The sequence below is a fragment of the Xanthomonas sp. NCPPB 3959 genome (assembly GCF_056675575.1).
In genome coordinates this window covers 57,672-114,301 of the sequence record NZ_JBWWVR010000004.1, presented here as the reverse complement: position 1 = coordinate 114,301, position 56,630 = coordinate 57,672, and the positions used below count along the sequence as shown (strand labels likewise).

Sequence of the window (56,630 nt, the reverse complement as noted above, 5' to 3'; positions counted from 1 at the left end):
CTTCGCACGCGTCAAAACCCTCTACGACCAGCGCGACACGCTGAGCCTGGACCCGGAGCAGAAGCGTCTGCTCGAGCGCGATTACGAAGAACTCGTGCGCGCCGGTGCGCAGCTGTCCGATGCCGACAAGGACAGCCTGCGCAAGCTCAATATCGAAGAGACCACGCTCTCCACCCAGTTCCATACCCGTCTGGTCGCCGCTTCGGCTGCCGGTGCGGTGGTGGTGGACGACAAGGCCAAGCTCGATGGTCTGAGCGAAGGCGATATCGCCGCCGCCGCCGATGCGGCCAAGGCGCGCAAGCTCGACGGCAAGTACCTGCTCACCTTGCAGAACACCACTCAGCAACCGGTACTGGCCTCGCTGAAGAACCGCCAGCTGCGCGCCGAGGTGCTCAAGGCCTCGGAAACGCGCGCAGAAAAAGGCGATGCCAACGACACCCGCCAGACCATCCAGCGCCTGGCGCAACTGCGCGCACAAAAGGCCAAGCTGCTCGGCTTCGACAGCTACGCCGCCTACAGCCTGGGCGACCAGATGGCCAAGACCCCGGCCGCCGCGCTCAAGCTGCTGACCGACACCGTGCCGGCCGCCACTGCCAAGGCGCGCCGCGAAGTGGCCGAGATGCAGAAGGTGATCGACGCCCAGCGTGCTGATTCAAAGACCGGCGGTTTCAAACTCGCCGCGTCCGATTGGGACTTCTACGCCGAGCAGGTGCGCAAGGCCAAGTACGACCTGGACGAGTCGCAGATCAAGCCGTATTTCGAACTGGACAACGTGCTGCAGAACGGCGTTTTCTACGCGGCTACGCAGCTGTACGGCATCACCTTCAAGCAGCGCACCGACATCCCGACCTATCACGCGGACATGAAGGTGTATGAAGTGTTCGACGCAGACGGCACCTCGATGGCGCTGTTCTATACCGACTACTTCAAGCGCGACAGCAAGTCCGGTGGCGCCTGGATGGACGTGTTTGTCGAACAGGACGGCCTCACCGGTGCCAAGCCGGTGGTCTACAACGTCTGCAACTTCACCAAGCCGGCCGCCGGCCAGCCGGCGCTGCTGAGTTTCGACGACGTCACCACCTTGTTCCATGAGTTCGGCCACGCGCTGCACGGCATGTTCTCCAAGGTGAAGTACCCCTCGATCGCCGGCACCAGCACCTCGCGCGATTTTGTCGAGTTCCCCTCGCAGTTCAACGAACACTGGGCCTCCGATCCCAAGGTCTTCGCCAACTACGCCAAGCACTACCAGACCGGCGCGGCGATGCCGGTCGAGCTGGTGGAAAAGATCAAGAAGGCCAAGACCTTCAACAGCGGCTACGCGACTACCGAATATCTCTCGGCCGCGTTGCTCGACCTGGCCTGGCACACCCAGCCGGCCGACGCATCGTTGCAGGACGTGAGCAAGTTCGAAGCCGACGCGCTCAAGCGCTTCAAGGTCGATCTGGCCGAGGTGCCGCCGCGTTATCGCAGCAGCTACTTCGACCACATCTGGGGCGGCGGCTATTCGGCCGGGTATTACGCCTACTTCTGGTCGGAAGTGCTCGACGACGACGCATTCGAATGGTTCAAGGAAAACGGCGGTCTGGATCGCAAGAACGGCGACATCTTCCGCGCCAAGATCCTCTCGCGCGGCAACACCGTGGACCTTGCCACGCTGTACCGCGACTTCCGCGGCAAGGATCCCAGCGTCAAGGCGCTGCTGGAGAATCGTGGGCTGACCGAGTAAGTCGAGGTAGCACGCCGATGCAAGCGAAACGGGATGGCCTAGGCCATCCCGTTTCGGTTAGAGGAACAGCGATTCGTCGTTGGCACGTTCGCTTGCGACGGAGCAGGGAATACTGATGACCCGCCAACGCCGGTGAATGCTGCACGGATGTTTCGGCAATCCGCCACCGGCGCTGTCCGCAAGCGTACGGCGCGCACCGCTAGCGGCACCTTTCGCCAGCAATTAACTCACCCGGCCTGTGCAGGCCATTCAGTGGAAGCGCATGTGGTGGATGCCGATAGATCCGCTACATCGCCCGCCGTGCCTACCCGCTCATAGGAATGACCCACAGCATGCTCCGTACCCTCGCCCTGGCCGCCGCCATCACCCTGGCACTGGCTGCCTGTTCCGGAAAAGAGTCGCCGGGTCAGCCACCCACCGACGCGACCGGGAAGACCACAGCTGCGCAGGCGCCCGATCTCCGCTCGAATCCGCTATTGATTCCCAGCACGTTACCGTTCCAGGCGCCGCCGTTCGACAAGATTCAGGACAGCGATTATCTGCCCGCGTTTGAAGAAGGCATTCGGCTGAGTCGAATCGATTTGCGCAAGATCGCCGACAACCCCGAGCCAGCGACTTTTGAAAATACGGTGGAAGCGCTCGAGCGTAGCGGCGAAACGCTGTCCAGGGTATCGAATATTTTCTTCGCATTATCGTCGGCCGATACCAATGATGTGCGCCAAAAGATCAAGCAAGAGATCGGGCCAAAATTGGCCACACTTGGGGATGAGTTCGGTCTGGACCCAAAGCTGTTTGCACGCTTCAAGACCCTCTACGATCAGCGCGACACCCTTGCCCTGAATCCGGAGCAGAAGCGCCTGCTCGAACACGATTACAACGCCTTCATTCGTGATGGCGCGCAACTGTCCGATGCCGACAAAAGCAGCTTGCGCAAGCTCAATGTGGAAGAAACCACGCTCACCACCCAGTTCCACACCAAACTGACCGCTGCGACACTCGCCGCAGCGGTGGTGGTGAACGACAAGTCCAGACTCGACGGGCTCAGCGATGGCGATATCGCCGCTGCCGCCGCTGCCGCCAAGGCGCGCAAACTCGACGGAAGCTATTTGCTGAGCTTGGAAAACACCACGCAGCAACCGGTGCTAGCGCAATTGAAGGATCGCGCGCTGCGTGCGCAGATCATGAAAGCCTCGGAAACACGCGCCGAACAGGGCGATGCCAATGACACCCGCCAGATCATCCAGCGCCTGACCCAATTGCGTGCGCAAAAGGCCAAGCTGCTCGGCTTCGATACCTATGCCGCCTACAGCCTGGGCGACCAGATGGCCAAGACGCCGGAGACCGCGCTGAAGCTGCTAACCGACACCGTGCCGGCAGCCACCGCCAAGGCTCGGCGCGAAGCAGCCGAGATCCAGAAGGTGATCGACGCCCAGAAGGGCGGCTTCAAACTGGCCGCGTCCGATTGGGACTTCTACGCCGAGCAGGTGCGCAAAGCCAAGTACGACCTGGACGAGTCGCAGATCAAGCCGTATTTCGAACTGGACAACGTGCTGCAGAACGGCGTTTTCTACGCGGCCACCCAGCTGTACGGCATAACTTTCAAGCGGCGCACCGACATCCCGACCTATCACCCGGACGTCAAGGTGTATGAGGTCTTGGATGCGGATGGCACCTCGATAGCGCTGTTCTACGCCGACTATTTCAAGCGTGACAGTAAGTCGGGCGGCTCCTGGAACGGCTCGTTTGCGGAGCACAACGGACTGAGTGGCGCCAAGCCGGTGGTCGTCAACGTCTGTAATTTTACCAAGCCCGCTGCCGGTCAGCCCGCGCTGCTGAGCATGGTGGAGGTCACCTTGATGTTTCATGAGTTTGGCCATGCGTTGCACCACATGTTTTTCGCAGGGAAATACCCATCCTTGGGCAGCGGCAACACCCCGCGCGACTTTGTTGAATTTCCTTCACAGTTCAACGAGCACTGGGCGTCGGATCCGGCTGTTTTCGCCCACTATGCCAAGCACTATCAGACCGGCGCAGCGATGCCGACCGAGTTGGTGGAGAAGTTGAAAAAATCCAGGACCTTCGACAGCGGCTATAAGATCACCGAGACACTGTCGGCCCAACTGCTGGACCTGGCGTTGCACACTCGGCCCGCCGACGCACCCGTGCTGGATGTGAGCAAGTTCGAAGCCGATGCGCTGAAACGCTTCAAGGTGGACTTGCCCCAGGTGCCGCCGCGCTACCACACCAGCTATTTTGATCACATCTGGAGCCGTGGATACTCGGCGCGTTACTACGCCTACTTCTGGTCGGAAGTACTCGACGACGAAGCGTTCGAATGGTTCAAGGAAAACGGCGGCTTGAACCGCAAGAACGGCGATCTCTTCCGCGCCAAGATTCTTTCACGCGGCAACACGGTGGATCTGGCGACGCTGTATCGCGATTTCCGCGGCAAGGATCCCGGCGTCAAGGCGCTGCTGGAAAACCGTGGTTTGACGGAGTGAGCGATGCGCGTGTGTAGGTGTTGCATCCGCTTTTTTCGCGTGCAATGAGCAACTGAGACGGGATGGCCATGCGCCATCCCGTTTTTGTTTGTGGATAGACCGCATCAGGTAATGGTGTTGCTATTTGCTGCCGCTGCGGTATCGGGCCCGGAGAGCAGAAAGCCGAGGCAACGGCATCAACAGCACAGCACCAACAGCAATGCGTCCAGTGCCATGCCTTTCGTCACTTCCGCCGATCCGCTGCGCAAGCGCATCTTCGACAGGCCATCGCCCGCCCGCCATTCACACCAACAGGTGCCTCATGAACCAACCCACTGACACCGCTTCACGTCTGCAACGCGCCGCGCACTGGTCGCGCAAGGAACTGCTGCCGTTGCTTGTGCTACTGGTGCTGATGACCGCAGCACGCTCCTCGTTTGCCAATCATTACCAGGTGCCGAGTGGATCGATGCAGCCCACCCTGGAGCCGGGCGATCGCGTGGTGGTGGACATGCATGCCTACGGCTGGCGACTGCCGTTGAGCAATCGCATTCTCGTCAATGGGGATCAGCCGCAACGTGGCGAGGTGGTGGTGTTCGATTCGCCGCGCGATGGCACACGCTTGATCAAGCGTGTGGTGGCAGTGGCAGGCGACCGAGTCGACTTGATCGACGGCCATCTGCAGATCAACGGTGAGCCCTTGGCATCGGAAGGCCGCGATGCCGAGCGCTTCGGCGCGCATCTGGCGCAGTTGAATCTCGGCAATGGCGGTGGCCCCAACATCGCCGGGCTGACAGTGCCGCCCGGCAAGCTGCTGATGTTGGGCGACCACCGCGGCAACAGCCTGGATGGACGCTATTTCGGTTTGGTCGATGCACCTGCGGTCTACGGCAAGGCGGTGGCGGTGTATTACCGGCGTGGCGAAGGATTGGAGTGGCAGCGCTTGTGATCCGCGATGCTCCTCGCTTCAAGTCAACCAGGCGCATACGCATCGCCCAGCTGTGTTGGATGCGCTTAGCGCAGCTGAGTCCCCCGGCAACGCCAGCACTCGACGATGCGATGTAGGCGTCGATAGCAGGCGGTGGCAATAGCACGTTGCGCAAACACCACGCGCTCGTGCACCACTGCAGCTACTCAACCAGCTACTGCGTCGCCACCATTCCATCAGACGCCGCTGCCGCCACATCCTGCCGCCACCAACGCACGCGGTTGGCCGGTGCCTGCAGATCCACCCGCTCGCCCATGCACGGCGTGACCAGTGCGACGCCAGCGCTGTCGGCCAGTGTCACGATGCGGTCCAGCGGCTCCTGCCAGGCGTGCATGGCCAGATCGAAGGTGCCGTTGTGGATCGGCAGCAGCGTCTGCCCGCCGACGTCCAGATACGCCTGCAGGCTCTGCTCCGGTTGCATGTGCACATGCGGCCACTGCTGGTCGTAGGCGCCGTTTTCGATCAGCGCCACGTCGAACGGGCCGAGCTGCTCGCCGATGGTCTTGAAGTGCGGGCCATAGCCGCCGTCGCCGCTGAAGAACACGCGCAGGTCGCGGTCCTGGATCGCCCAGGAACACCACAGCGACCGCCCGCTATCGAACAACCCGCGCCCGGAAAAATGCTGCGATGGAGTAGCGGTGAGTTGCACGCCACCGACGGTGATGGAGTCCCACCAATCCAGCTGATGCACCTTGGCCGGGTCCACGCCCCAGCGCACCAGCAGATCGCCCACGCCGAGCGGTGCGACAAACACGTCCACGCGGTCGCCCAGCGCGCGGATGGTGGCGCGGTCGAGATGGTCGTAATGGTTGTGCGACAGGATCACCCCGGCCAGCGGTGGCACATCGGCCAGCGCGATCGGTGGCGCGTGGAAACGCTTGGGCCCGGCGAACGGCACCGGCGAGGCGCGCTTGGAGAACACCGGGTCGGTCAGCCACCACCCGCCGGCCAGCTTCATCAGCACGGTGGAATGGCCCAGGCGATACAAACTGCGATCGGGTGCGGCAAGCAACTGCGCGCGCGTCAACGGCTGCACCGGCAGCGGTGCAGACGGCACCGTGGTGCTGGGCTTAGCGAAGAAGACCCTCCACAGCAGGCCGATCTGCTCGCGCAGGCTCAGCGTGACAGTCGGCAGCGGCAGCACATTGCGAAACCGGCCACCGCGGAACTGCGGCGAGGCGGCATAGGGGGAAGGGCGAGGAGAAGCCATAAGGGAGTCCGACCGAGACGTGGGAATAGCGATAAGGAATGCGAGCGACCCAAACACGACTGCGCGGCTGCCAGATGGGCTGTGCTCGGCGCTGAAGATCTGCAGAGACCGTTCGTACGCTGCGGTTCCTACGCGCCGGCTGCGCCGGCGTGACACTCGCGTGTCACGCTGCTGACTGCCGAGATTGCACTACACAGTGTAGTTTTATTTCTGTGAAAGTAAACTGCCGGGTGTAAAATCGGCAAATGTCGACTGCCTCTTCCCCTCCAGCCTTGCCGCAGCGGCTGACCGACCGCAAGCGCCACGCCATCGTGGAGGCGGCCATTGCCGAGTTCCGCCAGCACGGTTTCGAGGCCACCAGTATGGATCGCGTGGCGGCCACCGCCGGCGTTTCCAAACGCACCGTCTACAACCACTTCCCCAGCAAGGACGCGCTGTTTGGCGAGATCCTGCGCGGGCTGTGGCAGCGCAGTGCCGATGCGGTGAACCTGGCGTACCGGCCCGACCAGCCACTGCGCGCGCAGTTGATAACGTTGCTGCAGCAGAAGCTGCGCCTGCTCGACGACCCGGCATTTATCGATCTGTCGCGTGTGGCCCTCGCCGAGGGCATCCACTCGCCGGCGAGGGCCCGCGAACTGATATCGCAGCTGGGTAGCAAGGAAGAAGGCACCACTACCTGGCTGCGCGCCGCACTGGCCGACGGCCGTCTGGCCGGCGTGGAGGCGGACTTCGCCTCACAGCAGCTGCAGGCACTGATCAAAGGCTTCGCGTTCTGGCCGCAGCTCACCATGGGCCAGCCGCCGTTGTCGCCGGAGCAACAGACGCAAGTGGCCGAATCGGCGGTGGCGATGTTTTTGGGGTTGTACGGGCGCGAGTGAGTGCGCTCGTGATGCGCCTTTAGTCCTTCGACCACACCGCCAATGCATAGCCGTGCGGATCGGCGAAATGAAAGCGTCGCCCGCCCGGAAACGCGAATAGCGGTTTGGTGATCTTTCCGCCAGCCGCTTCGATGCGGGCCTGGCTATGGGCAAGGTCATCGGAGGCAAGCACCACCAACGCGCCGCCGGGCTGCGCAGGGCCGTGGAAGAAGCCGCCGGTCAGGCGCCCGTCGCGGAATTCGCAATAGTCCGGGCCGTAATCCTGAAACGTCCAGTCAAATGCTTGCGCGTAAAAGGTCTTGGCGATGGCGATCGAGTCGACGGCGAATTCGAGGTAATCAATGCGGTGCTGTGGCGCGTTGTCGGTCATGGCGTGCTCCTGGAATGGAGGCACAGCATGCAATCGGTGCATGCACGTGGCTTGGCGAAAACGGCCAGCTCAGCACGCGTGCTGCTGTACCAACACGCGCGGGCTCAGGCCGCTGAGCTGGCGTGCATCGCGCACTAGATGTGGCGCATCGCCATAGCCTGCGTCCAGCGCAGCGTCGGTCAACGTGCGGTGCTGGCGGGCGATACGCAGAAAACGCTGCAACCGAAGAATCCGTTCCAAGGTCTTGCTGCCGTAGCCGAATGCGTCCTGGCAGCGGCGGCGCAATGAGCGCTCGCTGATGCCCAGCGATTGGGTCAGCTCGGCAAGCCGCATCGGCCTGCCGACAGCCAACTGATCGAACAGCCATGCCATCTGTTGATCTTGCGATGTGGTGTGCTGTTGGCAGAGCGTGTGCAAGGTATGCAGTGGATCGGCGCCATCTTCCAGGCGATGTTGCCAGGTGCGGCCCTGCACGCCCCATAGCGATTCCAAGGCAACGCGTTGGTCAGCGATGGCGTGCAACGGGAGCTTCAACAGGCCGGCCGCTGTACCCGCAGCCAGACGCACTCCGCTCAGCACACTTCCCGACGCGGGCGATGCCATAGCGGCTGTGCGATCCGGCCCGGCAACGAAAACCGTGGTGCCATCCCAGATCAGATCGACGCTGCCATCGGGCAATATCAGTACGGGTTCCATCGAAATCGTGCTCTGGCGAAATCGCCAGCTGCACTGCAGTTGCGCACGCAACGCAGGAGGCGCTGCGCTTTCGGCATAACAGGACTCAGAGGGGTCGGACATCACTGCGCCATGTAAAGAAGTGGATGCGGTGCTGCTCAGCTACTGCAGCGTTGAGAATGCACATTGCCAATCGCATGCATTCGACACGAAATGCCAATACGGAAGTACGCAACGCGGCGACCGGCGCCACACGCAGTCTGCCAGCGCTGCAGCGTCAATGCGTTGAGTTACCCGCACCCAACCCATTGGCATCGGCCGCGTGCCGGCCACGTTGCAACCAGGCCACCATCGGCGAGGTCATCACCGTGGTCACCAGGGTCATGCCGAATAGCAGCGTAAACAGATCCGGCCCGATCACGCCGCTGTCCAGGCCGATCTTGATCACCACCAGCTCCATCAGGCCGCGCGCGTTCATCAGTGAGCCCACGGTCAGGCTGTCGCGCCAATCGTGGCCGCTCAGGCGCGCGCCCAAGGTGCAGCCAACCAGCTTGCCGGTCACCGCCACGCCGACCACCAGCGCGAAGCCGGCGATGCCTGCGCCCACCAAGACGCCCGGGCTGGTGGCCTGGCCGGCGACCGCAAACAGCACCGGCATCAGCAAGGTGATCGCCAATGGCTCGATACGCCCGGCCAGGTGTTCCAACAAGCGGTCTTCGCGCGGCACGCAGATGCCGAACAGGAACGCGCCGAAGATCGCATGCAGGCCGATCCATTCGGCCACTGCGGCGCAAGCCAGCAAACCGATCAACACCCACACCAACGCAGTTGGCGCATAGCGCCCATCGCTCACACGCGGCCGCAGCAGGCGCGCGTAAGCGGGCTTCAACAGGCCGAACACCACCGCAATCAACACCAACGCACCGGCGGCAGTGAAGCCGACACCGCCATGCGTGTTGCCGCCGGTCAGCGTGAGCACGAGCGCCAGGAAGATCCACACCGTGGCATCGTCGATCACCGCCGCGCCCAGCGCCAACCGGCCCGCAGGCGTGCGGGTCAGATTGCGGTCCTTGAGGATGCGCGCCAGCACCGGAAATGCGGTGACCGACATCGCTGCGGCGATGAACAACGCAAACCGCCAGAAGCCGATGCCCTGCGGTGCAAAGTGCGCAAACAACCACGGTGCCGCAGCCAGGCCGAGCAACAACGGCAGCACGATGCCCGACAAGCCCACCAGGATCGATGCACGCACCTGCGCTTTGGTGCCTTCCGGCGCGCGCAGCTCCACGCCCACAATGAACATGAAGAGCACCACGCCGATGTTGGCCAAGCCGGACAACGGCGGCAGGCTGTTGAAGGCGAACAACACGCCGTGCAAGTCCGGCAACCATGCGCCGAATGCGATCGGCCCCAGCAACAACCCGGCCGCCATTTCGCCGATCACCGGCGGCTGCCCGACGCGTTGCAACAGCGCGCCGCATGCACGTGCCGCGCCCAGGATCACCGCCAACTGCACCAGCAACAACGTGGTCGGATTCATTGCGTCAGCCTTTGCATCGGTTGAGTCGGCTCGCCCCGCAATGCGGGTGTGCTGTGCGTAAGCTCAGTCGTTCCCCCGGACCGAGCAGCTGTTGATGACATGTAGTGATACCCACAGCATCGGCCCAGTCTATGACGATAACCACAGTGCAATGGCGTCGAGCCGACAGGAATTCTGCTTGATGCTGAGTGGTTCTTGCTGCCTACGTTAGCCTCTCGCCTACGCCGCCTTGTGGCGCTTGCAGGCCTTGATCACGCTGCGCTTTGAAGCGGCGACGTGCCTGCCGTGCAAGACATCGCCCACGTAGAGCGCATGCCGAACTCATGCGCAGTGCTTGTCGCAACGTCCGACGAGTCGAACTTATACGCATGCAGCAGGCAGAAGAAACTCACCGCTCCGAATCGCCACTTTCGTCATACCCGCGCGGGGTAAACAGATCCGGCTGGATCAGCTCGATAAACGCGCGCGCCTGCGGCGAGAGATACTTGCCTTTGCGTACCACTACGCCATAGCTGCGGGTAGGGAAATAGTCCTTAAGCGAGCGTGTAGCGAGTTTGTCGCGGTCGGCGTCGGTGACGCAGATTGCGGTGACGATGGAAATGCCCATGCCCATCGCCACGTATTGCTTGATCACCTCCCAACCGCCCACTTCCAAGGCCACTGTGTAGGGCACGCGTGCCTGCTGGAAGACCAGATCGACCAGTCGATAGGTCACCTGCCTGCGCGGCGGCAGGATCAGCGGATACGGCGACAGATCCTGCAACGTGACGGTGGGCTTGCTGGCCAGCGGGTGATCGGGCGGGGTGATCAACAACTGTTCGAAACGATACACCGGCGCGTAGTTGAGGTCGGCCGGCACGTCCAGCATCGAGCCGACGGCCAGGTCCACCGCATCCTCGCGCAGCAGGTCGGTGCCGTCGGCGCTGATGGCGTTGTGCAGGGTCAGCCGCACGTCCGGATGGCGCGCACGGAAGTTCGCCACGATGCGCGGCAGCAGATACAGGATGGTGGAGCTGTTGGCGGCGATATTGAGCTCGCCCGCATCCAGCCCGCGCACCTTCTCGCGAAAGCTCGCCTCCAGACCGTCCAGGCTTTCCACCAGCGGCAGTGCCATTTCGTAGAGCAGCTGGCCCTCGCGGCTGGGTGTCATCCGCCGCCCGGAGCGCTCGAACAAGGCCACGCCCAGGTCGCGTTCCAGCGCCTGCAATTGCAGCGTCACCGCCGGCTGGCTGACGTAAAGCGCCTCAGCCGCCCGTGAGACCGAGCCTAATCTAACCGTCTGGCAGAACGCACGCAGCGGCTTGAGCCGGTCGGATTTGTAGGAAAATCGAGGGGTTGGCGCCATTTGGGTGGGTACGAAAATCCACTATAAGCTTGGCTTATTTACAGCATTGATAAAACTGCTTTGTCAAATAGTTGCCAGCGGCGCACGGTGCAAGTCCGGATGCAAAGGACTTACGCCATGTCTGCTACCGCTTTCGCTCCACGCTCCACCGAACGCGCCACTCCCGGTCTGTCGCTGACCACGCAGGTGGCTGGCCAGGCAGAACTCCTGCCAGCTGCCGCGTTGGCGTTGCTGGTGTCGCTGCACCGCGCGATCGAACCCGGCCGCCAGCAGCGCCTCGCCCAGCGGCGGGTGCGCCAGGCCGAGTTCGACGCCGGCCAGTTGCCGGACTTCCGCCCCGACACCCGCGCCATCCGCGCCAGCGACTGGCGCGTGGCCGCGCTGCCGGCGGTGCTGCAGGACCGCCGCGTCGAGATCACCGGCCCCACCGATCCGAAGATGGTCATCAACGCGCTGAATTCCGGCGCCAAGGTGTTCATGGCCGACTTCGAAGATTCCACCGCGCCAACCTGGCGCAACCTGCTGGCCGGCCAGCGCACGCTAGCCGCTGCGGTGCGCGGCGATCTCAGCTTCGATGCGCCAAACGGCAAGCACTACGCGCTGCGCCCGGAAGCCGAGCGCGCGGTGTTGATCGTGCGCCCACGCGGTTGGCACCTGGACGAGAAGCACGTGCTCATCGATGGACAGCCGCTGGCCGGCGGCCTGTTCGATGCCGCCCTGTTCGCCTACCACAACGGCCGTGCGCTGCTGGCCAAGGACCGCGGCCCGTATCTGTATCTGCCCAAGCTGCAGAGCATGGAAGAAGCTGCACTGTGGGAGACCGCGCTGGCGCATATCGAAGCGATGCTCGGCCTGCCGCATGGGCAGATCAAGGTGACCGTGCTGATCGAAACGCTGCCGGCGGTGTTCGAGATGGACGAGATTCTGCACGCGCTGCGCGATCGCATCGTCGGGCTGAACTGCGGGCGCTGGGATTACATCTTTTCGTACCTGAAAACCTTCCGCGCGCATCGCGACCGCGTACTGCCCGAGCGTGGTCAGGTCACCATGACCCAGCCGTTTTTGAAGGCGTATTCGGAACTGTTGATCAAGACCTGCCATCGCCGTGGCGCGCATGCGATGGGCGGCATGGCCGCGCAGATTCCGATCAATCACGACGAAGCCGCCAACGAGCAGGCGATGGCCCGCGTGCGTGCCGACAAGTTGCGCGAAGTGACGGCCGGGCACGATGGCACCTGGGTGGCGCATCCGGCCTTGATTCCGGTGGCAATGAAGCTGTTCGACGAGCACATGCCCACCGCGCATCAGCATCACGTCTTGCGCAACGATGTGCAGGTGACGCGCGATATGTTGATCGCCCCCTCGCCGGGCAACGTCACCCGCGCAGGGTTCGAAGGCAATGTGGAAGTGTGCGTGCGCTACCTGGCCGCCTGGCTGGACGGCAATGGCTGCGTGCCGATCCACAACCTGATGGAAGACGCCGCCACTGCAGAAATCAGCCGCGCGCAGCTATGGCAGTGGCTGCATCACGGCCAGCATCTGGACGACGGCACTGCCATCGATCAGCAGTTATTGCAGACCGCGTTGCGGGCGCTGCCGGCACGCCTGGGCGCGACCAACGCACTGCCTGGCGCTGCGCGCATCGACGATGCCATTGCCTTGCTGGAAACACTCAGCCGCGCCGATGAACTGGCCGACTTCCTCACCGTGCCGGCCTACCGATTGATCGATTGATCTATCCACTGCAGCGACAGGCCACAGCACGCGTGCTGTCGCTGCAACCCATCAACGCAACGCACTACGTCAACACCGCACACCGCCCGATTGCGCCCACGCGCAACGACGGCCATGCCATGTCCCGCGCGCAGCACACCGCGCCATTCCTTCCTCGTTGCATCCGCCGTATCCCTGTCAGGAGAACGCACCATGAGCAACACACTGCAGACCGCCGAACAGATCCAGCAGGACTGGGCCAGCAACCCACGCTGGGCCGGCATCACCCGCAACTACACCGCGGCCGATGTGGTGCGCTTGCGTGGCACCGTGCATGTCGAGCATTCGCTGGCACGGTTGGGCGCGGACAAGTTGTGGGCCTCGCTGCACACCACGCGGTTCGTCAATGCGCTGGGCGCGTTGACCGGCAATCAGGCGATGCAGCAGGTCAAGGCCGGTTTGAAGGCGATTTACCTGTCAGGTTGGCAGGTCGCCGCCGATGCCAACCTGGCCGGGCAGATGTACCCGGACCAATCGCTGTATCCGGCCGATTCGGTGCCGGCGGTGGTCAAGCGCATCAACAACACCTTGCTGCGTGCCGATCAATTGCACCACGCCGAAGGCAACGATGACATCGACTTCCTGCAGCCCATCGTGGCCGATGCCGAAGCCGGCTTCGGCGGCGTGCTCAACGCCTTCGAGCTGATGAAGGCGATGATCGAAGCCGGCGCCGCCGGCGTGCATTTCGAAGATCAACTGGCGTCGGTGAAAAAGTGCGGCCACATGGGCGGAAAGGTGCTGGTGCCTACGCGTGAGGCGATCGAAAAGTTGAATGCCGCGCGTCTGGCGGCCGATGTGCTGGGCGTAACGACGCTGTTGATCGCACGCACCGATGCCGAAGCGGCCGATCTGATCACCAGCGATGTAGATGCCAACGATCAGCCGTTCACCACCGGGCAGCGCACCGTCGAAGGCTTCTTCAAGACCCGCAACGGGCTGGATCAGGCGATCAGTCGCGGGCTGGCTTACGCACCGTATGCGGATCTGATCTGGTGCGAAACCGGCAAGCCGGATCTGGAATTCGCGCGCGCCTTCGCCCAAGCCATCCATGCCAAGTTCCCCGGCAAATTGCTGGCCTATAACTGCTCGCCGAGCTTCAACTGGAAGAAGCACCTGGACGACGCCACCATCGCCAGATTCCAGACCGAGCTGGCGAGCTACGGCTATAAATTCCAGTTCATCACCCTGGCCGGCTTCCACGCCTTGAACTACGGCATGTTCAACCTGGCCCATGGTTACGCGCGCCGCCAGATGAGCGCCTTCGTCGAACTGCAGCAGGCCGAATTCGCAGCGGCGGACATGGGCTTTACCGCAGTCAAGCATCAGCGCGAGGTGGGCACCGGGTACTTCGACGCGGTGACGCAGGCGATTCAGCAGGGGCAGTCGTCCACCACCGCGTTGCGTGGGTCGACCGAGGAAGAGCAGTTTCACAGTGAAAAAGCGGCTTAGAACGACTAACAAAACGTGGCGAGCGCCTACCTGGCGGCCGCGCAGTAGTTTTTGTTAGCCGCTCTTAGCCTGTAGCAAGCCGCCAGGTGCAGCTCGGGAGGGAGAGGGCTCGGGAAACCGGGCCCTTTTTTTTCACCTCATACCCGTCATTCCGTCTCTTCATCTGTGAGAAATAGTGTGACCTGGTGCTGAACAAAGGGGTCCTGTAGGATTTGTCCATGGGCTAACGTTGTAGGCCAGCCTAAGGAATCTGGATGACTTGCCACAACACCGCAGGCGCGGTCGAACCGACTGGAGGCGTTGCCAAAACGTTGTCCGACGGGCTGCATGCGCTGATGACTGCCGAAGAGTTGGCGTTTTTCGCCCGCTTCGGCCGTGCGCGCGAGTTGGCGGCGGGCCAGGCGCTGTTCGAGCGTGGTGCCGTGGGCACGCAGATGTTCATCGTTGTCAGCGGCCAGATCGATCTGGATTTTGGCGAGGACCTGATGCTCAAGCATCTGGGCCCGGGCGAATTCTTCGGCGAACTTGGCTTGCTGATCGGCGACCACGCACGCAGTGCCGGCGCCAGTGCCTCCACCGACAGCCGTTTGATCGAACTGGCCCACGACGATTTTCAGCGCCTGGTCGATCACGACCCGTCGATGGTGGCGCATTTTCTGCGCCGCTCCATCGTGCGTGTGGTCAACAACGAGCAGTTGCTGATCCGTCAGCTGCGCCGTCGCAACCACGATCTGGAAGCGGCGCTGGACAATCTCTATGTCACCTCGCACAAACTCAACCACACCGAAGAGTTGAGTCGCACCGACGAGCTCACCGGCCTGCACAACCGCCGCGGTCTGGCGCTGCATCTGCAGGAATGTCGGCGTTCCGGCGCGGTGCCTGGTGTGGGCCTGATCCTGATCGATTGCGACCGTTTCAAGCGCATCAATGACGAATTCGGTCATCTGGCCGGTGACCGTGTGCTGCAGAACGTTGCCCATGCACTGCGCTCGGTGATCGCCGATGGCGATCTGGCCTGCCGGCTGGGCGGCGACGAATTCTGCGTGCTGGTCGCGCAAGGCACGCGGGAACTGATGCACCACATCGGCGAATGCATCGTGCGCGCGGTGGAAGCACGCCTGGGCAACACCCAGAGCGAGCAAGGCTGCTCGGTCAGTCTCGGCCTGTGCATGATCGATGCGGATGCGGCATGGAACGACTGGTACACGCTGGCCGATAGCGCGTTGTACCAGGCCAAGCGGCAGGGCGGTAATGTGTTGTGCATGCACGAAGCACCTGCGCCGGGCAGTACGCTGGTATCGGGTAACACGCTCGCCTCTGGCAATCACTGAGCAATGAGCACGCGCACCCACGCACGCAAGGATGCGTCGTCGGAAGCGATCCAGGCGCCGCGTCTGCGCACCTTGCTGTTGACCGATCTATGCGATTCCACCGCCCTGGTCGAGCGTATCGGTGACAACGCTGCCGCCGCATTGTTCCGCGAGCATGACCGTCTGGTCGTCAAACTGCAGCAGCAATGGCGCGGCCGTCTGATCGACCGCTCGGACGGGCTGTTGCTGCTGTTCGATCGCCCCATCGATGGCCTGGGCTTCGCACTGGATTACGCACGTGGACTCAAGGCGATGGGCGATGCCCGCGCGCTGACGCTATGCGCGCGCCAGGGCCTGCACGTCGGCGAAGTGCTGACCTGGCGCAACAGCGACGAAGCGGTGAGCATCGGCGCCAAACCGCTGGAAGTGGAAGGCCTGGCCAAGCCCACCGCCGCCCGCCTGATGTCGATGGCCCGGCCCGGGCAGATCCTGATCTCGGCGGTGGCCGAGTCGCTGACGCATCGCGCTGCGCGCGAACTTGGCACGCATGCTGAGCGACTGTTGTGGAAATCCCACGGTCGCTGGCGCTTCAAGGGCGTGCCTACGCCAATGGAGATTTACGAGGTCGGCGAGATCGATGTCACGCCGCTGCGCGCGCCCAGGCATTCGCCCAAGGCATGGCGCGATATTCCGTTATGGCGCCGGCCGGCAGCGCTGTTGGCAGAAACCTTGTTGGTCGTCACTGTCTGTGTGTCGGTGTGGTTTTTCACTCGCGCCGAGCCCGCGATCGCTTTCGCCGAACGCGGCTGGGTGGTGGTGGGCGACTTGCGCAATCTGACGGGTAATACGCTGCTCGACAGTTCGCTGGAGCAGGCGCTACGCATCAGCCTGGAGCAGTCGCGCTACGTCAATGTCCTGAGCGATATGAAAGTGCGCGACACAATGACCCGGATGAAACGCGATCCGGACAGCGTTGTCGTCGATCGTGCCATCGCCTCGGAAGTGGCCATGCGCGATGGTGCCAGTGCAGTCATTCTGCCGACTGTGGCCGAGATTGGGGGCAAGCTCCGCTTCAGTGTGGAGTTGGTGGATCCACGCACGCAGACCACGGTGTACTCGGAGTTTGTGCAAGGCGATGGCTTACCGTCCGCGCTGTCGTCCGTAGATCAGGTCACCCGTAAGTTGAGGCAGGGACTTGGCGAAGTTGTCGCTTCGATCGACAAGCATTCGGTGCCATTGCCCGCCGTCACCACCTCAAGCCTGGATGCATTGCGTGCCTATGCCCTCGGTGTCGACGCCACGGTGAAAGGCCAGTGGAGCCAAGGCATGGAACTCTTCGAGCGCGCGGTTGGCATCGACCCGGAATTTGCCTTGGCCTATCTGGGTGCAGCACGCATCAAGGTCGCCATCTCCGACCGCGATGGCGCGCTGCCGTATCTGGATCAAGCGATCCGTTTCCGCCGGCGTTTGCCGGAGCGTGACCAGCTCTATCTGGATGCCTGGGCGGCCGAGTTGCGTGCGCCCGAGAAAGCGTTGCCGCTGTGGCGAACCCTGGCATCGCTGTATCCGGACAACTTCGCTGGAACCGCCAATGCCTCCTGGCATCTATTCGTTGCCAATCGTTTTGCCGAGGCGCTTCCCTATGCGCAGGCAGCCGATGTTCCGCAGGATCCGCTACGTGCGATCGCCACGGATCGGGTTGGACGCATCTTGCTGGCTCAGGGAAAAGCCGAGGCCGCATTAAAGTATTTTGTCCCTGACGACGTTGACCGCGCAGGTCCGCTAAGGCGGCGAGCCAGTGCGTTGGCGTCACTGAATCGCTACGCCGAAGCACAGCAAGCGCTCGATACGATCGTGAGGAGCGGCTATGTCAACGACGATGTGGTGCCGTTGATCGACCGCACCAGTATTGCGATCGATCAGGCCGACTGGATGGCCGCGCGCGCTTCCATTGCGCAAGCTCTGACGCGTAGCAAACAGGCCGACGATTTCCTTTATCGGCAGTTCCTGGTCATTGCGTTGACGACGGACGCCCTAACCGATCCGGCCACCCCAACCAAGCTGAAGCCGACGTTCGAGCGGTTGACATCAGCAGTAACCGACGACAGGTTGGCGATGGCGAACCAGCAAGACAATGCAGCGATGGTCTTGATCGTGGCCAGCCACGCACAACGCAGCGGCGACGACAGTCTGACTGCGCGCGCGCTTGAGGCGATCAGGCCGGCACTGGTACATGAAACGCCGGTACTTGCCGACCTTCGCGCAATTGTCGAAGCCCAACATCTTGCGCTGACGGGCGACCGCGCGGCGGCTATTGCGCACCTGCCAGTCGGTGACGACACGCTCGTCCAAACCCGCGTTGCGCTGTATGCGCTGCTGAGCGACAGCGGACGGCATGCCGAAGCGCTGCAACAAGCACGTTGGCTATCCCTGCGCCGAGGTCGCGCTTACATCGAAGCGAACGCGTCACAAACGCTGCAGCCGCTCAATGTGGCCGATGCGCGGCTAGCACAGCTCTGGATGGCCGAGTCGTTGCATGCACTCGGCCGCACCCACGAGGCACGCGAACAGGCGCAGGCATTTGTACGTGCGTGGCCTGTGTCGCGTCTGCCCGCTTACCTGCGCACCAGGGTAGAACGGATGCTCTCCGATTCGAAGGCAAAGATCACGGTGTGATTGGCGTTCTGGGTCAGGTAGCTATGCAACTCGGTGCGGGCCAGCGCGATCTCTTGCTTCGAGGCGAGCTGATTGGTGGTCATGCAGAAGTATGGCTCTCCCACGCTGGGCACGCTGTCGTCGGCGTTCGCACCGGCTGCGCCAATCTGGGCAAGCGCTTGAGCCGGATTAGATTGAAAGCATTCGCGGAAGTCGTCGTCGCTGGACAGCAGCTCCAGCAGCTTGTCGGCAATGGATGCATCCAGCGGAGGATGTGCGTTGTCGGCTGAGTCGGTCATGGTCTTGCCTGCGGAATGAGGGTGTGTGGTGCGTGGTGTGACAGGAGAGCTGACACAATATCGACCATGCTCATGCGTCCTTGAGATGTTCCTATGCAGATCCGTCGCTGTGCCACGCTGTTCTTCGAACTTCGCAACGATGCGGTGTTCGATCTTGCTCACTTGCTTGCCGGCGGCGATGGGCTGCGTCGTCGCGCACGATGGCTGGCACTGGCGCCGCATCTCGATGCAGAAGTGGAGGTCGGCACAGCCGAGCGCGAGTGGTTGGGTGAGTTGAGCCCAACGCGCTGGCGGTCAATCGATCAGATGCAGCCACCACCGGCCTGGCTCGATGGATTGATCGAGCAGGGGCTTGTGATCAGCGATCAACCGGAGCATGCAGCGCATCGCCACAATGACGAGCGGGTGCAGCAGCAGCGCTGGTGGCCATTGGCTGCGTTGTGGCACCGCTTCGCGCGTTGGAAAGGCGAGGACAGCGTGGCGACGATGGAGGCGCAAGGTCTGACGACTGCAGAAGGCATGGTGGAGCGCCTGGGTGCGCCGCCGGCAGAGGTTGTTAGCCGTGGCGAGGAAGGCGCCGAAGCCCGAATAGCGTTGCCGCGCGCAACGCCGGGTACGTTCGATCAACTGCTGGCGCGGCGCGTGACCTGCCGCAATTTCGATACGCAGCGCCCGCTATCAAGCGAATTATTGGCCCAGATGCTCGAACGCAGCGTCATGGCGAGCGCGCGGATCGAGGTGGGGCACGATACCGCATTCTTGAAGAAGCCAGTGCCATCGGGAGGCAGTCTGCATCCCACCGAAACCTATCTGCTGGTACAGCGGGTCGAGGGCATAGCAAGTGGCCTGTATCACTACCGCCCGCTCGACCATGCATTGCACCCCTTGCCATCGCCTGCACAGCCGCTCGCGGAATTCGCACGCAAGGCGGTGTCGGGGCAGCACTGGTTTGCCGATGCGCCGGTGCTGTTGATTCTGGCGCCGCGGTTTTTACGCAGCTTCTGGAAATATCGGAACCATGCCAAGGCTTACCGTGCAATGATTCTGGACGTGGGCCATATTGCACAGACGCTCTATTTGAGCGCGACCGATTTGGGGCTGGGAGCGTTTGTCACCTCGGCAATCAACGAGGTGGATATCGAACACGCGCTAGGCCTGGATGGCCTGCAGGATGGCCCGTTGGCCATCTGCGGCTTCGGTTGGCGTGCCGAGGAAATGAAAAATACCGAGCTGGATCCTGGCGGCGCAGTGTGGTCGATCGGTCTTGATCGAGAGGCTTCCAGAGAGATCGGGCAACAGTAGCGAGCAAGCATCGGGCCTCGACACATCTATCGTGCGTTGAGGCGATTTTATGCGTGCTGCGTGCTGCGTGCTTCGAACGCCGGAGGTGCACGCGTCAGCGCTCGCCTTTGCAGGCGAGCGCAATAGCAGGTGCCATCACTGGGAAGCGATCGACCCCTTTGGCCGATTACCGCCGAATCGCCTGCGTATGCGTCTTCAACGCATCGCTCAAGCCTTGCACCTTGTCCGCGCCTTCCGGGACGGTGATGCTGGAGCCGGTCAGATCTTCGCCGATGGGTTGCACGCGGCCGCCCAGGCATTGGCCCAGGAAACCCTCGGTCACCGCGTTGAAGGCCTTGCTGTTTTCCGGGCGCCGGAAGCCGTGGCCTTCGTCCGGGAACAGCACGTAGGTCACCGGAATGTTCTTGGCCTTCATCGCGTTGACGATCTGGTCGCTCTCGGCCTGTTTGACGCGCGGGTCGTTGGCGCCCTGGCCGATCAGCAGCGGCTTGCTGATCTTGTCGACATGCGTGAGCGGTGAGCGATCGGTCAGCCATTGCTTGCCGGCAGCGGTGGCCGGGTCGCCCATGCGCTTGGTCGCCTGCTTGTAGAAGCTGGCCCAGTACGGCGGGATGGTGGCGAGCAAGGTGTTGAGGTTGGCCGGGCCGACGATGTCCACGCCGCACTTGAACGCGTCCGGGGTGAAGGTCATGCCGGCTAGCGTGGCGTAGCCGCCGTAGCTGCCGCCCATGATGGCGACCTCATTGGGGGTGGTCACGCCCTGTTTGACTGCCCACTGCACCGCGTCGAGCAAGTCGTCGTGCATCTTGCCGCCCCACTCGCCGTTGCCGGCATTGGTGAACGCCTTGCCGAAGCCGGTGGAGCCGCGGAAATTGACCGCCAGCACCGCATAGCCGCGATTGGCCAACCATTGCTCGTACGGCCCGTAGCCGTAGCTATCGCGCGCCCACGGGCCGCCATGCACGAACAGCACCAGCGGCACCGGTTTATCCGCCTTGCCGTCGTGGTTGGCGTCGGCCTCGGCGGGCAGGGTGAGATAGCTGACCAGCTTGAGGCCGTCGCGCGAGGTCAGTTCCTGTGGCCACATCGGCACCAGCGGTTTGCCATCCAGCGCAGGTCGGGCGGAGAACAGCTTGGTCAGCTTGCCGCCATCGGCGCGATCGTAGCGGTAGTAGGTCAGCGGTGTTTCCGCTGCCGAATACGCCACGATCCAGGTGCGGTCATCGAGCGTGCGTGATGCGATGCTGGCATCGCCTGCGCCAAGTGATTTGAGTTTCTGCAGATCGGCGGCGATGCCGGTATCCAAGGCCTTCCACTCTTCGCGCAGGTAGTCGGTGGACACCGCCTGCACCACGCCGGTCCTGGGGTCGTTCAAGGTGGTGCCGACATCGGCGCGCGGGTTTTCGAACAGCAGCGTGCGTGCATTGCTGGCGGTGTCGATGGCATACAGCGCCGAGGTGTCGCGGTTGCGCGAATCCTGCATGTACAGCGTCTTGCCGTCGTCGGTGAGCCCCTCGGGCGCGGTGTTGGTGACATCTTCGAACGGGATGCGGTCCACGCGCTTCCATGCCTTGCCGTCGGGCACCAGCAGTTCTCTGCCGGCATCGTCGGTGGCGCGGGTGGCGTAGCGCAGTCGGTAGTCGCCGTCGAGCAGATAGCTTTCCAGACTGTCGGTGTTCTTCTGCACCAGCGTGCGCTTGCCCGAGGCCAGGTCGACCCGGTACAGATCGTGCCACTTGGCGTCGCGGTCGTTCATGCCCACCATGATCGATTCGGGATGCTGCGCGCTGACGCGGTACATCTCGGCCGTGGTCTTCTTGAACGGCGTGAGGTCCTTGCTGCTGCCATCGGTCAGATTGACCGAGAACAGATGGAAGTCTTCATCGCCGCCGTCATCGCGCAGATACAGCAGCGTATTGGGTTGATACGTCCAGAAATAATTGCGGATGCCGCGGGCGGTGTCCTTGGTGATTGCATGCGCCTGATCCGGCGCATCCACCGGCGCGACCCAGACATTGAGCACGCCCTCCAGCGGTGCCACCCAGCTGAGGTATTTGCCGTCCGGGCTGATGGTCACGTTGGCGCGCTCGGGATTGCCGAACAGCGCATCGCGGGTGATCAGTTCCGGGGGTGCTGCCGGCGCTGTCGCGGTTGCTGCGGGCGGTGCGGCCTGATCGGTCGTGGACGCGGTTTTGTCGCTGCAGGCAGCCAGCGCCAGCACGATGCTGGAAACAAGAAGCAGGCGTTGCATGAAAGCCTCCGGTGAGAATCGCAGCCACGCCGGCCGCTTTCCCCAACGCTAGGCGCAATGCCCGCGCATACGAGCGTGCCGTTGGTCACCCTTTGGTGCGGCGCTACGCAGACGCGGACACAAATTCCACTAGCGCAACACCATCGGCGACCAGATCGCCTTCTGCGACCAGATACGCCTGCACGGTGCCATCGCCGGGGGCGTGCAGGGTGTGTTCCATCTTCATTGCTTCGAGCACCACCAGGGCTTGCCCGCGCGTGACCGGCTGGCCGACCGCGGCAACCAGCGACACGATGCGGCCCGGCATCGGTGCGGTCAGGCCGCCGGTTTCATGCGCGGGTTGATCTGCCTCGACCAATGCGTCGTGGTGGCGGAAGACCGCACGGTCTTCAGCGCCGATCAGGGTCAGCGTGCTGCCGTCGCGCAGCACCTGTGCGCGCCATTGCCGTCCATCCATTTCCACGCGTAGCGCGGTGTCCTGCGTTTGGTAGCGCAGGGCGTGCGTGTTGCCCAGGTCAGTAACCTGCCAAGCATCGGCCAGCCGCCGCACGCCTAGCTGGCGCCGCTCGCCTGCGGCCTCCAGCGTGATGGCGTGCGCTGCATGCGCCCCGATACGCCATCCATCGGTGTTTCCCCATGGCGAGAACGGGTCGGCCGGATCGGGCGTGGCGTCGGGCACCGCCTCGGCCATCAGTACGGCAGCCAGGCACCACCACGCACTGTCTGGCGCATGCGCTTGCGGAAACAGGGCCGCATGCTCGCGTTCGATCAAGGCGGTGTCCAGATCGGCCGAGGCAAACGCCTTGGTGCCGATCAGGCGCGACAGAAATGCACTATTGGTCGTGACACCGACTGCATGGCACTGCGCAAGCGCCTGACGCATGCGTGCAAGCGCAGCGGGGCGATCGACATCCCACACGATCAGCTTGGCAATCATCGGGTCGTAATACGGACTGATGGTGTCGCCTTGCTCCACGCCCGCATCGATGCGCACATGCGCACTGGGTGCAGGCAGCTGCAGCTGCCGCAGCGTGCCGGTCGAGGGCAGAAAGCCGCGCTCGGCATCCTCGGCATACAGGCGCGCTTCCAGCGCATGCCCGTGGATGCGCAGTTCGTGCTGACGCTGCGGCAGCGGCTCGCCGGCGGCCACACGCAGCTGCCACTCGACCAGATCGGTACCGGTGATCAACTCGGTCACCGGGTGCTCGACCTGCAGCCGGGTGTTCATTTCCATGAAATAGAAATCGCCATCCGGGCCGGCAATGAACTCCACCGTACCCGCACCGACATAGCCCACGGCGCGCGCAGCGTCCACGGCGGCCTTGCCCATCGCTGCGCGGCGTTGTTCGCTCATGCCGGGGGCGGGCGCTTCTTCCAGCACCTTTTGATGGCGGCGCTGCACCGAGCAGTCGCGTTCGAACAGATACACCACCTCGCCCTGCGTATCGCCGAACACCTGGATCTCGATATGGCGCGGGCGTTCGACATACTTTTCCACCAGCACCTGTGCATTGCCGAATGCCGACTGGGCCTCGCGCTGGCAGCTGGCCAAGGCCTCTTCGAAGACAGCGCTGGCATCCACGCGGCGCATGCCCTTGCCACCGCCGCCAGCACTGGCCTTGATCAAGACGGGGTAGCCGATCGCATCGGCCTGCGCGCGCAGGAAAGCCGGCGCCTGTTCGTCGCCGTGGTAGCCCGGCGTCAGCGGCACACCGGCGCGTTGCATCAGCGCCTTGGCCGCACTCTTGTCGCCCATCGCGCGAATCGCGGCTGCAGGTGGGCCGATAAACGCGATGCCAGCCTGCGCACAGGCATCGGCAAACGCCGCATTTTCCGATAGAAAGCCATAACCCGGATGGATCGCCTGCGCGCCGCTTGCGCGTGCGGCATCAAGAATGACCTCGCCGCGCAAATAACTCTGCTGCGCCGGTGCCGGACCGATATGGATCGCTTCATCGGCCAGGCGTACATGCCGCGCATCGCGATCGGCATCCGAATACACCGCCACCGTCGCGATGCCGAGCTTGCGACAGGTGTCGATGACCCGGCACGCGATCTCGCCGCGATTGGCGATCAGGATCTTGTCGAAGTACGGCTGTGTTGCTGTGGCGTTGGATTCGCGCTGGGTCATGACGAAGTTCTCTGCACGTCGCCATGGCGGCGGGGACTGCGATGAAAAAACGATTTGTTCACCGCCTCACATCCGGAACACGCCGAAGCGTGTCGTTTCGATCGGCGCATTCAACGCAGCCGACAATCCCAGCCCAAGCACACGACGTGTATCGGCCGGATCGATGATGCCGTCGTCCCACAACCGCGCACTGGCGTAATACGGATGCCCCTGCTGCTCGAACTGTGCCCGGATCGGCGCCTTGAACGCCTCTTCTTCCTCGCCCGACCAGGCCCCACCCTTGGCCTCGATGCCGTCGCGGCGCACCGTTGCCAACACGCTGGCGGCCTGTTCGCCGCCCATCACACCGATGCGTGCATTCGGCCACATCCACAGGAAGTTTGGCGAGTACGCCCGGCCGCACATGCCGTAATTGCCGGCACCGAACGAGCCGCCGATCACCACGGTGAACTTGGGCACCTTGGCGCAGGCCACCGCCATCACCAGCTTGGCACCGTCCTTGGCAATGCCGCCGTGCTCGTATTTGCGCCCGACCATAAAGCCGGTGATGTTCTGCAAAAACACCAGCGGAATGCCGCGCTGCGTGCACAGCTCGATGAAGTGCGCGCCCTTGAGCGCGGACTCGGAAAACAGGATGCCGTTGTTGGCGATGATGCCGACCGGGTAGCCGTGCAGATGCGCAAAGCCGGTGACCAGGGTACTGCCATAGCGTGGCTTGAATTCGTCCAGCTGCGAGTCGTCGACGATGCGCGCGATCACTTCGCGCACATCGAAGGGCTTGCGTGTATCGGCAGGAATCACGCCATACAGTTCGTCGGCGGCATGCCGCGGCGGCAGTGGTGCACGCAGTGCCAATGTTGCTGCCGGCTTGCGCCAATTGAGTTGCGCGATGATGGCGCGCACGCGCGCCAAGGCCTGCAGATCGTTGTCGGCAAAGTGATCGGCCACACCGGAGATGCGCGTGTGCACATCCGCACCGCCGAGTTCTTCGGCACTGACTTCTTCGCCGGTGGCCGCCTTGACCAGCGGTGGGCCGCCGAGAAAGATCGTGCCTTGCTCGCGCACGATCACCGTCTCATCGCTCATCGCCGGCACGTAGGCACCGCCGGCGGTGCACGACCCCATCACGCAGGCGATCTGCGGGATGCCGTTGGCCGAGAGGTTGGCCTGGTTGTAGAAGATGCGCCCGAAATGATCGCGGTCGGGAAACACTTCATCCTGCAGCGGCAGAAACGCACCGCCGGAGTCGACCAGATAGATGCACGGCAAGCGGTTCTGCTGCGCGATTTCCTGCGCGCGCAGATGCTTCTTCACCGTCATCGGGTAATAGGTGCCGCCCTTGACGGTGGCATCGTTGGCCACGATCACGCATTCCACCCCGGACACGCGCCCGATGCCGGCCACCACGCCGGCGCAGGGCACCTGATCGTCGTACATGCCGTGTGCGGCCAGCGGCGCGATTTCCAGCAAGGCGCTGCCCGGATCCAGCAAAGCATCGATGCGATCGCGCACCAGCAATTTGCCGCGGGCGGTGTGCTTGGCGCGCGCGGCCTCGCTGCCGCCCAATGCGGTCTGCGCCAGCGTGCTGCGCAGATCCTCGATCACTGCACGCAGTGCGGCAGCGTTGTGTTGGAAGCTCTCGCTACTGACCTGCAGCTGGCTGGTGATCACGCTCATGATGGCTCCGTCAGGCGGTGCGTTCGAACAACTCGCGGCCGATCAACATGCGTCGGATCTCCGATGTACCTGCACCGATTTCGTATAGCTTGGCATCGCGCCACAGGCGCCCGGTGGGATAGTCGTTGATGTAGCCGTTACCACCCAATACCTGGATCGCCTGGCCGGTGAGCCAGGTCGCCTTTTCGGCGGCGTAGAGAATCGCGCCGGCCGCGTCCTGGCGTGTGGTCTGCCCGGCATCGCAGGCGCGCGCCACTGCATATACGTACGCGCGGCAGGCGTTGAGCCCGACGTACATGTCGGCCAACTTGGCCTGCATCAACTGGAAGGTGCCGATCGGCTCGCCGAACTGCTTGCGCTCGTGCACGTACGGCAGCACCACATCCATCGCGGCGGCCATCAATCCCAGCGGGCCACCGGCCAACACCACACGTTCGAAATCCAATCCGGACATCAGTACGCGCACACCACCGTTGAGCGTGCCCAGCACGTTCTCGGCCGGCACTTCGCAATCGGTGAACACCAATTCGCAGGTGTTGGAGCCGCGCATGCCGAGCTTGTCGAGCTTCTGCGCAGTCGAAAAGCCGGGCATGCCCTTTTCGACGATGAAGGCGGTGATGCCGCGTGCGCCGGCGCCCGGATCGGTCTTGGCGTACACCACCAGCACATCGGCGTCCGGGCCGTTGGTGATCCACATCTTGTTGCCGTTGAGCACAAAGCGGTCGCCGCGCGCGTCGGCACGCAGCTTCATCGACACCACGTCCGAGCCGGAGCCGGCCTCGCTCATCGCCAGCGCGCCGACATGCTCGCCGGTGCACAGCTTGGGCAGGTAGCGTTGCTTCTGCTCGGGCGTGGCGTTCTTGCGCAGCTGGTTGAGGCACAGGTTGGAATGCGCGCCGTAGGACAGCCCGATCGCGCCGCCGGCCCGCGAGATTTCTTCCATCGCCACCACATGCGCCAGATAGCCCATGCCGCTGCCGCCGTAGTCTTCTTCCACGGTCAACCCGAGCAGGCCCTGCTCGCCGAACAGGCGCCACAGCTGCGCGGGGAAAACATTGTCCTGATCGGCAGCGGCCGCGAGCGGGGCAATATGGTGGCTGGCAAAGGCCGCTACGCTTTCGCGCAGCAGATCGATTTCTTCGCCAAGCGCGAAGTTCAAGGACGGCACGTGCATGGAGCGACTCCGCAAGGATCGGGGTGTGCCGGGTGGGAGCGGGCAGGCCGCACGGCGTTTGTGCGCAGCCTAGCGGTCCGCAGTGAAAAAGTGAACTAAAATTCAACTATTGAACCCAGAATCACACCATGGCTTATCGACGCTCCGCCCTGATGGAAGAACGCCTGGCCGGCAACCGCGAACGCATCCTGCACGCGGCCCGCGCCCTGATCGCCGAAGGCGGCTACCGCAATGCACCTGTGACCGCCGTCGCCGCCGCAGCCGGCGTCTCGACCGGGCAGATTTACCGACATTTCCCTTCGAAAGCCGAGCTTTTCGTGGAAGTTCTCAACGAAGCCGTGCAGCGCGAGATGATCATCCTGCACACCATCGCCACCACCCAGGCCAGTGCCGCCGAGCGCCTGCGTAACGCCATTGCCACCTTCGTGCGGCGTGCGCTGGCCGGCCCTGCGTTGGCCTACGCGTTCATCGCCGAGCCAGTGGAAAGCGAAGTGGATGCCGAGCGCATCCGCGGCCGGCGCCTGTTTGGCGAGGTGTTCCGCCAGTTGCTCGCCGAAGGCGTGGCGGCCGGCGAATTCCCGCAGCAATCGCTGGACGCAGCGGCGGCCTGCATCGTCGGCGCCTTCACCGAGGCCTTGGTGGGCCCGGTTGCCCCCAGCCGCGGCGACCCGCAACAGGGCGAGCAACTGGTCGAGGCGATCTGCGGCTTCTGCTTGCGCGCGGTGGGTGCGCGGCAGTCGGCCAGCTGACAGTGCACTGACCACGGACAGGCTGTGCTTCATTGATGCGCCTAACTGTGCATATACTGTGCAAACCCCTTGCTGGAGTCGTGCGATGGTCGCCGTCCTCAATCCCCTGGCCCTGACCGAACGCCTGCGCGTGCCGGATCGCACCATCCTGTCGCCGTCGGCCATGGCCGGCCTGCTGGATCTATCGCAACAGGAACTGGCCGAACTGGCCGGCGTGCATCGCAACAGCCTGCGCGTGCACCCGGAAAGCCCGCGCGTGCAGGACCTGCTGCGCAACCTGTCGCGCTTGCTGGTGGCGATGGCGCAAGTCCAACCGGACGAACGCCAGGTGGTGTTCCACCTCAAGAACACGCCGATCCCCGCGTTCGAATTCGCCACCTTGCTGGAGGTGGTCAAACAGGGCCGCACCGACGATGCATTGACCTACCTGCGCACCGTTGAAGCCGGGGCTGCCGGTTGAAGCTGAGCGCCCCGGCGCACTGCACGTTGTATCGCGCCTTCACCCCGCGCTGGGCCGCCGAACCGCTGAGCGGCGCCGGTGCCGCGCGCTCGGGCGGGCGCTTCAATCGTTTCGGTCAACCCGCCTTGTATCTCTCGCAGCAACTGGAAACCGCTGCCGCCGAATACGCGCAGGCCGCGCCGTTTCTACCGCCGTTTACGTTGGTCAGTTACGCCGCCGATCTGCCCGCGTTGGCCGATTTGCGCCTGCTCGATGCAAGCTGGGATCCGCTCTGGGTCGATTGGACCGAGGACTGGCGCAAGGCGATGGTCAACAAGATCGAACCGGTGAGCTGGGTACTCGGCGACATGCTGCGCGAGGCAGGGATTCCGGGCGTGATCTTTCCCAGCATGGCGTTGCCGGAGGGCATCAACGTGGTGCTGTTCCTGGACATGCTGCAGCCTGAGCAAGTGCTGCGCGTGCTCGACGATGGCCGCCTGCCGCGCGATGGGCGGAGTTGGGGCGATCCGTCGGTTGTGGTGTAACGCGCGCGCGAGACATGACGCCACGCTCGAATTTTCAACCAACCAACAGCTGCACCACACCGGCCAGCACCGGCGCGGCCACTGCCGTCGGCAGAATCAATCCACGCCGATACGGCAGCAACCACAGCGACAGCAACGCCGCAGCACCGGTCAAGGTACCAATCCACAACACCGAACCGATGCCCCAGCCCTGCGCGTGTACCGCCAGGCCAAAGGTGAGCAGCAACAGCAGCCAACCCAGCGCACGCAATTGCCGCGAGCGCGCAGCGCCCAGCATGCGGCCACGCACTTCCTGCTGATGCTTGTCCATCGCCAGGCATAACGCAGCGAATCCCGAAAAATTCAGTGCCAGCAAGAGCAATACACTCATGCGCTTTCCTGCATCGGCACGCTGTTCTGCGCAGGCGCAGTGGCGCGCGCGCGTCGCGCAGATGCCGATTGCGGGGCCTTCCAATGCTGCAAACGCCAACCTGCGATCCCCAGACACACGCCAAGGAACAGGCACACCAGATCGACACCGGCCAGCGCCCATTGCCCGACCGGCAACGTCACGCCCAGATGCACATCGGTGGTGATCGCGTTGAGCAGCGGCACCAGCGCGAACAACGCCGCGCCCAGATACAGCTGCCAACTCCACATCGCGCGCCGTGGCCAGACGAAGGCGGCCAGCAATGCGGCGGCCCATGCAGCGAAAAACAGATTGGCTTCCATCGCCGCGCGTGCGTCCAGCGTCACCGGTAGCAATCGGTTGGCCCAGAAGAAACTGGCAAAGGCGATCGGCAAACCGGCGACCGTGCCGATGTTGAGCGCATCCACCAGACGCAGCCCGAAGCCGATGCGTCCGGCCTTCAGGTGTTTGGGGCGTTCTTTCACCGCCCACATCACCACACCGCTGGCCACCATCAAACAACCGAGCAAACCGGAGCCGAAGAACAGTGCGCGCATCCATGGCCCGGCAAAGTGGGCGATATGCAGGCCCACCATCGTGCCGCGCGTCTGGCTGGCGCCACCCGGCGCGCCGCTACGCTGCAGGCGCTGGCCGCTGATCGCATCGAACAGAATGGACGGCGCATCGGTGGAGAGACTGCCGGCCACCTGAGTCACGCCGACCGCGGCATGCGCATCGTTGGGAAGCGACACCGCCACGTTGCCGATCTCGCCACCGCGCCAGTCGCTGCGCGCACGCGCCACGAACTGTTCCAGCGGCAGCATGTGCGCCGGTGTGCCCGATGCCTTCCGCGTATCGGCAACCCGGTTGGCGGATTCTTCGTAGAAACGCATTTCGTTGTCGGGGTACTGCGCCTTGATGCCCCACGGCAAGTACATGAACATCAATGTCACGATGCCGGTGTAGGTGATCATCGCGTGGTACGGCAACGCGGTCACCGCACTGACGTTGTGGAAATCCAGCCACGAGCGCAGGCCCTTGCCCGGGCGAAAGGTAAAGAAATCCTTGAAGATCTTCTTGTGCGTGATCACCCCGCTGATGATCGCCACCAGCATGAACATCGCGCAGAAACCCACGATATAGCGCGACCACAGCACCGGCAGATAATGCAGATCGAAATGCAGCCGGTAGAAGAAGTCGCCGCCCAGGGTGTCGCGTGCGGCGATCTCCTTGCCGGTGGCCGGGTCGATGATGGCATTGCCATACATCTCGCGGCGACTGGCGGGTTTGCCATCGGCCGGCGCAGGATTTTGCCAGTACATGCTCACCACCGGATTGCGCGTGTCCGGCAAGGTGATGTTCCAGCTCTGCGCATCGGCCGCATGCGCTTGCAGATACTGTTCGGCGCTGCGCAGCGCGGTCGCGTTGCTCACCGTGGTGGTGGGCAGTTCCGGGCGCATCCAGCGGCTGATTTCGTCGCGGTAATAACTCGCCGTGCCGCCCATGAAGATCAGCAGCAACACCCAGCCGACCAGCAGGCCGGTCCAGGTGTGCAGCCACGCCATCGACTGGCGGAATCCCTGCTTCATGCCACGCCCCGTTGCAGCCATGCGGCCAGCGCGAACATCAGCGCCGCCGGCACAGCGATACCTGCCCACGCCCGCCACACGCTGGCGGTGGCAAAGGCCCACAGCGGGGCACACGCGCACACCACGATGCCGACCAGCATGCTGGTCAGCACCGCTTCGCTGGGCGGCATCGGCAGTACCAGCGCCAGCAACAGATTGGTGGCGCTGGCCAATGCATAGCCGCCAAAGATCGCGGCCAGCGTGCGCGCAAGCACGCCCAGCCAGGGGCGCCTGAACCAGGGAAGCGACAGGGGCGGTGCGGTAGACATCAGCTGTGCTGCATGTGCGGCCGATTTACTCGGCCAGGAAGGTCAACGTGCTGATGTGGTGGATCATCGCCACCTGCTTGCCGGCGATCTCGCGCTTCACCGGCTCCTTGTTGGTGGCGACCAGGATGTGGCGGCCGGCGCGCAGCTTGGGCAAGGTCACCTGGCCCTTGGCATCGGAGGTCAGCGTCTTCTGCCACTTCTGCGGGTCGATCACTGTCACCTCGACCTTGGGCAGCGGCTTGTTGCGATAGAGCACGGTCAGCGTGTTGCTGTTGGCGGCAGTGGGCACCAGTTCGAAATCGAGCTTGGCCGCGGGTGTGGCGCGGCCGGCGCGGGCGTAATAGCTCACCGTCTCGAAACCGCCGGCTTCGCCCTTCCACGGCTCGAATACGCTGTCGTCGCTCAACCAGGCATCGCCGGTGCCGGACAGCGGCGCGCTGAGAAACTCGCTGCCGCGCTGCAACGCGCCGGCCTTGCCGGCCGTGCCGAACACGGTCGGCTTGACCACGCGCTTGATCTCGTCTTCGCCGTGGTCGAGGGTGTCCTGCGCCGGCTCGCCGAAGTAGATCCGCACCGGGCCGCTGCCGTCGCGCTCGATCCAGATTTCATGGGCCTGGGCAGACAGACTGATGCTGGCCAAGGCCAGGCAGGACAGCAGAAAGGACTTCATCGCGGCGACTCCTCGTAAGCGGGACCGGGCGAGGCGAGAACCGCGTCACCGTGGGTTGATGGGAATGATACGCAATTCCACGAAACGAGACCAACGCGCCATCCGGGACCTGCGGGGTTCGACCAGCGCCTGGTCATCACGCGGGCAAGCGGGTTCGGTCCCGGAGGCGAGGAATGCCAGGCGACCAGTTATGCGGCATCGCGGCAATTTGTCAGCGGCACGCGAGGGGTGGCTACACACAAGACGTACAGCCCGCCAAGCTGTAGGACGCATCGCGGCGATAACTGTCATGCACAGTGGCCAGACTGGCGCGAACTGTGCTCTATACTCCGGCGCTAGCAGAGGTCTTCGACCAACAGCCAGGGGTGAGCGCGTGCGGAATTACGACCTCGAGTTCCTGAAAAAATTCTCGATGGTGATCGGACTACTGGTAGTGATCACCCTGGGCCTGATCGCCCTGGCAGCCTATTTGCAACGCGCCATTCCTGACGAAGTCTCGCCCACTGCGGCCAAACGCGTGCAGCAACGCATCGCCCCGGCCGGCGCGGTGTATGCCGGCACCACCGGCGCGTCCGCACAAGCGGCGGCTCAGGCAGCAGCACTGGCCAAGGCCTCCTCGCAGTCCGCCTATGGCGGCAGCACCGACGGCAAGACCATCTTCGACAATCTGTGCACCGCCTGCCATACCACCGGCGTAGGCAAGGCGCCGACGCTGGATCATTCGCATTGGGACGCGCGCATCGCCCAGGGCAAGGACACCTTGTACAAGCACGCGATCGAGGGCTACACCGGCCCGGACGGCGGCATCATGCCGGCCAAAGGCGGCAACCCGGCGCTGACCGAAGAACAGGTCCGTGCCACGGTCGATTGGATGCTGGGCAATCTGAAGTAGGCGCCTGAAACAAGCGCCTCCACGCACCAGCTGGTCGCAGTTCGCAGCGGTTTGTTAGCCTGTTGCAACGCTCAGCCGCTCATGCGCCGCCTTCCGGGCGGCGCTTGCATTTTGGTCTACGTCTTTCTGGAGTGTGTCGATGTCGCGTTGCTCGCTTGTTGTGCTCGGTGTGATCGGTCTGCTGGCTCCGCTGCTGGGCAGTGCCGCCGATGGCGCGCCGCAACGCCTGTCGATTGCCGATGTGCAGGGAGAAGACACGCGTAGCCCCTACGACGGCCGCGTGGTGGAGGTCGAGGGTATCGTCACTGCCGATACCCGCATCGGCCTTGCCGGCCTGTTCGTGCAGCAGCCCGGGTTTGAGCCGCGGCGCTCGCACGGCTTGTTCGTCACCGGCACCGGCGATGCCGAGGTGGCAGCGGGTGATCGCCTGCGCATCATCGGTACGGTGCGCGAGGTGTCGGCAGGCGGCGAGGCGAGCCTGACCACGGTGGATGCCCGCAGCATCGAGCGGCTCGCCAGCGGCCAGCCGGTACCGGTGCGTATGCTCAGCGGGCCGCCGGCCAACTGGGAAGCGCTCGAGGGCGAGCATGTACGTATCGCTGCGTTGACGCTCAACGGCAGCGATCGCCTGGAGACCTACGGCGAGCTGGTCGCCGCCTTCGGTGGGCGCTTGTGGCAGCCGAGCGAAGTGGCCGCAACCGGCACTGCGGCTTTCACGCAGGTTGAAGCGGAGAGCGCACGTCGCCGGGTGCTGCTGGACGATGCACGCAATGGCCGCAGCCCCAAGACGGTGGCCTATCTGCCGGCAGATGCGGTGTTGCGCGCCGGCAGCCTGCTCAAGTCGGTGGATGGCATCGTCGACCAGCGCTACGACGGCAACTACCGCATCCAGGTGCTGAATCCGCTGACGCTGCCGGCGATGCCGACCGCGGTAGCGCCGCAGGTCGGCGGCGATCTGCGCATTGCCTCGTTCAACCTGGAGAACTTCTTCAACGGCAATGGCCGCGGCGGTGGGTTTCCGACCAAGCGCGGTGCACGCACGCATGAGCAGTTCCAGGCGCAGCTGTCCAAGCTGGTGTCCACCATCGTGCCGTTGCGCGCCGACGTAGCCGCGTTGATGGAGCTGGAAAACGACGGCAACGGCGCCGATGCCGCAGTGGCGGAACTGGTGGCTGCGCTCAATGCCGCCGGCAAGGACAAGGACTGGCAGTTCGTCGACACCGGCAGCGGCCCGGGCGATGACGCGATCCGGGTTGGCATCGTCTATCGCAGCACCCAGGTCACCCCGGTCGGCAAGCCGGCCACGTTGACCGGCGGGCCGTTCGACAGCCACAGCCGTGTGCCGTTGGCGCAGGCGTTTCGCAGCACCCGCGGCGCCACTTTCGTGGTGGTTGCCAACCACTTCAAGTCCAAGGGGTGCGGCACCGCCAGCGGCGCCGATGCCGACCAGCGCGACGGCCAGGCTTGCTGGAACGCCACCCGCACCGAATCGGCCAAACGCCTGCACCAATGGCTGCAGACCGACCCCACCGGCGCCCAGACCAAACTTGCCGTGCTGCTGGGCGACTTCAACGCCTACGCCATGGAGAGCCCGATGCGCAGCCTGCGCGCCAGCGGCTGGCAGGATGCTTTCGCAGTGGCCGGAGTGAAGCAGCCTTACAGCTACGTCTACGATGGCATGAGCGGGCGGCTGGACCACGCCTTGCTCAGCCCGGCGATGGCCAAGCAACTGCGCGGCGCGGTGGAATGGCATATCAACGCCGATGTCATGGACGATGCCGGCTACGCCAAGCGCAACCTGGCCGGTCCGTGGCGCAGTTCCGACCACGACCCGGTGCTGCTGGGCTTTTCGCTGTAGCGCAAGCTGGCGTTCGAATCCCGCTGCAGGCGCGTGCGCAATACGTGCTGTCTGCAGCGTAGTTTTCGCGCGCTGCTGCGCTGCCATGGAAAAAAGGCAGGCCGCGAGCGCGCGCGGGGCTTGTATCTAGCTCGCGCAATGCCCCGCGCGGCGACGTAGCCGCAGATTGACCAGGTGCGTGCTGGCCAGCAGCAGGCTGCCGGTCACCGTGATCGGGGTTTCCAGTGTGCCGCCGGCCACCCCGCTTGCGCCGAGCACCAGGCCGGTCAGTCCGAATGCCGCCAATGCCCACACCGGCGCGGGCAGTGCGTGTCGGCGATGGCTGCTCCACAGCGCGTAGCCGCTGAGCGGCACGGCGGCGGTGGCGAACACCACATGCACCCATTCGGCCCGGCTCCAGGCGCCTAGCAGCGGGAGTACGGCGGCCAGCAGCGGCAGGGCCAGACAGTGCAGCAGACACAGGCTGGACAGCGCGATAGCCGAGCGATCCAGCACAGAAGCGGTAACGCGCATGGAGCATGTCCTGTCGAGGAAGTGTTATATAGTAACACTTCACTCCAGCCAGGCTCTCAGGATGTCCCTGTCCCCCAAGCGCGATTCACGTCTTCCCGTCACCGTGCTGTCCGGCTTCCTCGGTGCCGGCAAAACCACCTTGCTCAACCGCATCCTGCATAACCGCGACGGCCTGCGCGTGGCGGTGATCGTCAACGACATGAGCGAGGTCAACATCGACGCGCAGCTGGTGCGCGACGGCGGCGCGGCCTTGCGACGCACCGAAGAGACGCTGGTGGAATTCAGCAACGGCTGCATCTGCTGCACGCTGCGCGACGACCTGTTGCAGGAAGTGCGGCGGCTGGCCGAGCAGAAGCGCTACGACTATCTGTTGATCGAATCGACCGGCATCGCCGAGCCGATGCCGGTGGCGGCCACCTTCGCGGTGCGCGATGCCGATGGCTTCAGCCTGTCGGACATCGCCCGGCTCGACACCATGGTGACGGTGGTGGACGGCAGCCGCTTTCTGCAGGATTTCGGCTCGGCCGCCACGCTGGCCGAGCTTGGCCAGCAAGCCGGCCCGGACGATACGCGCGGGCTGGTGCAGTTGCTGGGCGAACAAGTGGAGTTCGCCGACGTGCTGGTGATCAGCAAATGCGACCGTATCGATGCGCAGCAACTGATGCGGCTGCGCGCGGTACTGCGTGCGCTCAATCGCGAAGCGGCGATTGTGGACGCCACGCATGGCGAGGTACCGCTGCGTACCTTGCTCGATACCGGGCGCTTCGATTTCACCCGTGCGCAGCTGGCGCCGGGCTGGATGCAGGAACTGCGCGGCCAGCACACGCCGGAGACCGAGGAATACGGCATCAGCAGTTTCGTGTATCGCGCACGCCGGCCGTTTCACCCGCAGCGCTTCGCACGCATGGTGCAAAGCGGTCTGACGCAGGTGATTCGCAGCAAGGGCTTTTTCTGGCTGGCCAGCCGCATGGATTGGGTGGGTGAGTTGTCCAGCGTGGGCGGTGCCACGCAAACCAATGCCGCCGGCTTCTGGTTTGCTGCACGCCATCGCGTGGATGCACACGCGATCGGCGAGCCGCTGCAGACCAGCATCACCCCGCTGCCGTACACCGACATCGGCTGGCAACGTCAGCAGGCCGACTGCTGGACTGCGCCCTTGCCGCAATTGCACGAAGTAGGCGATGCCAGCGAATACGCCGCGATGCAGCGGCTATGGCATCCGCTGTGGGGCGACCGCCGCCAGGAGCTGGCGGTGATCGGCGTGGACATGGATGCGCCGGGCACGCGCGCTGCGCTGGACGCGTGCCTGCTCAGCGATCACGAACTGCGCCAGGGCCCGGCGCAATGGCAACTGCTAGACGATCCGTTTCCGCATTGGGAGCGTTGAAGCGACTTGGTCATACTGCCAAAGTCAGCCCGCCGGCAGACCGTATGTTATCGGCTACACGCTGTGCAAAACCTTTTGTGGCGTGCAGGATGCAAACCACATGGGCGCCTATTGCTGGCGGCATCTGCGCTGACCGCGTGGCTGCAGGGGCGTGCCGAGTTTCGACTCTCACAAATAACCATTGTCGATTGCCTCTTGATGATCGTTACGTTCTATGTCGTAGGACCGCTTACGCTCTTGCGCTGTGGTTGGCATCAATGACATCTGTCGCGGCGCTCCAATTTTATGCAGATGGTTGTCTGTTTGCTCGGTGATATTCTTCAGAGAAACCAGATTCTTGTAGCCCTGCATCATGCGTCGAAGACGCGCTATCCCGGGGGAGGGCATGGCGCCTTCTTCAAGGGACTCCAGGTACCGCTCGGCGAGCGCATAATTCTTCTTTAACATATCGCCATCGATGTTTTTATTGATGAACTCCCATAACTTGGCGCTGTTGAAGTTCACCGCGACTGCGTTGTCTTTGACCCATGACTTGGCGCTGTTGAAGGGAAGAGTGATGGGTTTCGGTGCAGGAATGTCTTCAACTGGTGCGAGCGCGGCCAATAATGTTTCGAGCTGAGGAACGCGGCCTTGCGATAGTGTGGGTGCGACCGGTACGAGCTGTGGTGTTGGCACGGTATGCTGCGGATGCTGGCTCTTATCACGGCGCACATTGTTGGAAGATGCCAGTTGCACTTTCCCCGCTTCCTTCAGGGCAAGCATGTTCTGGTAACCCTGCATCAGGCGCTTCAGTTGGCGCATCTTAGCAGGCGGTGCGCCGCTTTCCTCCAGACTGTCAAGGCGCCGCGCTGCGCGCGTGTAATATTTTTTCAGCACCTCTTCGTCAACAAACTGGAGTTCTTTCTCAAGCGATTTCAACTCGCGCTGATTATGTTCCCTGGCAAACTGCGGTATCGCGCCGGTCGTGGCGTGTGGTGCAGAGATGTCTTGCATCGGTGCGAGTGCGGCCAACAGTGCATTGAGCTCGCTGTCGCGGACTTCATTGCGCTTGGCGAGCAGCGCATAACGCTGCTCTATCACCTGCTCTTCTGCTGGCGTTGCATCGCGATCCTCAACAAACAGCTGTTTGCTGATCTCGTTGTAGCGTTTGTTAATTTCCGCAAAATCCTGAGTCAAGCGGCGTAGCGAGGGTTGCCGTTCCATGCGGGCGCGCGGAGAGGCCACTGTCGACGACGCTGGCTCTACTGCAGGCGGCACAGATCGCGCACTCCCCGCGTTGTGTCGCGGCTTCGGCTGCTGCGGGGTTTCGCGATGCCTTGCGTTGGAAATGGGCCCTTGCAATCCGTGTTCGGTGCGAGGTTGCCGCTGCTGTGCCTGCTGCACATGCCCGGGTCCGGGCATGACCGGCGATGTCGCCTGTGGCGGAGAAGCTATCGGGATAGGTGCCTGCCTGATCGGACCTGGCCGCGGTATCGAGGCAGTCCGCTGTGGTTCCTGCCCTATGACGCGCGCCGGCCCGGCGGCCTGTGGAGCAGGCTGCTGCTGGCGTGCATCGACAACGGGCTGCGCGCCATGCCTTTGCGGTGGGCGAGCTGGCGTGGCCATCGGCGTCACGTAAGGCCTGGGCGCAGCTGAGGTGCGCGTTGGCCGTAGCGCTGAGGAACTCATGTGCATTGACGGCAGCTGCTTGCGCAAGGACTCGAATGATTTGTGCGCGGACGCAAGAAAGGCTTGAGTAGATGTTTTCGCCGTGCCCTGCGGTTTGCTGCGCTTGTGCGTTTGAGGCAGCGGATGCTGCGTGGTCGTCTCAATGTGCTTTGTGGTGGTGGTCGAGGCGGGGCTGAGCGGTTCTGGAGCAATCTGACTGCGGCTGCTCGAAAACAGTTTCAGGCGCATGACGAACTCCTGTCGGTCGTATGTGCACACAGTAGCGACCGCCTCCGATGGCGTGATGCAGGCTGCGAACCGGCGTCGCGCAAGCCGAAATGTCACTCTCAATCGATGTGCACGCCGCAGGCGATCGCCGCGCTTGCAGGTGCCGTCCTCCGCTCGGCATCAAGCTATCCAACAACGTGCTCATGCATGTCCGTCGCCTTGCTTCCGCTGTTGGCAGACTTCCTTCAGGTCATTTATCGGAGCCGACAGTCCTAGCCACCAGGGTGCGGTAGCGTTGCATGAGCCGTTGCAGTTTCAGGAGCCGCTCGCACGGCACAGCGCTTTCCTGCAAGCCATCCAGCTGCGCTTCGGCATGCCTGAAGACCTCGGCCAGGCAGGTCGAGCGAGCCATCGCGTTCAATGCCAGCGATCGCACGTGAACGCGCTGTATCGCATCGTTGTGCGCATTCGTCAGCAGGTCGGCTGTCGTGGTCGGGGCATCCACTTGCTCCAACGGTGCAAGTGCCTGCAGCAGAAACTCCAATTGACTGTCGCGTACCTGATTGCGCCGCGCCAATAGACGATTGCGTTGATCGAGTACGCGTTGTTCCTGCGGCATCGCCTGGCGCTCCTCAAGAAACAAGCGCGTGGTGATGGCGTGGTATTGCGTATTGAGTTGTATCAGACGGCGGTTCATGCCTTGCAACAGCGACCGCATCCCAGCGCGCGGCAATCGTGCAGCGCCTGGCGGTGATGCGTGGGACGCAACACCAGCCAAGCACGGCGATGATGGAAACCAGGCCTGCGCTGCCTGTTGCTGCGTCCGTTGAAGCGTGCAGGCAGGTGCTTGCTCCTGTCGTGCGGCAGCCGCATGCCGCAAATTTACGCCGCCAGCCGCCGCAGGCAGCCTGCGCGGTTGGGCAAACAGCCGCGACGTGCCTGAGCCGGAGGCACCGGTTGCATCTGCGGCAGCGCTCGTTGCCTGCTGTTCTTTCAACCAGGGATTCAGCCGCATGACCCACTCCAACCGGACGACAAGCCCTGTGTGTGGTCACTACGGTATCGAGCTTGTTTTACCGAACCCGGTACGCTGCGAACAAACGGCCCACTAACCGAACGGCTGATGTTTTCAAGCGGTGTACATGCCCCATGCAATGGCGGCGATCGCCGGGACCGCCAGCAGCAGACCCACGCGTACGCGTGTACCAAGACGCTCCTTGAACCCGAGCGCGCCCACCAGCACGCCAAGGACGACCACGCCGATGTTCATGCTCGCAAAGACCGTAGCGGGGCTGTGCGGCAATGCTTGATGGGCGCGCACATAGCAAAAGATGTTGCCGAAATTGAGCATGCCCAGCAGCACGCCGGCCACGACGTTGCGGCCGTCCATCCGCACGCCGCGTGTCCAGCGCAGCCCCTGCAGCAGCGACATCAGGACGAAGGCGATGGCGAAGCACAGCGTCAGCGAGGTCAGCGACGACGTACCGGCCTGCGCGATGGTCTTGAGCAACAGATCGATCAGTGCAAAGCCCATCCACACACCCAGTAGCCACAGCCACGCAGCCGGTGGAGCCGGCGCAGCGCAGTCGCGCGGATCTGCGCGTTGCACGATGCATACGATGGCCAGCAGGCCCATGCCCAGTCCAGTCAGCTTCCATCCGTTGAACGGCTCGCCGAACAGGGTGAAAGCCGCCGCCAACGACAGCAGCAACGACAAACGTTGTGCCATCTCGGTACGCACGATGCCGGCGGTGGTCACGGCGCGCGCCAGCACCATGAAGATCGACGGCAGCGCAACCGAAAGCGCCAGCAATGCTGCCCACGGTGTGGACGGCGCATGCAGCGTGTCCAGCGCAGGATCCAGCAACAGCCACGCCAGGACGGCAGCGGTGGCGTAGTTCCAGGTGATGGTCTGGGCAGCATCCAGGCGATAGCGCGGCACCAACTTGAGAAGCACCGACACCAGGACACTGCAGACAACGGCAAACAGCAGGAAATACATAGGCAACGCAACGAAGTGTGCAGGCAGGGCGATGAACGCGGCCGGCGGGGCGGCTATTATGAGGGCATGTCCAATCTCCCATTCCCCACCGAATCGGCTGCGTTGACGTTGGAGGGGCCGGTCGGACCGCTCGATATCGCGGTCGATCTGCCCGAGCCGGACGTCGCTGTGCAACCGGTCACCGCCATCGTCTGCCATCCGCTCTCCACCGAGGGCGGCAGCATGCACAACAAGGTCGTCACCATGGCCGCGCGCGCGTTGCGCGAGCTGGGCATCACCGTGGTGCGCTTCAATTTCCGCAGTGTCGGCAGCTCGGCCGGCAGCTTCGATCATGGCGACGGCGAGCAGGACGATCTGCGCGCGGTGGCCGCGTGGGTGCGCAGCCAGCGCCCGGGCGACACGTTGTGGCTGGCCGGTTTCAGCTTTGGCGCCTACGTGTCGTTGCGCGCTGCCGGCTCGCTCGAACCGCAGGTGCTGATCTCGATCGCGCCGCCGGCCGGGCGCTGGGATTTCAGCGACATGCAGCCGCCTGCGCACTGGTTGGTGATTCAGGGCGATGCCGATGAAATCGTCGACCCGCAGGCGGTTTACGACTGGCTGGACACGTTGGAGCAGCAACCCGAGCTGGTGCGCATGCCCGACACCAGCCACTTCTTCCACCGCAAATTGATCGACCTGCGCGGTGCGATCCAGCATGGTGTCCGGCGCTGGTTGCCGGCCGCAGTCTGACCGCGGCATGGCCCACGCATAGGCGTATCGCTCTGCGATGCGCCGTTAAGCGGGCTTGGCAGCAGCCGGCCCGCGGAGAACACGATGACTGAGATGACCCCGTCGCAGCGCTACGCCGCCGGCGTACAACGCGGCGACTGGCGCGCCGATCCAGCGCAGCAGGCGGCGTTGGCGGAGCTGGACCGTATCCACGAGGCCTTGGTGGACAGCGCGCAGGATGGCTGGCTGGACCGGCTGTCGGCCTTCTGGAAAAAGCCCGAGCCGGTGCGCGGCCTGTATTTCTGGGGTGGGGTGGGGCGCGGCAAGACCTTCCTGGTCGACCTGTTCTACGACGGCCTACCGATCAAGCAGAAATACCGCACGCATTTCCACAGGTTCATGCGCGGCGTGCACGAGCAATTGCGCGAGCACGCCGGGCAAAGCGACCCGTTGGCCAAGATCGCCCAGCAGTGGCGCGAGAATCTGCGCGTGCTGGTGCTGGACGAATTCTTCGTCACTGACATCGGCGATGCGATGTTGCTGGCGCGCTTGCTGGAACGTTTGTTCGCCGAAGGTGTGACCCTGGTGACCACCTCCAACACCGCGCCGGAAAACCTCTATGCCAATGGCTTGCAGCGCGACAGCTTCATGCCGGCGATCGGCTTGCTGCAGAAGTTCTGCGTCGAGCTGTATGCCGAAGGCACCGAGGATTACCGCATGCGCGCATTGACGCGTTCGCCGGTGTACCGCGCGCCGCTGGATGCGCAGGCCGATGAGTGGCTCAGCCAGCGCTGGAGCGAATTGAGCGGAAATGCCGAGGCACGTGGCGGCAATATCGAAATCGAAGCGCGCAAGATTGCGGTGCGCGCACGCGGCAAGAGCATCGCCTGGTTCGACTTTGCCGCGCTATGCGAAGGCCCGCGCGGCCCGGGCGACTACATCGAGATCGCGCGCGAATTCACCACGGTGCTGCTGGGTGGCATTCCGCATTTCGACCGCATGAACGAGGACGCGGCGCGCCGTTTCGTCAATCTGATCGACGAGCTGTACGACCGCCACGTCAATCTGGTCTGCACCGCGCAGGACGCGCCGCCCGCGTTGTACAGCGGCCAGCGCCTGGCCGGCGCCTTCGAGCGCACCGCCTCGCGTTTGATCGAGATGCAGAGCGCCGAATATCTGGCCACTGCGCATCGGGCATAACATGCAGACGCGTCCTGGCCCCGGATTCCACAGGATTGTTGTCAGCGATTCGGACTGCGGCCTGGGCCAGTTTGGCGGCGGTGCATGGCTGGACGATGTAGCGCTATGGCCAACAGACCCATCGACTGGTCAGCCGATGCTGCCCATCGTCATGCTCACCGCGTTGTTTTTGCCGACTCCCTATCTGCCCGACGACATGGCGATGACTGTCTTTGCATCGATCGAGCGGTCTGGCGATGGCGACAACCGAGCATCGCTGCGCAGGCTCGCCGTCAATCAGCAAAGCGAATTCGACAAGACTGCGCTGGGGCATAGCAAGGTGCTGCTGCATCGACATGCGACACAGGAGGTGTGCGTCGGTGACAGTGCGCTGTTGCTCGGGCGTCACTGCGTTGGTCTGCAGCCGTTCGATGACGTCGACACGGCCGAAGAGCTGGAAGATGAGGACAACGGCGCAGGGATGAGCAAACAACTCGGCCGACCGTGCTGGTTGCAGGACCCAATCCATACGAGTCCACGCTATTACTTTCTTGCCCAGTTCGTCGAGTCGGAACTGCGCCGGATGGATCCCGGCTATGACGGCATCTTCGGTGATGGCACCGGCTATCTGTTTGCAGACCAGCGTGCCAAGAAACTGGGCGAAGGCGATGCGGCGGGGCATTTCTTTATCCAGTTCACCTGAGTCGCTAAGCAGTGCGATTGCAAGCGTGCGTATTGCAGCCACTTATCTTGGCGAGCTAAGTCCATTCAGAAATATCGCTTGCAATTAAATAGTGCACTATGTAAATTGCAGCCATGGACACCGCTACAGCCACTACCGCCCGGACCAACGCGCTGCTGCAGCTCGACAACCAGCTGTGCTTTGCGCTGTATTCGGCCAACCTGGCGATGCACAAGCTCTACCGCGGGCTGCTGAAGGCGCTGGACCTGACCTATCCGCAGTACCTGGTGATGCTGGTGCTGTGGGAGACCGACGGGCGCAGCGTGTCGGAGATCGGCGAGCGCCTGTACCTGGACTCGGCCACGCTGACGCCGCTGCTCAAGCGCTTGCAGGCCGCCGGTTTGGTCACCCGCACGCGCGCCGTCAGCGACGAGCGTCAGGTGATCATCGGGCTGACCGACGCCGGTCGCGCCTTGCGCGGCAAGGCGGGCGCGGTGCCGGAGCAGGTGTTCTGTGCGTCGGCGTGTTCGTTGGACGAACTGCGTCAACTCAAGCAGGAACTGGAAAAGCTACGCTCCAGCCTCGGCAAGGCGTGAGTCGATCCACCCGTGCCTACGTTCTTGATTTACATGTCGCACACGATTCAATCGTCAACGATTCAACCACATCCTGCGCCGAGCGCGCTCACTCTGGAGAACCACCATGGCCTCACCTGAAAAGATCCTCTACACCGCCCACGCCACCGCGACCGGCGGCCGCGAAGGCCGCGCCGTGTCCTCGGACAAGGCGCTGGACGCCAAGCTGTCCACCCCGCGCGAGCTGGGCGGCGCTGGCGGCGACGGCACCAACCCGGAGCAGCTGTTCGCTGCCGGTTATGCGGCCTGCTTCATCGGCGCGATGAAGGCCGTTGCAGGTCAGGACAAGCTCAAGCTGCCGGGCGAAGTGAGCATCGACAGCAGCGTCGGTATCGGCCAGATTCCGGGTGGCTTCGGTATTGCGGTGGAGTTGCGCATCGCGGTGCCGGGCATGGACAAGGCCGAACTGCAGGCGCTGGTCGACAAGGCCCACCAGGTCTGCCCGTACTCCAACGCCACGCGCGGCAACATCGACGTCACCCTGACCCTGGCCTGATCCACGCCAGTGCTGCCGCGCATGTCGCGTAGCAGTGTCAGAAGCGGCCCGGCGCATGCGTCGGGCCGCGTTCGTTTGGACGTGCTGGCGATGCCCGCAGCCGCGCGGCACACTACGGTGATGACAGTGCTTGTTTCGCCGGTGCCGACCGGACTCTTCTGCGCATGAGCGCGACGCGTCCCACCTTGTTGCTGCTGCCGGGCCTGCTCAACGATGCGCAGCTGTGGCACGCGCAGCGCGTGGCATTGGCCGACGTTGCCGAGTGCATGGTCGGCGATATCACCCAGGGCGAGAGCATGCGCGCGCTGGCGACGCAGGTGCTGGCGCAGATGCCGCCGCGTTTCGCATTGGCCGGTTTCTCGTTGGGCGGCTATGTGGCGCAGGAAATCTTGCGCATCGCGCCCGAGCGTGTGGAGCGCCTGGCCTTGCTGGATACCTCCGCACGTGCCGATTCGCCCGAGCGTGTTGCGCAACGGCGCGCGCAGGAAGCGAGCGTGCGTGGCGGAAAGACGTTTCTTGGATTCGGCGAACGGCTGATGCGACATTACGTGCATCCATCGCGCTGGCAGGACGCGGCCTTGCTGGAACGCGTGCGCGGCATGACCCAGCGCCTGGGCGTGGAGGTGTTCGTGCGCCAGAACCGGCTGGAGCGGGAAGATGGTCGCGCGTTGCTACGCGCCTACACCGGCCCGCTGCTGGTGCTGTGCGGCCAGGACGATACGATCACCCCGCCTGCGTTGCACGAGGAAATGGCTGCGCTCGCCGTGCAGGCGCAGTTGGTGCAAGTGCCTGCGTGTGGCCATCTGTCGCCATTGGAGCAGCCGCAGGCGGTATCGGATGCGCTGCGGGAATGGCTGCTGGCCTGATACGCGCTCTCAGTGGGCAGCCGTCACAATCACGCTGTTGGAAGCCGGCGCATCGTCTTGCTCGTTTTGCTGATGCGTCTTGAGCTCCAGCATCTGCAAGCGCTCGCCTTGAAAGCGATAGTCCAGTGCCTGTTGCACCGCGTACAACGCTTCTACCTGTGTGCATAAGGTGTGCGCTTGCGCCTCCAGCGCTTCGCTGCGTGCCTGCATCTGTTGTTCCATCCGCGCGTCCAATTGCTCCCCGCGGCGCTCCAGCTGCGCGGTGCGCCCGGTCATCACTGTCCACATCACGCTGCGGGTCAGGCCGCCGGCCAACTCTTCTGCGGCCTGTTCGACGTTGGCTTCGAAGTGTTCGTCGAACAATTCCTGCTCCCAGCGCCCGCGCCCCAGGGTGGTATCGACCTGCGCAAGTGCGGTGACGCGCAGCCGCTCCACCTTGCGCTCCTGGCGCGTGCTGCCGGTGAGCATCTGCACCACGCCGGCCAGCGCATCGAAGGTGATGTCGACCACCGACCGGGCAATGTCGGCCACTGCCGGCATCAGCGTGCGGGCGCCGTACTCGATGTCGCGCAGACGTTGCGCGTCTGCAGCGCTGACCGGTTGCGGTTGGCGATCCACGTTGAGCTCGCCACCGTGGAAAAAGATCTCGCGCGGCACGCCCTGTTTGCGGCGTAGCCAGATGCCACCGCTGTCGGCCAGTACGTCGTAGGACGTACGGACCTCGCACTGCTGCGAAGACACCTGCGGTTTGGCGGTTTCGGCCTGCGCGCTACAGGCCGCCAGCAATAACAGCGGCGCGAGAAAGGCAGTGGGGCGCATGGCGGCGGCCTGGGAATCGGAGGACCCCAGCATTACGCGTGGCGATGCGCACCGCCATGGGCAGGAAGTCAGGGTGCCGCACCCCTTTATCCGAACAAACGGCAACTGCAAAAGCGTGAAACGAGTCGAGCACCTGCACGCTGACATCTTTTTAGCGGCTGGCTCACTTGACTCTCACGGTGTATGGTGTGAATTATGTTGCACAGCAGCATCGGAGCTCCGCAATGCTCGACTCACGCATCGAAAAGGTTGATCTGGCGCTGACCGAGATCGCCCAGAATCCATCGGAAAAGGTGGCGCTGTGGCAATGGGCTTGCCGCGAGATGTTGCACGAGACGCTGATCGGCATGCACCAGCTCTCGCATCTGGCCGGCATCGCACGGCAGGTGGCCAACGACTGGCGCGAACCGGTGGATGTGATCGCTCCGGCAAAGCCCTATCTGGCTGCCTCGGCGTTGGCCGATCGGCGTTTGCCGCAGGTGCTGGATGGCCTGGGCAGCACGCACGACGACAACGACCGCGCCAATCTGTGGCGGCTGCGGTATGCCAGCCTGATCGCTGCCACCCTGCAAGGCATGCAGGCATTGGCCGAGAAACATCGCATCGATCGCCAGGCGATGGCGATGGGGCAGCCGAACTAAGCGTTTATTGCGGCACTGCGTGGCTGAGCGGCTGCGCAGGTGTTCGCGGCGTCGCTTCAATGCCGAACGGCCGCCTCTTCCATATGCCGCCAGGCATGCCGCACGATCCAGCGCGCCTCATCCCAGGGCACCGACAGCATCGGTTGATAGTGGTAAAAGCCGTCCTGCAAGACGCGGTAGAGCTGCGCCTCGGTAGCGCGCGGGTAAGCTAGATAAATGTCGTAGCCGAGCTTAAGCAGCCGGGCATAGTCGGCAAAATCGTAGCCGCCCAGATGGCCTTCTGCGTGGACATCGCGCCAATAGGCGATCTCTGCGTCGAGGTTGACGACGCGGCGGGTCAAGACGGATGCGGTGTGCATGGGTAGGACTCCGTTGTCGAGACTTACCCCCCTGTGGCTGGCACCGTAGCAGCGCCTGTCACGTGCAACCAGCACGCGACGACGAGCGGTCGTCGCGGCTGTTATGCCCCCTATCGGGCGATGCCGATACGAGAAAAAACCGAGAACTCAATCCCAGTCGGGTGCGATCGCCTTCGGATTGGCCAGGCGCTGACCGCGGTCGAGTGCGGCAATCTCGCTCATGTCCTGCTCGCTCAGCTGCAACGACTGCGCCTTGAGATTGCTTGCAAGGTTTTCGCGCTTGGTCGAGGACGGAATCACCGAATACCCCTGCTGCAACGCCCAGGCCAAGGTCACCTGTGCCGGTGTGGCGTCGTGGCGCGCGGCAATCGCCTGGATCACCGGATCCTTCAACACCTCGCCGACCGCCAGCGTCATGTACGAGGTGACATGGATGCCTTGCTCGCGCAGGAACGCGATCAGCGCGCGGTTCTGCAGGTAGGGATGCACTTCGATCTGGTTGGTGGCGATGGCATCGGCGCCCAGGATCTCGATGGCCTGTTTGATCAGTGCGATGGTGAAGTTGGATACACCGATTGCGCGGGTCAGGCCCTGCTGCCTGGCCTGGGCCAGCGCTTCCAGATACTCGCGCATCGGCACCTGATCTTTCGGCGAGGGCCAGTGAATCAGGGTGAGATCGACATGCTCGGTGCCGAGCTTGCGCAGGCTTTCCTGCAGGCTCGGCAGCAAGGCATCGCGGCCGAACTTGTCGACCCAGATCTTGGTGGTCAGATACAGCTGATCGCGCGGCACGTTGGAGGCGGCAATGGCCTGGCCGACCTGTTCTTCGTTGTCGTAGATCTGCGCGGTATCGACGGCGCGGTAGCCCAACTCCAGTGCATTGCGCACCGAGTCGATGACGATCTGGTCCTTGAGACGAAAGGTGCCGAGGCCGAATGCGGGGACTGTCATGGTGTTCCTTTGGTAACGGGATTCGGGAATGGGGATTTGTAAGAAGTGAAGTGTTCGGGGCGCTGTGAGCTGAGCTAGTCGAGCGCGACGACGGCCTTGCCGAAGTTTTCGCCACGTAGCAGGCTGATCAGGCCTTGCGGTGCGCTGTGCAGGCCGTGCAGCACGTGCTCGCGATACTGAATCTGGTCTTCGCGCAGCCACTGGCCCATTTCGCGCAGGAACGCGGGCATCAGGCGAATGAAATCGTGCTGGATGAAGCCGCGCACGGTCAGTCGTTTGCGCAGCACCTGACCCATGAACTCCGGCAGACGGTCCGGCCCCGGCAGCGCCTGGCCACGGCTGTTGTAGGTGGCGATCACGCCGCACACCGGGATGCGTGCGAACGCGTTCAACTGCGGCAACACCGCGTCGAACACCTTGCCGCCGACGTTTTCGAAATAGACGTCGATACCGTCCGGCGTGGCGGTGCGCAACTGCTCGGCAAAGTCGTCGGCGCGGTGGTCCAGTGCCACATCCACGCGCAACGTCTCGCGCAGGTAACGCACCTTTTCTTCGCCGCCGGCAATGGCCACCACGCGCAACCCTTGCAGGCGTGCCAGCTGCGCCACGGTGGCGCCGACCGGGCCGCTGGCGGCCGCAACCACCAGGGTCTCGCCCGCCTGCGGCTTGCCGATTTCATGCAGACCGGCATAGGCGGTGAAGCCGGGCATGCCGTACACACCGAGCGCGGTGCTCAGCGGCAAGGCATCGTCCTTGGGCAGCTTGCGCAATGGCGTGTCAGGGGTGAACAGGCTATGCGTTTGCCAGCCGCCCGACAGCACCAGCAGATCGCCGGGTTGATAGTCGGGATGATGCGATTCGAGCACTTCGCCCACGGTGCCGCCTTCCATCACCGCATCGATCTCCACCGGTGCGGCGTAGGACGGGCCTTCGTCCATGCGTCCACGCATGTACGGGTCGAGCGAGAGAAAGCGATTGCGCACCAGAATCTGTTCGTGCCCGGTGGGCGGCAAGGCGACCTCTTCCAGGCGGAAGTTGTCGGCGCTTGGCTCGCCGTGCGGGCGTGAGGCCAGCACGATGCGGCGGTTGGTGATCGATGTCATGCGGAATTCCTCGCGGAAAGGACCACGCGTGCGCGGTCGAGGGAGCACAGCCGCACGGCGGCTGCGCGAGGGAGTGCGTGCGATGGGTTACATGCGCTGTAGAGGCGAAGCGTCAAGCAGCTTCGGAAGGATCCGGCGCGCTTGCGCTATCCAGCTGCGCAATCTGATCGGCGCTCAGCGACACGCGCGCTGCCGCCAGTACGTCGTGTAGCTGGGTCACGCTGGTGGCACTGACGATCGGTGCGCTCAGGCCCGGCCGCGCGATCAACCAGGCCAATGCGATCTGCGCGGGCGTGGCGGTGTGCGTGGCGGCCAGATCGTCCAGCGCCTGCAGGATGCGCAAGCCACGCGGATTGACGTACTGCTTGACCACCGACGCACCGCGCGCGCTGCTCTTGCTGGCATCGTCTGCACTGCGGTACTTGCCGGTGAGAAAGCCGCTGGCCAGCGAGTAATAACTGATCACACCCACCTCGCGCTCGCGTACCAGCGGTTCCAGCTCGGCTTCGTAACCGACGCGGTCGTAGAGATTGTATTCCGGCTGCAGGCTTTCGTAGCGCGGCAACGTGTACTGCTCGGAAATATCCAGTGCATCGCGCAGGCGTGCGGCGCTGTAGTTGGAGGCGCCAATCGCGCGCACCTTGCCTTGTTCGATCAAGCGGCCAAATGCGGCCAGCGTGGCTTCCAGCGGAACCGATTCGTCGTCTGCGTGGGCCTGATATAGATCGATCACATCGGTCTGCAGACGCGTGAGCGAATCCTCCACAGCTGCGGCGATGTTTTCCGGCGACAAGCCCGGATGCTCGCTCCACTTGCCCACCTTGGTGGCGATCAACACTTTGTCGCGCTTGCCACTGCGTGCGAGCCAGCGCCCGATGATGGTTTCCGATTCGCCGCCGTGGTTGCCAGGCACCCAGCCGGAGTAGGCATCGGCGGTATCGATCAGATTGAAACCGGCGTCGACGAAGGCATCGAGCAGCGCAAACGAGGTTGCTTCATCGGCGCTCCAGCCGAACACATTGCCGCCGAACACGATCGGTTGAATCTGCAGGCCGGAGCGGCCCAGCGCGCGGGAGTGAGTCATGGTGAAAGCTCCTGATTCGAAACTGCCGAACAGGATAGTCATGCACGCCGGCGTTGCGTGTGACACCAACGTGGATTCAGCGTTCCGCCCATCTGCTGCAATGCCTCACAGAATTTGAACATGTGGTGCGTCGCGCGCAGTGCAGCATGCGAAGTCCTGCACATGGCAGGCTCCAAATCGCATGCTAGGCTCGCGCTACTTTTTCCCGTAAAGGGCGCTGTGATGATCCGCAACAAGCTGGTGTGTGCATGTGTGGTGGGGATGGCAGTGGCGATGAGCGCGCCGCTGGCAATGGCAATCAAACCGGCCGATAGCGCAACCCTGCCGGCGCCCGATGCGGCGCTGCAGGCGGCCATCGACGGCAACTGGCGCGACCGTGTGTATGTGCAGCGCGACGTGTATCGCCATCCGGGTCAGACGCTGGCGTTCTTCGGCATCAAGCCGACCCAGACCGTTATCGAGATCACACCGGGCGGCGGCTGGTATTCGGAAATTCTGGCGCCGTATCTGCGCGAAAAGGGCAAGTACGTAGCAGCAGTGGTCGACCCGGCGGCGGTCCCGGAAGGCCGTGGCCGCGACTCCGCGCAGCGCGGGCGCGACGAGCTAGAAAAGAAGTTCCAGGCCAAGCCGCAGGTGTATGGCAAGCCCGCGTTCGTGTCGTACGTGCCGAAGACGCCCTCGTTTGGCGTGGACAATTCGGCCGACCTGGTGCTGACCTTCCGCAACGTGCACAACTGGCGCATGGCCGGTAATGCCGAGGCGATGTTCAGTGGCTTCTACAAGGTGCTCAAGCCCGGCGGCGTCCTCGGTGTGGTGGAGCATCGTGCCAAGGCCGATGTGCCGGCGGACGACAAGAGCGGTTACGTGGGCCAGGCGCAGTTGATTGCGATGGCCGAAGCGGCCGGTTTCAAGCTGGCCGGCAAGAGCGAGGTCAACGCCAACCCGCGCGACACCAAGGACTATGCCGGTGGCGTGTGGACGTTGCCGCCGAGCAACAGCCACGACAAGGCCGACGATGCCAAGTACAAGGCGATCGGCGAGAGCGACCGCATGACCTTGAAGTTCGTCAAGCAGTGAGGCAGTGCCTGCATGCCGGCGCGCAGTGCGCGTTCGGCATGCAGGTGTTTGCATACCGCCAACCAACGCATGACGCTACGCACGCGCATTGCGTCCTGCTTGCGCTGTGCATCGCTCTGACGCAACAGGATTGGCATGTTGGTGTTGTTGAATAAACCTTATGGCGTGCTGTCGCAATTCAGCGACCGCTCGCAGCCGCCCAAACGGACACTGGCCGAATTCGGCTTGCCTGCCGACGTGTATGCGGCCGGCCGTCTGGATCACGACAGCGAAGGCTTGCTGCTCCTGACCGACGATGGCGCATTGGCGCACCGCTTGACCGACCCGCGCCACAAACAACCCAAGACCTACTGGGTGCAGGTGGAAGGTACGCCTGCGCCTTCGCAGTTGCAGGCCTTGCGCGATGGCGTGGTGCTCAACGATGGCCCGACCCGTCCGGCCAAGGTGCGCAGCATCGATCCGTCACCGCAGGTGTGGCCGCGCGATCCGCCGGTACGCGTGCGCAAGGCCGTGCCCGACGCATGGCTGGAACTGCAGATCACCGAGGGCCGTAACCGTCAGGTGCGGCGCATGACCGCGTCGGTTGGCCTACCCACCTTGCGTCTGATCCGCGTGGCGATTGGTGACTGGACGTTGGACACTCTGGCGCCTGGGCAGTGGCGCGCGGACGAAACCCATCACGCGCGGCCAAGCCGGACGCGACGCTGAGTTGTCTGCTTTCTCAGCGTTCGTTCCGTGCACAGCAGCGAGGCACAACAACGCACCGCGACCTAGGGCCGCGATGCGTGCGTTCAAGGGCAACTGACAGCAGCAATCGACACAACCACCGTGCGACACATGCGCGCTCGCAGCGCCTTGTCAGCCGCACGCAGCCTCAATAATCGAAGCTCACGCTCACCCGCAACGAACGCGGTGCCTGCCGCACATTGGCCGCCCCGTACAGCGGATTCGGTTGCCCGGGTTCCAGTTCCGAATACGGATAGCGCCACAACGCGGTCTGGGTATTGAACACGTTGAACACATCCAGATTGAAACCGAGCTTGCCGTTGCCAAAACCAGGGCGATAGGCCATGCCCAGATCCAGTTGCGTCATCGTCGGCAGGCGGCCCTGGCTGCCCGGAGGCGCAGGTTGGCCCTGGTAGTAGTGGTAGGCGATGCCGTAGCCGGCCGGGTCGGTTTGATCGGCGCCATACGAGCCGAGCGGGCTGAACGGTGCGCCGGTCACCACGGCCAGGTTGGCCGACACCAGCCACTGCGGGGTGATCTGGTAATACCCATACAGCTTGAGCTGGTGGGTGTGGTCGTTGCTCTGCGGGCCGTTGGTATGCTCCATCAGCTGCGCGTAATCCCAGGCCTGCGATGTGGCCACCGCGGTCTGGCCGATGTTGGAAAGCAGCTGGCCTTCGGTGGTGCCGTAGCTGCGCGAGAAGGTGTAGTCGGCCTTGGCGTACCAGCGGCTGTCGAAGGGATGTTCCAGCGACAGGTTGAGCGCGTAGTAGTTGCGCTTGAAGGCCGGCATGCCGAGCTCGGCGTTGCTCAGCGGCACGCTGACGTAGTTGCCGCCGGTATCGACCAGGGTGAAGGTGTTGGCCTTGCCCGGATTGATCAGCCAGCAGCTGACCGGATTGCTCTGCTTGGTGACGTCGTAGCCCAGCGCATCGGACTTGGCCAATACTGCATCGATATCGCAGTAATCATCTACGCCACTGCGCAATAAACGGTAGGTTGCCTTGGCGCCGTACACCCAGCTGTCGCCGAGCGTCTTGGAAAAGCCCAGGATGAATTCGTCCTGGAACGAGGGCTTGATGCCGGAGGTCGCCACGGTCTTGGGGTCTGGCAGGATCCCGTAATTGTTGTTGGACGAGACCGGGTCGGAGAACTGGGTCAGATCGGTGGGATAGCCGTTGGCATCGATGCCGCCATAGGTGTAATACGTCGACGTCGCCAAAGTGGCACCGGCCGCGTTGAAGGCCGGATTCAGCGGCAGTGCCAGGTAGTAACGCCCCGCATTGCCGAACACCTTGAAACGCCCGTCGCCATCGACGTCCCAGCTGAAGCCCAGACGCGGCGCCCATTGCCCGCTGGACTGCTTGATGTAGGCATCGCCATCGCGGTTGAAGTTGGTGAACTGATCCAGCCGCAAGCCAAGATTGAGCAACAGCCGGTCGCTGACTTGCCAGTTGTCTTCGATGTATTGCGCGCGTTGCGCCGAGCGCACCGAGGCCAGCGAACTGGAGACATAGCGACGCACGTAATAGCCGTCTTCGCCATTGACGATGCCGCCAGTGGCCGGCACGCCCAGGCCGGTACTGATCGGCACATTCGGATTGGACTGGCCGTAAATCCAGTAATACCCATCGCCGGAGGACACCGAGCCGCGATTGAGGGCGCGTGCATTCTGGTTGTCGATCCCGACGGTGATCGAGTGATGGCCGATGACGTAATTCAGATCCAGCCGCAAATTGTCGCTGCGGTTGCCGCGATCCGGATCGACCAGCGATGAGGTGGTCTGCGCATTGGTGATCGTGTTGCCGCCATTGAGCGCGGGATTCTGCAGCGAGGCATTGGACAGAAACGTCAGCGAGCTGTCATAGGCAGGATTGCCGATGTAGTCGTCGGATTTCATCTTGCCGTACAGCGCGCTGACGGTGAGGCGGTCGGTGAGATAACCGGTGTATTTGGCGCTCCACAGATTGCCGCCGGTCTTGGTGGTGTCGTCCTGGCCACGCAGGCTGCCGCGACTCAACGCGTCGTAATCGTAGTTGTAGATGCTGCCGCGATACACGTTGCGGCTGGAGGCGCCGGTGAGTTCCAGCAGGTGGTTGTCGGTGATGTTCCAATCCAGCTTGCCGTACCAGCGCGGGCGGTCGTATCGATAGCTGGTGTCGGCATTGGTGTCTTCCACGCTGTCCAGTTCGCGGCCCTGGCGGCGCTCCAGTTCATAGGAGCCGAACAGGAACAGCTTGTCCTGGATCAACGGGCCGCCGGCATACACGCTTTGGGTGGACACCCATTGGCGGTCCTGATTGTCGGGGCGATACAGCGCGCCATTGGCTGGGTAGCGCACATCGTCCTTGTCCGCGCGCGCAGACGCCGGCTCCCACAACGCCTGTCCACCAAAGTGCCAGTCGTTGGTGCCGCGCTTGCCCACTGCATTGATCACGCCGCCATCGGAGCGGCCGTACTTGGCGCTGTAGCCGCCGGTATAGACCTCCAGCTGATCGATGCTGCCGTAGGGCAGGGTCAGGCCGCCCAGGCCACGCAGCGGATCGGTGGTGTTGAAGCCGTTGATGTAATAGGCGTTCTCCGCAGCCGAAGAACCGCCGAAGCTCACCAACTGCTCGCCGCTCGGGCCGCTATAGGTGCCGCTGCCACTGTTGCCGACCACGCCCGGTGCCAGCTGCGCGATCGCCTCGGCCGAACGGCCAAGCGGCAACCGCTGCAATTGCTCGGCAGTGATGACGGTGCGCGAATCCACGGTGGTGACATCGATCGCGGCTGCCGCACGATCGGCGGTGACGCTGACGCCATCCAGTTGTGTCACCGCGCCGAACGACACATCGGTGGTGGTGCCCACGGTCAGCGTCACTGCCTCGCGTGTATTCAACACGTTTCCGGCGGCATCCTTGGCCACGACCGAGTAAGTGCCCAACGGCAACTGGCCCAAGGCGTAGCGGCCGCGTGCATCGACGTCCACTTCGCGGGTGAGGCCGGTATCGCTACGCACCACAACGCGGCTGGCCGAGGCAGGGGCCTGGCCGGCGATGCTGCCGGTGGTGGATTGAGCCAGGGCCAACGGTGAGGCAGTGGCAAGCAGGAGCGCCAACGCGAGTGCGCTGGGCCGGAAGATGGGAGAGCGAGCGGTCATGAACAATCACTTCTGGATGTGGGGAGGTGGGAGCACCCCGCAAGCGCGCAATTGCGACGCCGATCTCGGTGTGGCTCCCCGCGGACATTAATCACCGCCGAGCCCGCTATTCAGAAATGGAGTGTGGTTATGTCGCTACGCCAAATGGCTATGGTGATTGCGGTGGTGTGTCACGCGGTGACATCAATGCACCGCGATGGACTGCATCCCACAAACGACAACGCCACGGCGCAGGGCCGTGGCGTTGTCTGATTTACCTGGCGAGATGGCTTATTCGATGCCGTCGCTCGGGGTCACTGCACCGCGACGCTGGTAGGCCGCGCGACGTGCGCTGGCGTTGCCGGCGTTTTCGCGATCGAAACGATGCACGTTGCCGCCGAGCACCTGCTGATCACGCTGGCGCTTGCGATACACCGCATAGCCGATCAGGCCGAGGCCGGCGACGGCCGCTGCCACGGTGATGGCAGGGTTGCGCTTGACCGCCTTGCTGACGACCTTGCCGCCGGTACGCACGGCACCCAGCGCGGCGCCGGTCTTGAGCCATTCGCTGGCACCCGGGCTGAAATGACGCAGGCTGCTGCCCGCGTTGCGTGCCTTGTCACCCGCGTCGGACGCGGCGTGACGCAGATGGTCGCCGGCAGTGCCAGCCAGTTCCAGGGCACGCTCCAGGGCGCGTTCGGTGATCACAGTCAGCTTGCTCATTGGAGGCGTTTCCTTTCTGAGTACGTGGGCCGCAGTGTGTGGGCTGGTGCGTATAGACCGTGTTAGCGGTGGTGGAGCTTGTTTGGGTTGCGGTTAAGTAATGATGCGGGGGTGTTGGTGCATGGGAGTCTGAGGTAGCGATAAAAACAGATCTGATGGGCATGTGCGGCACTTCCCTTCTCCCGCCGGGAGAAGGTGCCCCGCAGGGGCGGATGAGGGTACGGGCGAAGCCTCGTGCAGTTGGAGCAACACGGGTGCTCCGCTCCGTACCCTCACCCCAACCCCTCTCCCGATGGGAGAGGGGCTATTACATGCCTCGCGGTTTTGCTCTGTGCGTTGCCGCCGCGGTCCACGGATCGTCGGGCCACGGATGCCGCGGATAGCGCCCCTTCATCTCCTTCCTGACCTCTGGATACGTCGTTACCCAGAAGCTCTTCAGATCCTGTGTGACCTGCAACGGTCGCCCACCTGGCGAGAGCAGGTGCAAGGTCAATGCGATGCGGCCGTCGGCGATGCGCGGGGTTTCGGCCAGGCCGAACAGTTCCTGCAGCTTGACCGCCAGCACCGGCGGCAACGGTTGCTCGGCGTGATCGACGGCATAGCTGATCTGCCGCTCCATGCCCGAGGGCACCCTGATCCGGGTGGGCGCGTGGCGGTCGATGGCCTGGCGGCGGTCCCATGGCAAGGCGGCCTTGAGCGCTTCGCCCAGGCTGCTTTCGTCGAGTGCATCGAGCCGGGTCTTGCCGACGAATGCCGGGCGCAGCCAGATCTCCAGCGTGGCCATCAGGGCTGCATCGGAGAGATCGGGCAACGCGAGTTCCGGCATCCAGGCGCTCAGCGACTGCACGCGTGCGCGCCATTGGCGCAGGCCGTCGGTCCAGGGCAGGGCATCCAGGCCCAGCTGGCGCACCGCCTCGGTGAGCGCGCTGGCGGCCTGGGTGGGATCGACGCGGCCGGCCGGGCGGCTGTCGAGCACGATGCGGTCGAAGCTCGATTGCCGGCGCGCGACCAA

Annotated in this window: 50 protein-coding genes (2 of these 50 cut by a window edge); 24 read left to right on the top strand and 26 right to left on the bottom strand. The window is 63.7% G+C overall.

Going from position 1 to position 56,630, the window contains the following annotated elements:
* The 3 genes from dcp to lepB form a co-directional block, all read left to right on the top strand.
* A protein-coding gene (gene dcp / locus AC1KVG_RS06550; protein ID WP_481093851.1) for a peptidyl-dipeptidase Dcp crosses the window boundary here: on the top strand, nt 1-1,726 show its 3' portion. The gene continues 458 nt to the left of window position 1, outside the view; 1,726 of the gene's 2,184 nt are visible here — the last part of the coding sequence; its start codon lies beyond the left edge, outside the window; the stop codon is at nt 1,724-1,726.
* 332 nt (nt 1,727-2,058) lie between these two features.
* Complete coding sequence (locus tag AC1KVG_RS06545; protein WP_481093850.1) at nt 2,059-4,227, top strand: M3 family metallopeptidase; 2,169 nt, start codon at nt 2,059-2,061, stop codon at nt 4,225-4,227.
* A 301-nt stretch (nt 4,228-4,528) separates the two neighbouring features.
* Nucleotides 4,529-5,155: a signal peptidase I gene (gene lepB, locus AC1KVG_RS06540; protein ID WP_481093849.1), complete on the top strand. Its 627-nt coding sequence runs from the start codon at nt 4,529-4,531 to the stop codon at nt 5,153-5,155.
* 193 nt (nt 5,156-5,348) lie between these two features.
* Here the strand turns inward: lepB and AC1KVG_RS06535 are convergent, their stop codons facing one another.
* The gene (locus tag AC1KVG_RS06535; RefSeq protein WP_481093848.1) at nt 5,349-6,404 is read right to left on the bottom strand and encodes an MBL fold metallo-hydrolase; all 1,056 of its coding nucleotides are present in this window, start codon (nt 6,402-6,404) and stop codon (nt 5,349-5,351) included.
* A gap of 245 nt (nt 6,405-6,649) precedes the next feature.
* Between AC1KVG_RS06535 and AC1KVG_RS06530 the strand changes: the two genes are divergently transcribed.
* The gene (locus tag AC1KVG_RS06530; protein WP_481093847.1) at nt 6,650-7,282 is read left to right on the top strand and encodes a TetR/AcrR family transcriptional regulator; all 633 of its coding nucleotides are present in this window, start codon (nt 6,650-6,652) and stop codon (nt 7,280-7,282) included.
* Between the two features lie 19 nt (nt 7,283-7,301).
* Here the strand turns inward: AC1KVG_RS06530 and AC1KVG_RS06525 are convergent, their stop codons facing one another.
* From AC1KVG_RS06525 to AC1KVG_RS06510, 4 genes are all read right to left on the bottom strand, one after another.
* A complete protein-coding gene (locus AC1KVG_RS06525; RefSeq protein ID WP_023902164.1) occupies nt 7,302-7,652 on the bottom strand; it encodes a VOC family protein in 351 nt (116 codons plus the stop codon).
* 69 nt (nt 7,653-7,721) lie between these two features.
* The gene (locus AC1KVG_RS06520; RefSeq protein WP_481093846.1) at nt 7,722-8,450 is read right to left on the bottom strand and encodes a helix-turn-helix domain-containing protein; all 729 of its coding nucleotides are present in this window, start codon (nt 8,448-8,450) and stop codon (nt 7,722-7,724) included.
* 154 nt (nt 8,451-8,604) lie between these two features.
* Nucleotides 8,605-9,867: a cation:proton antiporter gene (locus AC1KVG_RS06515; RefSeq protein ID WP_481093845.1), complete on the bottom strand. Its 1,263-nt coding sequence runs from the start codon at nt 9,865-9,867 to the stop codon at nt 8,605-8,607.
* Between the two features lie 388 nt (nt 9,868-10,255).
* Nucleotides 10,256-11,212, bottom strand: a complete 957-nt coding sequence (locus AC1KVG_RS06510) for a LysR family transcriptional regulator (protein ID WP_481093844.1) — start codon at nt 11,210-11,212, stop codon at nt 10,256-10,258.
* Nucleotides 11,213-11,329: 117 nt separating this feature from the next.
* Between AC1KVG_RS06510 and aceB the strand changes: the two genes are divergently transcribed.
* The 4 genes from aceB (at nt 11,330) to AC1KVG_RS06490 (ending at nt 18,420) form a co-directional block, all read left to right on the top strand.
* Complete coding sequence (gene aceB / locus AC1KVG_RS06505; RefSeq protein ID WP_481093843.1) at nt 11,330-12,946, top strand: malate synthase A; 1,617 nt, start codon at nt 11,330-11,332, stop codon at nt 12,944-12,946.
* Between the two features lie 192 nt (nt 12,947-13,138).
* A complete protein-coding gene (gene aceA / locus AC1KVG_RS06500; RefSeq protein ID WP_481093842.1) occupies nt 13,139-14,434 on the top strand; it encodes an isocitrate lyase in 1,296 nt (431 codons plus the stop codon).
* Between the two features lie 254 nt (nt 14,435-14,688).
* Nucleotides 14,689-15,765: a GGDEF domain-containing protein gene (locus AC1KVG_RS06495; RefSeq protein ID WP_006450098.1), complete on the top strand. Its 1,077-nt coding sequence runs from the start codon at nt 14,689-14,691 to the stop codon at nt 15,763-15,765.
* A 3-nt stretch (nt 15,766-15,768) separates the two neighbouring features.
* Nucleotides 15,769-18,420 (top strand): putative peptide modification system cyclase, encoded by a 2,652-nt coding sequence (locus AC1KVG_RS06490; protein ID WP_481093841.1) that lies wholly within the window; start codon nt 15,769-15,771, stop codon nt 18,418-18,420.
* Here the strand turns inward: AC1KVG_RS06490 and AC1KVG_RS06485 are convergent.
* Nucleotides 18,360-18,698 carry an NHLP-related RiPP peptide gene (locus tag AC1KVG_RS06485; RefSeq protein WP_481093840.1) on the bottom strand — a complete coding sequence of 113 codons (339 nt, stop codon included), beginning with the start codon at nt 18,696-18,698 and terminating at the stop codon, nt 18,360-18,362. The genes AC1KVG_RS06490 and AC1KVG_RS06485 overlap by 61 nt on opposite strands.
* Before the next feature lie 93 nt (nt 18,699-18,791).
* Between AC1KVG_RS06485 and AC1KVG_RS06480 the strand changes: the two genes are divergently transcribed.
* The gene (locus AC1KVG_RS06480) at nt 18,792-20,000 is read left to right on the top strand and encodes a putative peptide maturation dehydrogenase (protein WP_481093839.1); all 1,209 of its coding nucleotides are present in this window, start codon (nt 18,792-18,794) and stop codon (nt 19,998-20,000) included.
* 166 nt (nt 20,001-20,166) lie between these two features.
* Here AC1KVG_RS06480 and AC1KVG_RS06475 read toward each other — a convergent pair whose 3' ends face one another.
* The 4 genes from AC1KVG_RS06475 to AC1KVG_RS06460 all read right to left on the bottom strand — a co-directional run bounded on the left by AC1KVG_RS06475 (nt 20,167) and on the right by AC1KVG_RS06460 (nt 27,233).
* Complete coding sequence (locus AC1KVG_RS06475) at nt 20,167-22,251, bottom strand: S9 family peptidase (RefSeq protein WP_481093838.1); 2,085 nt, start codon at nt 22,249-22,251, stop codon at nt 20,167-20,169.
* Nucleotides 22,252-22,354: 103 nt separating this feature from the next.
* Nucleotides 22,355-24,382, bottom strand: coding sequence for an acetyl/propionyl/methylcrotonyl-CoA carboxylase subunit alpha (locus tag AC1KVG_RS06470; RefSeq protein ID WP_481093837.1), 2,028 nt, complete (start codon nt 24,380-24,382; stop codon nt 22,355-22,357).
* Between the two features lie 66 nt (nt 24,383-24,448).
* The gene (locus AC1KVG_RS06465; protein WP_481093836.1) at nt 24,449-26,059 is read right to left on the bottom strand and encodes a carboxyl transferase domain-containing protein; all 1,611 of its coding nucleotides are present in this window, start codon (nt 26,057-26,059) and stop codon (nt 24,449-24,451) included.
* Between the two features lie 10 nt (nt 26,060-26,069).
* Nucleotides 26,070-27,233 (bottom strand): isovaleryl-CoA dehydrogenase, encoded by a 1,164-nt coding sequence (locus AC1KVG_RS06460; RefSeq protein WP_481093835.1) that lies wholly within the window; start codon nt 27,231-27,233, stop codon nt 26,070-26,072.
* Nucleotides 27,234-27,361: 128 nt separating this feature from the next.
* Between AC1KVG_RS06460 and AC1KVG_RS06455 the strand changes: the two genes are divergently transcribed.
* The 3 genes from AC1KVG_RS06455 to AC1KVG_RS06445 all read left to right on the top strand — a co-directional run bounded on the left by AC1KVG_RS06455 (nt 27,362) and on the right by AC1KVG_RS06445 (nt 28,966).
* A complete protein-coding gene (locus AC1KVG_RS06455) occupies nt 27,362-27,982 on the top strand; it encodes a TetR/AcrR family transcriptional regulator (protein WP_481093834.1) in 621 nt (206 codons plus the stop codon).
* A gap of 85 nt (nt 27,983-28,067) precedes the next feature.
* Nucleotides 28,068-28,442: a hypothetical protein gene (locus tag AC1KVG_RS06450; protein ID WP_006450089.1), complete on the top strand. Its 375-nt coding sequence runs from the start codon at nt 28,068-28,070 to the stop codon at nt 28,440-28,442.
* Nucleotides 28,439-28,966 (top strand): RES family NAD+ phosphorylase, encoded by a 528-nt coding sequence (locus tag AC1KVG_RS06445; protein ID WP_481093833.1) that lies wholly within the window; start codon nt 28,439-28,441, stop codon nt 28,964-28,966. Before AC1KVG_RS06450 ends, AC1KVG_RS06445 begins: the two co-directional genes overlap by 4 nt.
* 34 nt (nt 28,967-29,000) lie before the next feature.
* Here AC1KVG_RS06445 and AC1KVG_RS06440 read toward each other — a convergent pair whose 3' ends face one another.
* Genes AC1KVG_RS06440 through AC1KVG_RS06425 form a run of 4 tightly spaced genes read right to left on the bottom strand, consistent with a single transcriptional unit; the run spans nt 29,001 to nt 31,921 of the window.
* Nucleotides 29,001-29,336 (bottom strand): DUF3325 domain-containing protein, encoded by a 336-nt coding sequence (locus tag AC1KVG_RS06440; RefSeq protein ID WP_043888837.1) that lies wholly within the window; start codon nt 29,334-29,336, stop codon nt 29,001-29,003.
* Nucleotides 29,333-30,943, bottom strand: coding sequence for a PepSY-associated TM helix domain-containing protein (locus AC1KVG_RS06435; RefSeq protein ID WP_481093832.1), 1,611 nt, complete (start codon nt 30,941-30,943; stop codon nt 29,333-29,335). The genes AC1KVG_RS06440 and AC1KVG_RS06435 overlap by 4 nt, the downstream gene beginning before the upstream one ends.
* Nucleotides 30,940-31,251 carry a DUF3649 domain-containing protein gene (locus AC1KVG_RS06430; RefSeq protein WP_006450085.1) on the bottom strand — a complete coding sequence of 104 codons (312 nt, stop codon included), beginning with the start codon at nt 31,249-31,251 and terminating at the stop codon, nt 30,940-30,942. Before AC1KVG_RS06430 ends, AC1KVG_RS06435 begins: the two co-directional genes overlap by 4 nt.
* A 25-nt stretch (nt 31,252-31,276) precedes the next feature.
* Nucleotides 31,277-31,921, bottom strand: coding sequence for a DUF4198 domain-containing protein (locus tag AC1KVG_RS06425; protein WP_176340048.1), 645 nt, complete (start codon nt 31,919-31,921; stop codon nt 31,277-31,279).
* A gap of 373 nt (nt 31,922-32,294) precedes the next feature.
* Between AC1KVG_RS06425 and AC1KVG_RS06420 the strand changes: the two genes are divergently transcribed.
* Together AC1KVG_RS06420 and AC1KVG_RS06415 are read left to right on the top strand one after the other, a co-directional pair.
* Nucleotides 32,295-32,813, top strand: coding sequence for a c-type cytochrome (locus AC1KVG_RS06420; protein ID WP_074058609.1), 519 nt, complete (start codon nt 32,295-32,297; stop codon nt 32,811-32,813).
* Nucleotides 32,814-32,952: 139 nt separating this feature from the next.
* Nucleotides 32,953-34,671: an ExeM/NucH family extracellular endonuclease gene (locus tag AC1KVG_RS06415; RefSeq protein WP_481093831.1), complete on the top strand. Its 1,719-nt coding sequence runs from the start codon at nt 32,953-32,955 to the stop codon at nt 34,669-34,671.
* 126 nt (nt 34,672-34,797) lie between these two features.
* Here AC1KVG_RS06415 and AC1KVG_RS06410 read toward each other — a convergent pair whose 3' ends face one another.
* Nucleotides 34,798-35,184: a MerC domain-containing protein gene (locus tag AC1KVG_RS06410; protein WP_006450081.1), complete on the bottom strand. Its 387-nt coding sequence runs from the start codon at nt 35,182-35,184 to the stop codon at nt 34,798-34,800.
* Nucleotides 35,185-35,245: 61 nt separating this feature from the next.
* On the opposite strand from AC1KVG_RS06410, the gene AC1KVG_RS06405 reads away from it, so the two are divergent.
* Nucleotides 35,246-36,571, top strand: a complete 1,326-nt coding sequence (locus tag AC1KVG_RS06405; RefSeq protein WP_481093830.1) for a GTP-binding protein — start codon at nt 35,246-35,248, stop codon at nt 36,569-36,571.
* Nucleotides 36,572-36,739: 168 nt separating this feature from the next.
* Here the strand turns inward: AC1KVG_RS06405 and AC1KVG_RS06400 are convergent, their stop codons facing one another.
* The 3 genes from AC1KVG_RS06400 to AC1KVG_RS06390 all read right to left on the bottom strand — a co-directional run bounded on the left by AC1KVG_RS06400 (nt 36,740) and on the right by AC1KVG_RS06390 (nt 40,448).
* Entirely contained in the window at nt 36,740-38,467 is a 1,728-nt protein-coding gene (locus tag AC1KVG_RS06400) for a hypothetical protein (RefSeq protein WP_481093829.1), read from the bottom strand.
* 229 nt (nt 38,468-38,696) lie between these two features.
* Nucleotides 38,697-39,143: a hypothetical protein gene (locus tag AC1KVG_RS06395; protein WP_481093828.1), complete on the bottom strand. Its 447-nt coding sequence runs from the start codon at nt 39,141-39,143 to the stop codon at nt 38,697-38,699.
* Between the two features lie 432 nt (nt 39,144-39,575).
* Complete coding sequence (locus AC1KVG_RS06390; RefSeq protein ID WP_481093827.1) at nt 39,576-40,448, bottom strand: hypothetical protein; 873 nt, start codon at nt 40,446-40,448, stop codon at nt 39,576-39,578.
* A gap of 66 nt (nt 40,449-40,514) precedes the next feature.
* Between AC1KVG_RS06390 and AC1KVG_RS06385 the strand changes: the two genes are divergently transcribed.
* From AC1KVG_RS06385 to AC1KVG_RS06360, 6 genes are all read left to right on the top strand, one after another.
* Nucleotides 40,515-41,177: an alpha/beta hydrolase gene (locus AC1KVG_RS06385; protein WP_043889641.1), complete on the top strand. Its 663-nt coding sequence runs from the start codon at nt 40,515-40,517 to the stop codon at nt 41,175-41,177.
* Between the two features lie 84 nt (nt 41,178-41,261).
* Nucleotides 41,262-42,356: a cell division protein ZapE gene (gene zapE / locus AC1KVG_RS06380; protein WP_006450075.1), complete on the top strand. Its 1,095-nt coding sequence runs from the start codon at nt 41,262-41,264 to the stop codon at nt 42,354-42,356.
* A 151-nt stretch (nt 42,357-42,507) separates the two neighbouring features.
* Nucleotides 42,508-43,038: a hypothetical protein gene (locus tag AC1KVG_RS06375; protein ID WP_481093826.1), complete on the top strand. Its 531-nt coding sequence runs from the start codon at nt 42,508-42,510 to the stop codon at nt 43,036-43,038.
* Nucleotides 43,039-43,151: 113 nt separating this feature from the next.
* Complete coding sequence (locus tag AC1KVG_RS06370) at nt 43,152-43,613, top strand: MarR family winged helix-turn-helix transcriptional regulator (RefSeq protein ID WP_481093825.1); 462 nt, start codon at nt 43,152-43,154, stop codon at nt 43,611-43,613.
* A gap of 106 nt (nt 43,614-43,719) precedes the next feature.
* On the top strand, nt 43,720-44,148 hold the full coding sequence (locus AC1KVG_RS06365; RefSeq protein ID WP_023902199.1) for an organic hydroperoxide resistance protein: 429 nt from the start codon (nt 43,720-43,722) through the stop codon (nt 44,146-44,148).
* 164 nt (nt 44,149-44,312) lie between these two features.
* Entirely contained in the window at nt 44,313-45,014 is a 702-nt protein-coding gene (locus AC1KVG_RS06360) for an alpha/beta fold hydrolase (RefSeq protein WP_481093824.1), read from the top strand.
* Between the two features lie 9 nt (nt 45,015-45,023).
* On the opposite strand, the gene AC1KVG_RS06355 is transcribed toward AC1KVG_RS06360, so the two are convergent.
* Nucleotides 45,024-45,833, bottom strand: coding sequence for a DUF2884 family protein (locus AC1KVG_RS06355; protein ID WP_481093823.1), 810 nt, complete (start codon nt 45,831-45,833; stop codon nt 45,024-45,026).
* Nucleotides 45,834-46,057: 224 nt separating this feature from the next.
* On the opposite strand from AC1KVG_RS06355, the gene AC1KVG_RS06350 reads away from it, so the two are divergent.
* Complete coding sequence (locus tag AC1KVG_RS06350) at nt 46,058-46,474, top strand: hypothetical protein (protein ID WP_481093822.1); 417 nt, start codon at nt 46,058-46,060, stop codon at nt 46,472-46,474.
* A 56-nt stretch (nt 46,475-46,530) separates the two neighbouring features.
* On the opposite strand, the gene AC1KVG_RS06345 is transcribed toward AC1KVG_RS06350, so the two are convergent.
* From AC1KVG_RS06345 to AC1KVG_RS06330, 4 genes are all read right to left on the bottom strand, one after another.
* Nucleotides 46,531-46,833 (bottom strand): hypothetical protein, encoded by a 303-nt coding sequence (locus tag AC1KVG_RS06345; RefSeq protein ID WP_023902203.1) that lies wholly within the window; start codon nt 46,831-46,833, stop codon nt 46,531-46,533.
* Nucleotides 46,834-46,980: 147 nt separating this feature from the next.
* On the bottom strand, nt 46,981-47,784 hold the full coding sequence (dkgB, locus tag AC1KVG_RS06340; protein WP_481093821.1) for a 2,5-didehydrogluconate reductase DkgB: 804 nt from the start codon (nt 47,782-47,784) through the stop codon (nt 46,981-46,983).
* Nucleotides 47,785-47,858: 74 nt separating this feature from the next.
* Complete coding sequence (locus AC1KVG_RS06335) at nt 47,859-48,887, bottom strand: NADP-dependent oxidoreductase (RefSeq protein ID WP_481093820.1); 1,029 nt, start codon at nt 48,885-48,887, stop codon at nt 47,859-47,861.
* A 112-nt stretch (nt 48,888-48,999) separates the two neighbouring features.
* Nucleotides 49,000-49,971, bottom strand: a complete 972-nt coding sequence (locus AC1KVG_RS06330; protein WP_481093819.1) for an aldo/keto reductase — start codon at nt 49,969-49,971, stop codon at nt 49,000-49,002.
* Between the two features lie 222 nt (nt 49,972-50,193).
* Here AC1KVG_RS06330 and AC1KVG_RS06325 point away from each other — a divergent pair, with 222 nt between their 5' ends.
* Nucleotides 50,194-51,048, top strand: coding sequence for a class I SAM-dependent methyltransferase (locus AC1KVG_RS06325; protein ID WP_043908307.1), 855 nt, complete (start codon nt 50,194-50,196; stop codon nt 51,046-51,048).
* 135 nt (nt 51,049-51,183) lie between these two features.
* Nucleotides 51,184-51,756: a pseudouridine synthase gene (locus tag AC1KVG_RS06320; protein ID WP_481093818.1), complete on the top strand. Its 573-nt coding sequence runs from the start codon at nt 51,184-51,186 to the stop codon at nt 51,754-51,756.
* A 166-nt stretch (nt 51,757-51,922) separates the two neighbouring features.
* On the opposite strand, the gene AC1KVG_RS06315 is transcribed toward AC1KVG_RS06320, so the two are convergent.
* From AC1KVG_RS06315 to hrpB, 3 genes are all read right to left on the bottom strand, one after another.
* On the bottom strand, nt 51,923-54,916 hold the full coding sequence (locus AC1KVG_RS06315) for a TonB-dependent receptor (protein WP_481093817.1): 2,994 nt from the start codon (nt 54,914-54,916) through the stop codon (nt 51,923-51,925).
* 270 nt (nt 54,917-55,186) lie between these two features.
* Complete coding sequence (locus AC1KVG_RS06310) at nt 55,187-55,618, bottom strand: hypothetical protein (protein ID WP_168958566.1); 432 nt, start codon at nt 55,616-55,618, stop codon at nt 55,187-55,189.
* 307 nt (nt 55,619-55,925) lie between these two features.
* A protein-coding gene (hrpB, locus tag AC1KVG_RS06305; protein WP_481093816.1) for an ATP-dependent helicase HrpB crosses the window boundary here: on the bottom strand, nt 55,926-56,630 show its 3' end. It continues 1,797 nt past the right edge of the window; the window shows 705 of its 2,502 coding nt (coding positions 1,798-2,502); the start codon falls outside the window, past its right edge; the stop codon is at nt 55,926-55,928.

Excerpts from the sequence above, each read along its gene's own strand:
- AC1KVG_RS06545 (WP_481093850.1), top strand. The coding sequence starts at position 2,059 with ATGCTCCGTACCCTCGCCCTGGCCGCCGCCATCACCCTGGCACTGGCT.
- lepB (WP_481093849.1), top strand. The coding sequence starts at position 4,529 with ATGAACCAACCCACTGACACCGCTTCACGTCTGCAACGCGCCGCGCAC.
- AC1KVG_RS06535 (WP_481093848.1), bottom strand. The coding sequence starts at position 6,404 with ATGGCTTCTCCTCGCCCTTCCCCCTATGCCGCCTCGCCGCAGTTCCGC.
- AC1KVG_RS06530 (WP_481093847.1), top strand. The coding sequence starts at position 6,650 with ATGTCGACTGCCTCTTCCCCTCCAGCCTTGCCGCAGCGGCTGACCGAC.
- AC1KVG_RS06525 (WP_023902164.1), bottom strand. The coding sequence starts at position 7,652 with ATGACCGACAACGCGCCACAGCACCGCATTGATTACCTCGAATTCGCC.
- AC1KVG_RS06520 (WP_481093846.1), bottom strand. The coding sequence starts at position 8,450 with ATGTCCGACCCCTCTGAGTCCTGTTATGCCGAAAGCGCAGCGCCTCCT.
- AC1KVG_RS06515 (WP_481093845.1), bottom strand. The coding sequence starts at position 9,867 with ATGAATCCGACCACGTTGTTGCTGGTGCAGTTGGCGGTGATCCTGGGC.
- AC1KVG_RS06510 (WP_481093844.1), bottom strand. The coding sequence starts at position 11,212 with ATGGCGCCAACCCCTCGATTTTCCTACAAATCCGACCGGCTCAAGCCG.
- aceB (WP_481093843.1), top strand. The coding sequence starts at position 11,330 with ATGTCTGCTACCGCTTTCGCTCCACGCTCCACCGAACGCGCCACTCCC.
- aceA (WP_481093842.1), top strand. The coding sequence starts at position 13,139 with ATGAGCAACACACTGCAGACCGCCGAACAGATCCAGCAGGACTGGGCC.
- AC1KVG_RS06495 (WP_006450098.1), top strand. The coding sequence starts at position 14,689 with ATGACTTGCCACAACACCGCAGGCGCGGTCGAACCGACTGGAGGCGTT.
- AC1KVG_RS06490 (WP_481093841.1), top strand. The coding sequence starts at position 15,769 with ATGAGCACGCGCACCCACGCACGCAAGGATGCGTCGTCGGAAGCGATC.
- AC1KVG_RS06485 (WP_481093840.1), bottom strand. The coding sequence starts at position 18,698 with ATGACCGACTCAGCCGACAACGCACATCCTCCGCTGGATGCATCCATT.
- AC1KVG_RS06480 (WP_481093839.1), top strand. The coding sequence starts at position 18,792 with ATGCAGATCCGTCGCTGTGCCACGCTGTTCTTCGAACTTCGCAACGAT.
- AC1KVG_RS06475 (WP_481093838.1), bottom strand. The coding sequence starts at position 22,251 with ATGCAACGCCTGCTTCTTGTTTCCAGCATCGTGCTGGCGCTGGCTGCC.
- AC1KVG_RS06470 (WP_481093837.1), bottom strand. The coding sequence starts at position 24,382 with ATGACCCAGCGCGAATCCAACGCCACAGCAACACAGCCGTACTTCGAC.
- AC1KVG_RS06465 (WP_481093836.1), bottom strand. The coding sequence starts at position 26,059 with ATGAGCGTGATCACCAGCCAGCTGCAGGTCAGTAGCGAGAGCTTCCAA.
- AC1KVG_RS06460 (WP_481093835.1), bottom strand. The coding sequence starts at position 27,233 with ATGCACGTGCCGTCCTTGAACTTCGCGCTTGGCGAAGAAATCGATCTG.
- AC1KVG_RS06455 (WP_481093834.1), top strand. The coding sequence starts at position 27,362 with ATGGCTTATCGACGCTCCGCCCTGATGGAAGAACGCCTGGCCGGCAAC.
- AC1KVG_RS06450 (WP_006450089.1), top strand. The coding sequence starts at position 28,068 with ATGGTCGCCGTCCTCAATCCCCTGGCCCTGACCGAACGCCTGCGCGTG.
- AC1KVG_RS06440 (WP_043888837.1), bottom strand. The coding sequence starts at position 29,336 with ATGAGTGTATTGCTCTTGCTGGCACTGAATTTTTCGGGATTCGCTGCG.
- AC1KVG_RS06435 (WP_481093832.1), bottom strand. The coding sequence starts at position 30,943 with ATGAAGCAGGGATTCCGCCAGTCGATGGCGTGGCTGCACACCTGGACC.
- AC1KVG_RS06430 (WP_006450085.1), bottom strand. The coding sequence starts at position 31,251 with ATGTCTACCGCACCGCCCCTGTCGCTTCCCTGGTTCAGGCGCCCCTGG.
- AC1KVG_RS06425 (WP_176340048.1), bottom strand. The coding sequence starts at position 31,921 with ATGAAGTCCTTTCTGCTGTCCTGCCTGGCCTTGGCCAGCATCAGTCTG.
- AC1KVG_RS06415 (WP_481093831.1), top strand. The coding sequence starts at position 32,953 with ATGTCGCGTTGCTCGCTTGTTGTGCTCGGTGTGATCGGTCTGCTGGCT.
- AC1KVG_RS06410 (WP_006450081.1), bottom strand. The coding sequence starts at position 35,184 with ATGCGCGTTACCGCTTCTGTGCTGGATCGCTCGGCTATCGCGCTGTCC.
- AC1KVG_RS06405 (WP_481093830.1), top strand. The coding sequence starts at position 35,246 with ATGTCCCTGTCCCCCAAGCGCGATTCACGTCTTCCCGTCACCGTGCTG.
- AC1KVG_RS06400 (WP_481093829.1), bottom strand. The coding sequence starts at position 38,467 with ATGCGCCTGAAACTGTTTTCGAGCAGCCGCAGTCAGATTGCTCCAGAA.
- AC1KVG_RS06395 (WP_481093828.1), bottom strand. The coding sequence starts at position 39,143 with ATGAACCGCCGTCTGATACAACTCAATACGCAATACCACGCCATCACC.
- AC1KVG_RS06390 (WP_481093827.1), bottom strand. The coding sequence starts at position 40,448 with ATGTATTTCCTGCTGTTTGCCGTTGTCTGCAGTGTCCTGGTGTCGGTG.
- AC1KVG_RS06385 (WP_043889641.1), top strand. The coding sequence starts at position 40,515 with ATGTCCAATCTCCCATTCCCCACCGAATCGGCTGCGTTGACGTTGGAG.
- zapE (WP_006450075.1), top strand. The coding sequence starts at position 41,262 with ATGACTGAGATGACCCCGTCGCAGCGCTACGCCGCCGGCGTACAACGC.
- AC1KVG_RS06375 (WP_481093826.1), top strand. The coding sequence starts at position 42,508 with ATGCTCACCGCGTTGTTTTTGCCGACTCCCTATCTGCCCGACGACATG.
- AC1KVG_RS06370 (WP_481093825.1), top strand. The coding sequence starts at position 43,152 with ATGGACACCGCTACAGCCACTACCGCCCGGACCAACGCGCTGCTGCAG.
- AC1KVG_RS06365 (WP_023902199.1), top strand. The coding sequence starts at position 43,720 with ATGGCCTCACCTGAAAAGATCCTCTACACCGCCCACGCCACCGCGACC.
- AC1KVG_RS06360 (WP_481093824.1), top strand. The coding sequence starts at position 44,313 with ATGAGCGCGACGCGTCCCACCTTGTTGCTGCTGCCGGGCCTGCTCAAC.
- AC1KVG_RS06355 (WP_481093823.1), bottom strand. The coding sequence starts at position 45,833 with ATGCGCCCCACTGCCTTTCTCGCGCCGCTGTTATTGCTGGCGGCCTGT.
- AC1KVG_RS06350 (WP_481093822.1), top strand. The coding sequence starts at position 46,058 with ATGCTCGACTCACGCATCGAAAAGGTTGATCTGGCGCTGACCGAGATC.
- AC1KVG_RS06345 (WP_023902203.1), bottom strand. The coding sequence starts at position 46,833 with ATGCACACCGCATCCGTCTTGACCCGCCGCGTCGTCAACCTCGACGCA.
- dkgB (WP_481093821.1), bottom strand. The coding sequence starts at position 47,784 with ATGACAGTCCCCGCATTCGGCCTCGGCACCTTTCGTCTCAAGGACCAG.
- AC1KVG_RS06335 (WP_481093820.1), bottom strand. The coding sequence starts at position 48,887 with ATGACATCGATCACCAACCGCCGCATCGTGCTGGCCTCACGCCCGCAC.
- AC1KVG_RS06330 (WP_481093819.1), bottom strand. The coding sequence starts at position 49,971 with ATGACTCACTCCCGCGCGCTGGGCCGCTCCGGCCTGCAGATTCAACCG.
- AC1KVG_RS06325 (WP_043908307.1), top strand. The coding sequence starts at position 50,194 with ATGATCCGCAACAAGCTGGTGTGTGCATGTGTGGTGGGGATGGCAGTG.
- AC1KVG_RS06320 (WP_481093818.1), top strand. The coding sequence starts at position 51,184 with ATGTTGGTGTTGTTGAATAAACCTTATGGCGTGCTGTCGCAATTCAGC.
- AC1KVG_RS06315 (WP_481093817.1), bottom strand. The coding sequence starts at position 54,916 with ATGACCGCTCGCTCTCCCATCTTCCGGCCCAGCGCACTCGCGTTGGCG.
- AC1KVG_RS06310 (WP_168958566.1), bottom strand. The coding sequence starts at position 55,618 with ATGAGCAAGCTGACTGTGATCACCGAACGCGCCCTGGAGCGTGCCCTG.